The sequence below is a fragment of the Nocardia sp. NPDC056064 genome, assembly GCF_042266925.1.
GTDB lineage: Bacteria > Actinomycetota > Actinomycetes > Mycobacteriales > Mycobacteriaceae > Nocardia.
In genome coordinates this window covers 495767-553116 of sequence record NZ_JBHJWO010000001.1, presented here as the reverse complement: position 1 = coordinate 553116, position 57350 = coordinate 495767, and the positions used below count along the sequence as shown (strand labels likewise).

Annotated in this window: 52 protein-coding genes and 2 pseudogenes (2 of these 54 running past the window's edge); 22 read left to right on the top strand and 32 right to left on the bottom strand. The window is 67.2% G+C overall.

Annotated elements, in window-relative coordinates:
• The 17 genes from mce to ACFC06_RS02465 form a co-directional block, all read right to left on the bottom strand.
• Positions 1-382: the 5' portion of a methylmalonyl-CoA epimerase gene (gene mce, locus ACFC06_RS02545; protein ID WP_375927066.1), read on the bottom strand. 41 nt of this gene lie to the left of the window's left edge; 382 of the gene's 423 nt are visible here — the first part of the coding sequence; its start codon is at positions 380-382; its stop codon lies off the left edge, out of view.
• Between the two features lies 1 nt (position 383).
• Positions 384-1457: a zinc-binding dehydrogenase gene (locus ACFC06_RS02540; RefSeq protein ID WP_375927064.1), complete on the bottom strand. Its 1074-nt coding sequence runs from the start codon at positions 1455-1457 to the stop codon at positions 384-386.
• Between the two features lie 38 nt (positions 1458-1495).
• The gene (locus ACFC06_RS02535) at positions 1496-2323 is read right to left on the bottom strand and encodes a phytanoyl-CoA dioxygenase family protein (RefSeq protein ID WP_375927061.1); all 828 of its coding nucleotides are present in this window, start codon (positions 2321-2323) and stop codon (positions 1496-1498) included.
• Positions 2324-3556, bottom strand: coding sequence for a cytochrome P450 (locus ACFC06_RS02530; protein WP_375927058.1), 1233 nt, complete (start codon positions 3554-3556; stop codon positions 2324-2326).
• A gap of 10 nt (positions 3557-3566) precedes the next feature.
• Positions 3567-4568, bottom strand: coding sequence for a ParB/RepB/Spo0J family partition protein (locus tag ACFC06_RS02525; protein WP_375927055.1), 1002 nt, complete (start codon positions 4566-4568; stop codon positions 3567-3569).
• Positions 4569-4600: 32 nt separating this feature from the next.
• Positions 4601-6019, bottom strand: a complete 1419-nt coding sequence (locus ACFC06_RS02520; protein ID WP_375927052.1) for an MFS transporter — start codon at positions 6017-6019, stop codon at positions 4601-4603.
• Positions 6016-6777: a TauD/TfdA family dioxygenase gene (locus ACFC06_RS02515; protein ID WP_375927049.1), complete on the bottom strand. Its 762-nt coding sequence runs from the start codon at positions 6775-6777 to the stop codon at positions 6016-6018. Before ACFC06_RS02515 ends, ACFC06_RS02520 begins: the two co-directional genes overlap by 4 nt.
• 44 nt (positions 6778-6821) lie before the next feature.
• Positions 6822-7949 carry an acyl-CoA dehydrogenase family protein gene (locus ACFC06_RS02510; RefSeq protein WP_375927047.1) on the bottom strand — a complete coding sequence of 376 codons (1128 nt, stop codon included), beginning with the start codon at positions 7947-7949 and terminating at the stop codon, positions 6822-6824.
• Between the two features lie 4 nt (positions 7950-7953).
• A complete protein-coding gene (locus ACFC06_RS02505; protein ID WP_375927044.1) occupies positions 7954-8208 on the bottom strand; it encodes an acyl carrier protein in 255 nt (84 codons plus the stop codon).
• Positions 8205-12032, bottom strand: coding sequence for an amino acid adenylation domain-containing protein (locus tag ACFC06_RS02500; protein WP_375927041.1), 3828 nt, complete (start codon positions 12030-12032; stop codon positions 8205-8207). The genes ACFC06_RS02505 and ACFC06_RS02500 overlap by 4 nt, the downstream gene beginning before the upstream one ends.
• The gene (locus ACFC06_RS02495; RefSeq protein ID WP_375927038.1) at positions 12025-16503 is read right to left on the bottom strand and encodes an AMP-binding protein; all 4479 of its coding nucleotides are present in this window, start codon (positions 16501-16503) and stop codon (positions 12025-12027) included. The genes ACFC06_RS02500 and ACFC06_RS02495 overlap by 8 nt, the downstream gene beginning before the upstream one ends.
• A gap of 16 nt (positions 16504-16519) precedes the next feature.
• Positions 16520-17284 (bottom strand): enoyl-CoA hydratase/isomerase family protein, encoded by a 765-nt coding sequence (locus ACFC06_RS02490; RefSeq protein WP_375927036.1) that lies wholly within the window; start codon positions 17282-17284, stop codon positions 16520-16522.
• A 17-nt stretch (positions 17285-17301) separates the two neighbouring features.
• Positions 17302-18663 carry an asparagine synthase C-terminal domain-containing protein gene (locus ACFC06_RS02485; RefSeq protein WP_375927033.1) on the bottom strand — a complete coding sequence of 454 codons (1362 nt, stop codon included), beginning with the start codon at positions 18661-18663 and terminating at the stop codon, positions 17302-17304.
• Positions 18664-18677: 14 nt separating this feature from the next.
• Positions 18678-19445 carry a TauD/TfdA family dioxygenase gene (locus ACFC06_RS02480; protein ID WP_375927030.1) on the bottom strand — a complete coding sequence of 256 codons (768 nt, stop codon included), beginning with the start codon at positions 19443-19445 and terminating at the stop codon, positions 18678-18680.
• A 329-nt stretch (positions 19446-19774) separates the two neighbouring features.
• Complete coding sequence (locus tag ACFC06_RS02475; protein WP_375927027.1) at positions 19775-20641, bottom strand: alpha/beta fold hydrolase; 867 nt, start codon at positions 20639-20641, stop codon at positions 19775-19777.
• A gap of 505 nt (positions 20642-21146) precedes the next feature.
• On the bottom strand, positions 21147-21881 hold the full coding sequence (locus tag ACFC06_RS02470) for a transposase (RefSeq protein WP_375935156.1): 735 nt from the start codon (positions 21879-21881) through the stop codon (positions 21147-21149).
• 1503 nt (positions 21882-23384) lie between these two features.
• Positions 23385-23870, bottom strand: a complete 486-nt coding sequence (locus ACFC06_RS02465) for a 2'-5' RNA ligase family protein (protein ID WP_375935153.1) — start codon at positions 23868-23870, stop codon at positions 23385-23387.
• Between the two features lie 527 nt (positions 23871-24397).
• Between ACFC06_RS02465 and ACFC06_RS02460 the strand changes: the two genes are divergently transcribed.
• The gene (locus ACFC06_RS02460; RefSeq protein ID WP_375927024.1) at positions 24398-24784 is read left to right on the top strand and encodes an inorganic diphosphatase; all 387 of its coding nucleotides are present in this window, start codon (positions 24398-24400) and stop codon (positions 24782-24784) included.
• A 179-nt stretch (positions 24785-24963) separates the two neighbouring features.
• Here the strand turns inward: ACFC06_RS02460 and ACFC06_RS02455 are convergent, their stop codons facing one another.
• Positions 24964-25878 (bottom strand): helix-turn-helix transcriptional regulator, encoded by a 915-nt coding sequence (locus tag ACFC06_RS02455; RefSeq protein ID WP_375927021.1) that lies wholly within the window; start codon positions 25876-25878, stop codon positions 24964-24966.
• A 137-nt stretch (positions 25879-26015) separates the two neighbouring features.
• Between ACFC06_RS02455 and ACFC06_RS02450 the strand changes: the two genes are divergently transcribed.
• The 6 genes from ACFC06_RS02450 (at position 26016) to ACFC06_RS02425 (ending at position 30924) form a co-directional block, all read left to right on the top strand.
• Complete coding sequence (locus tag ACFC06_RS02450) at positions 26016-26513, top strand: cyclophilin-like fold protein (RefSeq protein WP_375927018.1); 498 nt, start codon at positions 26016-26018, stop codon at positions 26511-26513.
• A 25-nt stretch (positions 26514-26538) separates the two neighbouring features.
• On the top strand, positions 26539-27306 hold the full coding sequence (locus tag ACFC06_RS02445) for an SDR family NAD(P)-dependent oxidoreductase (RefSeq protein WP_375927015.1): 768 nt from the start codon (positions 26539-26541) through the stop codon (positions 27304-27306).
• Between the two features lie 34 nt (positions 27307-27340).
• The gene (locus ACFC06_RS02440; RefSeq protein WP_375927012.1) at positions 27341-28366 is read left to right on the top strand and encodes a zinc-dependent alcohol dehydrogenase family protein; all 1026 of its coding nucleotides are present in this window, start codon (positions 27341-27343) and stop codon (positions 28364-28366) included.
• Between the two features lie 31 nt (positions 28367-28397).
• A complete protein-coding gene (locus tag ACFC06_RS02435) occupies positions 28398-29522 on the top strand; it encodes an alpha/beta hydrolase (protein WP_375927009.1) in 1125 nt (374 codons plus the stop codon).
• Positions 29523-29632: 110 nt separating this feature from the next.
• Positions 29633-30070, top strand: coding sequence for a cupin domain-containing protein (locus tag ACFC06_RS02430; protein WP_375927006.1), 438 nt, complete (start codon positions 29633-29635; stop codon positions 30068-30070).
• Positions 30067-30924 carry an aldo/keto reductase gene (locus ACFC06_RS02425; protein WP_375927004.1) on the top strand — a complete coding sequence of 286 codons (858 nt, stop codon included), beginning with the start codon at positions 30067-30069 and terminating at the stop codon, positions 30922-30924. The genes ACFC06_RS02430 and ACFC06_RS02425 overlap by 4 nt, the downstream gene beginning before the upstream one ends.
• A gap of 280 nt (positions 30925-31204) precedes the next feature.
• Here the strand turns inward: ACFC06_RS02425 and ACFC06_RS02420 are convergent, their stop codons facing one another.
• Positions 31205-32584, bottom strand: coding sequence for a flavin monoamine oxidase family protein (locus ACFC06_RS02420; protein WP_375927001.1), 1380 nt, complete (start codon positions 32582-32584; stop codon positions 31205-31207).
• Between the two features lie 64 nt (positions 32585-32648).
• Here ACFC06_RS02420 and ACFC06_RS02415 point away from each other — a divergent pair, with 64 nt between their 5' ends.
• Entirely contained in the window at positions 32649-33251 is a 603-nt protein-coding gene (locus tag ACFC06_RS02415; protein WP_375926998.1) for a TetR/AcrR family transcriptional regulator, read from the top strand.
• Positions 33252-33371: 120 nt separating this feature from the next.
• Here the strand turns inward: ACFC06_RS02415 and ACFC06_RS02410 are convergent.
• From ACFC06_RS02410 to ACFC06_RS02400, 3 genes and pseudogenes are all read right to left on the bottom strand, one after another.
• A pseudogene (locus ACFC06_RS02410) lies at positions 33372-33881 on the bottom strand (amino acid permease); the annotation flags it as partial.
• Positions 33882-33887: 6 nt separating this feature from the next.
• On the bottom strand, positions 33888-34157 hold the full coding sequence (locus tag ACFC06_RS02405; RefSeq protein ID WP_375926995.1) for a GlsB/YeaQ/YmgE family stress response membrane protein: 270 nt from the start codon (positions 34155-34157) through the stop codon (positions 33888-33890).
• A 178-nt stretch (positions 34158-34335) separates the two neighbouring features.
• Positions 34336-35175: an SDR family oxidoreductase gene (locus ACFC06_RS02400; RefSeq protein WP_375935150.1), complete on the bottom strand. Its 840-nt coding sequence runs from the start codon at positions 35173-35175 to the stop codon at positions 34336-34338.
• A 465-nt stretch (positions 35176-35640) separates the two neighbouring features.
• Here ACFC06_RS02400 and ACFC06_RS02395 point away from each other — a divergent pair, with 465 nt between their 5' ends.
• The 4 genes and pseudogenes from ACFC06_RS02395 (at position 35641) to ACFC06_RS02380 (ending at position 39790) form a co-directional block, all read left to right on the top strand.
• The gene (locus ACFC06_RS02395) at positions 35641-36333 is read left to right on the top strand and encodes a phosphodiesterase (protein WP_375926992.1); all 693 of its coding nucleotides are present in this window, start codon (positions 35641-35643) and stop codon (positions 36331-36333) included.
• Positions 36334-36489: 156 nt separating this feature from the next.
• A pseudogene (locus ACFC06_RS02390) lies at positions 36490-37441 on the top strand (zinc-binding dehydrogenase); the annotation flags it as partial.
• A gap of 728 nt (positions 37442-38169) precedes the next feature.
• Positions 38170-38796: a TetR/AcrR family transcriptional regulator gene (locus tag ACFC06_RS02385; RefSeq protein ID WP_375926989.1), complete on the top strand. Its 627-nt coding sequence runs from the start codon at positions 38170-38172 to the stop codon at positions 38794-38796.
• Between the two features lie 76 nt (positions 38797-38872).
• On the top strand, positions 38873-39790 hold the full coding sequence (locus ACFC06_RS02380; protein WP_375926986.1) for a hypothetical protein: 918 nt from the start codon (positions 38873-38875) through the stop codon (positions 39788-39790).
• An 82-nt stretch (positions 39791-39872) separates the two neighbouring features.
• Here ACFC06_RS02380 and ACFC06_RS02375 read toward each other — a convergent pair whose 3' ends face one another.
• On the bottom strand, positions 39873-40337 hold the full coding sequence (locus ACFC06_RS02375) for a hypothetical protein (RefSeq protein ID WP_375926984.1): 465 nt from the start codon (positions 40335-40337) through the stop codon (positions 39873-39875).
• A gap of 131 nt (positions 40338-40468) precedes the next feature.
• On the opposite strand from ACFC06_RS02375, the gene ACFC06_RS02370 reads away from it, so the two are divergent.
• On the top strand, positions 40469-41302 hold the full coding sequence (locus ACFC06_RS02370; RefSeq protein WP_375926981.1) for an NAD(P)H-binding protein: 834 nt from the start codon (positions 40469-40471) through the stop codon (positions 41300-41302).
• Between the two features lie 265 nt (positions 41303-41567).
• Here the strand turns inward: ACFC06_RS02370 and ACFC06_RS02365 are convergent, their stop codons facing one another.
• The 5 genes from ACFC06_RS02365 to ACFC06_RS02345 all read right to left on the bottom strand — a co-directional run bounded on the left by ACFC06_RS02365 (position 41568) and on the right by ACFC06_RS02345 (position 43682).
• Positions 41568-41918: a MerR family transcriptional regulator gene (locus ACFC06_RS02365; protein ID WP_375926978.1), complete on the bottom strand. Its 351-nt coding sequence runs from the start codon at positions 41916-41918 to the stop codon at positions 41568-41570.
• A gap of 378 nt (positions 41919-42296) precedes the next feature.
• The gene (locus tag ACFC06_RS02360) at positions 42297-42461 is read right to left on the bottom strand and encodes a hypothetical protein (RefSeq protein ID WP_375926975.1); all 165 of its coding nucleotides are present in this window, start codon (positions 42459-42461) and stop codon (positions 42297-42299) included.
• Between the two features lie 33 nt (positions 42462-42494).
• Positions 42495-42893: a cold-shock protein gene (locus tag ACFC06_RS02355; protein WP_375926972.1), complete on the bottom strand. Its 399-nt coding sequence runs from the start codon at positions 42891-42893 to the stop codon at positions 42495-42497.
• A complete protein-coding gene (locus ACFC06_RS02350) occupies positions 42859-43068 on the bottom strand; it encodes a hypothetical protein (RefSeq protein ID WP_375926969.1) in 210 nt (69 codons plus the stop codon). The genes ACFC06_RS02355 and ACFC06_RS02350 overlap by 35 nt, the downstream gene beginning before the upstream one ends.
• A gap of 194 nt (positions 43069-43262) precedes the next feature.
• Entirely contained in the window at positions 43263-43682 is a 420-nt protein-coding gene (locus ACFC06_RS02345; protein ID WP_375935148.1) for an Hsp20/alpha crystallin family protein, read from the bottom strand.
• Positions 43683-43838: 156 nt separating this feature from the next.
• Here ACFC06_RS02345 and ACFC06_RS02340 point away from each other — a divergent pair, with 156 nt between their 5' ends.
• Positions 43839-44147: a MerR family transcriptional regulator gene (locus tag ACFC06_RS02340; RefSeq protein WP_375926966.1), complete on the top strand. Its 309-nt coding sequence runs from the start codon at positions 43839-43841 to the stop codon at positions 44145-44147.
• 501 nt (positions 44148-44648) lie between these two features.
• On the opposite strand, the gene ACFC06_RS02335 is transcribed toward ACFC06_RS02340, so the two are convergent.
• On the bottom strand, positions 44649-45161 hold the full coding sequence (locus ACFC06_RS02335) for a hypothetical protein (RefSeq protein ID WP_375926963.1): 513 nt from the start codon (positions 45159-45161) through the stop codon (positions 44649-44651).
• Between the two features lie 1310 nt (positions 45162-46471).
• Entirely contained in the window at positions 46472-48649 is a 2178-nt protein-coding gene (locus tag ACFC06_RS02330; RefSeq protein ID WP_375926960.1) for a malate synthase G, read from the bottom strand.
• 245 nt (positions 48650-48894) lie between these two features.
• On the opposite strand from ACFC06_RS02330, the gene ACFC06_RS02325 reads away from it, so the two are divergent.
• From ACFC06_RS02325 to ACFC06_RS02300, 6 genes are all read left to right on the top strand, one after another.
• A complete protein-coding gene (locus ACFC06_RS02325) occupies positions 48895-49554 on the top strand; it encodes a TetR/AcrR family transcriptional regulator (protein WP_375926958.1) in 660 nt (219 codons plus the stop codon).
• Between the two features lie 2 nt (positions 49555-49556).
• Positions 49557-50846: an acyl-CoA dehydrogenase family protein gene (locus tag ACFC06_RS02320; RefSeq protein WP_375926955.1), complete on the top strand. Its 1290-nt coding sequence runs from the start codon at positions 49557-49559 to the stop codon at positions 50844-50846.
• A 116-nt stretch (positions 50847-50962) separates the two neighbouring features.
• A complete protein-coding gene (locus tag ACFC06_RS02315; protein ID WP_375926952.1) occupies positions 50963-51091 on the top strand; it encodes a hypothetical protein in 129 nt (42 codons plus the stop codon).
• A 58-nt stretch (positions 51092-51149) separates the two neighbouring features.
• On the top strand, positions 51150-51692 hold the full coding sequence (locus ACFC06_RS02310) for an HNH endonuclease (protein WP_375926949.1): 543 nt from the start codon (positions 51150-51152) through the stop codon (positions 51690-51692).
• Positions 51689-51943, top strand: a complete 255-nt coding sequence (locus tag ACFC06_RS02305) for a WhiB family transcriptional regulator (protein ID WP_375926946.1) — start codon at positions 51689-51691, stop codon at positions 51941-51943. The genes ACFC06_RS02310 and ACFC06_RS02305 overlap by 4 nt, the downstream gene beginning before the upstream one ends.
• Before the next feature lie 115 nt (positions 51944-52058).
• Positions 52059-53726 carry a hypothetical protein gene (locus tag ACFC06_RS02300; protein ID WP_375926943.1) on the top strand — a complete coding sequence of 556 codons (1668 nt, stop codon included), beginning with the start codon at positions 52059-52061 and terminating at the stop codon, positions 53724-53726.
• A gap of 3 nt (positions 53727-53729) precedes the next feature.
• On the opposite strand, the gene ACFC06_RS02295 is transcribed toward ACFC06_RS02300, so the two are convergent.
• Positions 53730-54572 carry a virginiamycin B lyase gene (locus ACFC06_RS02295; RefSeq protein ID WP_375926940.1) on the bottom strand — a complete coding sequence of 281 codons (843 nt, stop codon included), beginning with the start codon at positions 54570-54572 and terminating at the stop codon, positions 53730-53732.
• Positions 54565-56091, bottom strand: coding sequence for an ABC-F family ATP-binding cassette domain-containing protein (locus tag ACFC06_RS02290; protein WP_375926937.1), 1527 nt, complete (start codon positions 56089-56091; stop codon positions 54565-54567). Before ACFC06_RS02290 ends, ACFC06_RS02295 begins: the two co-directional genes overlap by 8 nt.
• 24 nt (positions 56092-56115) lie before the next feature.
• On the opposite strand from ACFC06_RS02290, the gene ACFC06_RS02285 reads away from it, so the two are divergent.
• Positions 56116-56715 (top strand): TetR/AcrR family transcriptional regulator, encoded by a 600-nt coding sequence (locus tag ACFC06_RS02285; protein WP_375926934.1) that lies wholly within the window; start codon positions 56116-56118, stop codon positions 56713-56715.
• 151 nt (positions 56716-56866) lie between these two features.
• On the top strand, positions 56867-57350 hold the 5' portion of the coding sequence (locus ACFC06_RS02280) for an IS5 family transposase (RefSeq protein ID WP_375926931.1). The gene runs 422 nt beyond the window's last position; the window shows 484 of its 906 coding nt (coding positions 1-484); the start codon lies at positions 56867-56869; the stop codon falls past the right edge of the window.

Below are 57350 nucleotides of genomic sequence, written 5' to 3'. Positions count from 1 at the left end.
ATTCGCGCGGGTGGAGGAAGGTCGCTCGCGATCCCATCGATGCGGGCCGTGGTGGGGTGAACAGCACTGTCGTTCCCGCGGCCTGCAGGTCGGCGACCTCCCGGTCCACATTCGGGGTGCCGAAGGCGAGGTGGTGGATTCCTTCACCATTCCGGTGCAGGAACTTGCCGACCGGCGAGTCCGGCCGGGTCGGCGCCAGCAATTGCAGGTAGGTGGCCGCGCCGTCATCGGTTCCGTTCAATCGCAGCATCGCCTCGACGACGCCTTGGTCCTCGTTGGTTTCCCGGTGACAGACGTCGAGGCCGAAGGTCGTGCGATAGAACCGGACCGCACGATCCAGGTCGTGGCATGCTATTCCGACGTGATCGAGCCTGGTGAACATCTCAGTACCCGCTACCTTTCGCGGACAGGACGGCCTTGAGCACCCCGCCCGTCCGCACCGAATCCATTGCCGCCGAATATTCCTCGATCGGGTATTCGGTCACCAGAGACCCCACATCGAACCGGGCGGCGATCGCCGGAAGCATGCGCACGTACTCGACCAGGTGCGCACCCGAGAAGGCCCACGAGCCCATCACGTCGAGTTGCTGCCGGACGATGTGATGCGGATTGATCTCCACGGGACCGGCATCGGTGTATTGACCGACGATCAGGTATGCGCCACCGCGCCGCGCCAAGCCGATCCCCTGCGGTATCGCCGAGGGCACCCCGGTGCACTCGATGACGAGATCCGCGCCCTGCTCCGGCAGGTGGTCACGAACCTGCCCCAGCGCCACCGCGGGATCCTGGCCGACGATGTCGACGTGCACGTCACCGATGCCACAGGCTGCGGCGCGATCGAGCCGGGATTGTGGGCCACCCACGACAACCACGTGCCGCGCACCGGCGAGAGTGGCCAACGCCGCCGCGGCCAAACCCACCGGCCCGCAACCCTGGACGACCACCGTTTCGCCCAGACGCACCGGACGTCGTTCGTACAGTGCGTGGATCATCGTCGGGCCGGCACAGGCGAACGCCATGGCAGTGAGATCGTCGATGTGATCGGGGATCTTCACCACCGTGGTACCGGGCTGCAGGAGGATGCATTCGGCCCACGCGCCGGCGAGCGGGGCCGGTTCGGTCGCGGTCCGGTTCACACCGTAGGTGACGCGCGCTGCGCACAGCGTCGGCTCCCGGTACTGACGGCACGGGATACAGGTGCCGCAGGCGATCGAGGACGCCCACATGACCCGGTCCCCGACCGTGATGGGCTCGCCCAGGGCGTCCACGACTGTGCCCGAACCCAGAGCGGCTACGACACCGAGTCCCTCGTGTCCGAGCACGATCGGAAGCGGAATCGGGAGGTGCCCTTGTTGCAGGTGGAGGTCGGTGCCGCAGATGCCACCGTAGGAGCAGGACACGAGTAGCTGTCCAGCACCCGGCTCGGGCACGGGGAATTCGCGCAGCACGGGTTCCATCGAGAATTCCTCGAGGACAACCGCTTTGGCCGGAGTCGTCACCGCGCACTCCCAGCGGTCTGCTGGACCGGCGCGGTGAGGAAATCGTCGCCGACCGCGCTCAACGCGGTCGTGTCGTCGTTCACCAGGTAGTTGGGCCGCGGATGGCTGGTGCGGGGCAGATTCACGCACCGGTTGTAGGTGGCGATCAGCAGCCGACGGGGCGTCGGAGACATGTTGGGCACCGAACCGTGCACGATCTGCGGTGAGAAGAGCACCAGCGATCCGGCCGGCGCCTGCACGCTGATCATGCCGCGCTCGTCGACCAATTCGGCGATATGCGGTGGGCGCAACGCGATGTCGTCGGGATCAAGGTGAGGTGCGGGCGCCGCCGAATCATTCTTGTCGGCTCTCAGCGTGCCCGAGGTGTGGGAGCCGGGAATGAAGATCAACGGACCGTTGAACTCGGTGGCCTCATCGAGCAGCAAGGCGACATTGACCAGGTCGGGAGTGGGGAGTTCATCAACGATCCGCCAGGCTGCGAAGTCTTGGTGCCACGCGACTTTGCCGCCTCCGAAGGCTTCTTTCACATTGATCTTCAGCTGATAGAGGTAGACGTCACCACCCAACAGTGTCTGTGCGGGAGTCAGCAGACGCGGTGCGCGAATCAAGTTGCCGAATTCGGCGACTCGCTGATGCGACGCATACAGCGTCGACAGTTCCCCGGAGTGCGGCTGCATGATCCGGTGCGGCCCTTCGGACCGGCTGTCCCGCGCCATGGCCGCGCGGATGGCGTCGACCTCGTCCGTGCCGAACACCGAGTTCAGCACGAGAAATCCGTTGTCGCGGTATGAATCTACTTGTGCATCGGTCAGTAGCATCTTCATTCAACCTTTCGTCGAAGCAGAACCGGATTCGGTGGTACCCAGCCGAACCGGCAGTGCTACCAACCCGCGAGTGATGAGGCTCGATTTCCATCGCAGGTCGGCGGCGTCGTCAGCGAGAGCGATGCCGGGATATCTCTCGATCAGCGCAGACAGTGCGATGAAGGCTTCCTTGCGGGCCAATGCGGCACCGGCGCAGCGGTGAATGCCGTATCCGAAAGACAGATGCGCTTTATCGGGCCGGTCGAGGTCCAGTTCATCGGGTGTGTCGAAGCGGGCCACGTCCCGATTGGCACCCGCGACCCCCACCAGCACGATGTCTCCGGTGTCGACGGTCCGGCCACCCCACTGGATGGGTTCGGTCGCCAACCGGTAGGTCGCGATGTTCCCTGACCCCTCGAACCGGAGTGTCTCCTCGATGAAGGCCGTCAGCAGAGCCGGGTCCGCTCCCAGCTCGGCCGCGAAGCCGGGCCGCCGTACCAGTTCGAGAACCGCATTGCCGATCAGGCCGGCGGTGGTCTCCTGGCTACCGAGCAGCAGGGCGTTCACCATCGCCACGATCTCACCGTCGTCGAGACGGTCACCATCGGCATCAGGCACCATCAGCTCGGAAATGAGATCTGCGCCGCCCCCGGCACGGTCGGCGATGAGACGACGAACGTAGGCGTCGAACTTCGCGGCCGCAGCGTTCTTCTCGTCGGCCGACGCAGTCGACACCTGGATATCGAGCCACTCCTGGTGTTCCGCGCGACCGGCTGCGGAGATGCCGATGAGCTCACAGATCGCGGTGACCGCGAACGGGTATGCGTACGCACCCAGCAGATCCACGGTTTCGTGGACGACCGCGCGATCGAGCAGTTCGTCGGCGATCGCGCGCAGGCGTGGAGTGAAGTCGTTCACCGCTCGGCCGGAGAGTGCCTTCATGGCGATCTTCCGCAGCCGGGTGTGCCGCGGCGGATCGGCGTAGAGGAGGTGCTTGTTCACCGGCGGGTCCAGGCGGGGCAGGAATTTCCCTGCGGCCTGGGTCGCGTCACCCGAAGGCCCGTAGATGTCCTTGCTGAGGCGCTCGTCGAGCAGGGCCTCTTTGGCGAGGTCGTACCCGGTGACCAACCAGGCCTGCATGCCGTTCGCGAATTCGACCCGGTGAAGCGGCCCCTCGTCGTTCAGCCGACGATAGACAGTGTGTGGATCCTGCAGGAATTCCACACCCAGGCGATGGATGGAATCTGAAATCATCAGTGAACACCTAAGCTACGTCGAAGTTCTTGCGGGCTGCCAAGCGATCTGCGAACCTGCTCCAGTCCGAGGCATACGCGCGCGCCATCCGGGCGATCAATTCCACCTGGTGTGGTGGAATTCCGGCGATCATCTCTTCCCATTCGCGCGGCTCCATCGAGCGGCCGCTCAGCAGCCGCAACAGCATTCGGCCTGATTCGGTGAGCCGCAACGACGGATCACGTTGCAGCGCGCTGAGCGCGGCGGCCGATGGCTGGGCGGAATCGCCGGTGATCGTGCTGCGTTGTTCCCGCCGAACCACGCGGTCCATCTGGGGGCTTCCGCCCAGTTCGAACTGGGCGCGGACCGCGCGCGCTGTGGTGGGCGAGATGCCGGCAGCGCGCGCGATCTCCCGGAGAGAAGCGTTCGGCTTCTCCTGGAGGAGCTGGGCTGCGCGGCGCCGCCCCTGCTCCGGGTCCAGCGGTCTGGCGCGGCCGTCGCGCCCGACCCGGACGCGCGGTGTCACACCGCCGTTCTCCATGCCGCGCCGGATCGAGGCGACGACCCCGGCCGACAATCCGGCGCACTTCGCGATCGCACGGTCCGACCACTCCGGATTCGTCGTCAGCATGCGTTTCGCCACCGACCGGCGGTCCGCGGCAGACAGTGGTAGGCCGTGACTCACATTCGCCTTGACACTCAGCGCGAACGCTTCCGATTCCGTGCCGTCGAAGAACATAGCGTCGATCTCGGTGTGTCCGCGTAGGCGAATCGCGGCCACCCGGTGCATTCCGTCGATCACCCGCATGGATCGGCGGCACACGATGATCGCGGGCAGCGGAGTCTCGACCGCTGCCAGCCGGGCGATATGTTCCGGGTCCTCGCCTTCTACCCGAACCGAATTCTCCTCCTGGAGTAGTGCGATGGCGATCTTCTCCGGCTTGCTGAGGACGACTCCGATCTCCGAAAAACATTCATGGCTACCGGCATTCTCTCCGAGCTGCGCAGTGGGTTGACAATCGAGCGAATCCATTTCTGTCCACGTGCCCCGATCAAATAGTGCGGTCAAATCCTGGGTTCGGTCCGTCGAAACGCGGATGCCCCCGCGAACGTCATCGCCGCCATGACGGCCGCGGCAGCGAAGGCGGCGGTGACTCCTGCTACGAGGGCGTGTTCGGCCGGTCCGGCCACGCCCCGGGCGCCGGTGCCGAAGACCGACACCAGAATCGCCAGGCCGAGCGCGGTGCCGGTCTGCTGCGCGGTCTGCATGGCTCCGCCCGCCGCGCCCGCCACCTCCGCGGGCACATCGGTCATGATGATCACGCTCAGCGGCATCAACGCCAGCCCCACACCCACGCCCATCAGGACCGCGGCCGCGAACACCATGGGGAAATAGGGGGTCCCGGTGGTGAGCTGGGTGAGGACGACCATGCCGGCGACCATCGACGCGGACCCGGCCATGGTCACCGGTTTCGGTCCGAACCGCGGCAGGAGCCGCGGCACGAGCCGCATCATCGCGAACATCAGCACCGCCGTCGGCAGGAACGCGACACCCGTTGCCAGCGCACTCATGTGATGCACATCCTGCAGGTACAGCGTCAGGAAGAAGAACATCGACATGCTGCCCATGTAGCCGACCACGATGTTGAAGTAGGCGACGGCGCGGTTGCGGTCGGCGAACAGGCCGAGCGGCAGCAACGGTTGCGCTGCTCTTCGCTCGACGACGAGGAAGGCCACCAGCAGGAGCACCCCCGCCACCAAGGCGAGATCGGTTGCCGTATCCCGCCATCCGTGGGCCGCGGCACTGATGAATCCGTAGACCAGGGCTCCGACACCGGTCGTGGCGAGAACCGCGCCCGGGAGGTCCGGGCGGGCCGGTCGCCGCGGGACATCGGGCAGATATCGCAGTGCCGCGAGCACGGCCGCGCCGCCCAACGGCACGTTGATGAGCAGTCCCGCGCGCCAACCGAACCATTCGGTCAGTGCCCCACCGACGATCAGCCCGATCGCGAATCCCGCGCCCGCCATGCCGGAATACAGTGCCAGCGCGCGCATTCGCTCCTTCGGCTCGGTGAAGAGGGTGGTCAGCAGTGCCAGCGCGTTGGGTCCGGCCAGGGCAGCGCCGACACCCTGCGCGGCCCGGGCGGCCAGCAACCAGCCGGGCGCGAGGGCCGCTCCGCCCAGCAGCGAAGCCACGGTGAAGATGCCGACCCCGACAAGGAACATCCGGCGGCGCCCGCACAGATCACCCAGACGACCACCCAGCAGCAGCAAGCCGCCGAAGGCGAGGGTGTACGCGTCGAGGACCCAGGACAGTCCGACGGCGCTGAACCCCAGGTCGGCGCGTATGGCGGGCAGCGCCACGTTCATCACCGTGACGTCGAGAATGATCATCAACTGGCAGGTGAGCAGGATGGCCAACACGAGCCGCGAGCGCAGCGGCCGATCGGGGGCGGTGGACGAATTCCCTACGGCGACACTCATGCCACGGAGATCCGCACGAGTTTCCGGGGCGCGTCGGCGGCGTACGCTGCCCGGGCGTGCACGACGCGACGGTTGTCCATGATCAGGACTTGACCGACCTGCCATCGGTGCGTGTACATGACGTCGGGACGGTGGAGCAGATCGGCGAGCCGGGCGAACAGCGCCGTGCTCTCGGCGCGCGTGTAGCCGACGACCGCGGCACCGAAGTTGCGGCTCGGGTCCTCCGGATAGTCGAGCCCGACACACAGCGCGTCACCACCGGTGACCGGGTCCACCTGGATCGGCGCGACGACCGGATTGCCGCCCGCCCGCTCCGCGTAGAAGCCGGAGACCTTCGACCAGTACTCGATGTCGATTCCCCGCAGCATTTCCACCAGCTCGACGGGGGCGGCCGCGAAGAAGGCGGCATTGCTCGCGATCAATGTCTCGCCACCGCTGTCGGGTGCTTCCAGGCATTCCAGCCCGACATAGCTGACAGGGGTGGCGTTGAAGTAGCCGTCGACGTGCATCGGGATGGCACCGGTCCGGAACTGGGAGTTGTCGGTGTCGCGGCGCTGTTGCTGAACGAGTTTCGTACCGTATCCGTAGGCCACCGGCGCACCGAGTGGAGCCATGATGTCCTCCAGGGACAGCTGCGCTGTGTCGTCGGGCTCCAGCACGGCGAATCCGCAGTGTGTCAGCGTGTCCAGATATGTCGACGACCCGCGACTACATCGTGCCCGCGTGGCGAGCTGCCGCATATCGACTTTCGTAACCATGGTCTTGTCCCTTACCGAGAATTGCGTTGGAATCGATGCTTCGCTCAGTTGGCGCCGGTCAGCTGCGCTCGTGCGAAGGGCGTTGCCGCCCGGCCGAATTGCAGCGCCGCGTGTCCGCCGGCGGTGTGGATATCGCGCCAGAAGCGCTGGAATGCCCCGCCGGCGCTGTGCCCGGCCGATCCGGAGATACGCATGAGCCGGTCCACCGCGTCGATGAGCAGGCCCGCCGCGAACGCGCAGTCCCGCTGGTTCCGTGCGACGGCGTCCCGGTCGACCGTCACCGCCGTATCGGCCACCTGCGCCACGCGGTCGAGGAGCATCTCCGCGGCGTCGATCTCGCTCGCACTGCGCGCGAAGGGCTCGGCGTAGTACGCGAAGTCGGGTTCTCGGTCGCTCGCAGTCAGTTTGGTCCGCATGAGCTGCTGCCATTCCCGGAGCGCGCCCCGGGCGGCGCCGAGCATCGGCAGGCAGAAGATGAGGGTGTTGACCGCGGCCAGCGGCACCGCCCGGCCGTCCGGGCCGGCCTGGGGCGCATCCATTTCGGCGAAACTGCTCCACGGAAAGCTCATGGTCGCCGCGACGGGCACCGCGTCGACGACGACGGTGTGGCTGCCCGTCGCCCGCATGCCGATGTCGTCCCAGGTACCTGCGACGGTGACCGCCGACCGCGGCACGACGAAGAGTCTGCTGTGTCGATCGCCGTCGATCGGTACCTGCGCCGCCAGCAGTACCCAGTCGGAGTACTCCACCGCCGTCACCGACGGCCAGGTACCCGACAGCGACCAGCCGCCGTCGACCGGAATCGCGGTACCTCGGGGCGCGATGCCGCCCGCGATGAGCGTGTCCGGTCCACCGGCCCACACCTGCGCCCGACCTTCAGCCGGTAGGCATCCGGCGCCACGGACCATCAGTGCCGCGACGACCGCGCACCAGGCGCTGGCCGGGCATTCCGAACCGACGAGAACTCCCGCCCGCTTCAGCGCGGCGAACGAGCCCTCGTTCCCGCCGTATCGCGCGGGCACGAAATGGCGTGCGAAACCGCCCACGCGGATCGCCTCGATGACCTGCGGGTCGGGCGAACGCGTCGCTTCGGCCTTCTCGGCCTGCCTGCCCGCGAGCACGGCGATGGCGCGCGCCTGTTCGACGAGTGCGGTATCCGTTTCCGTTGTCATGGGTTCACCTTTCGGTCTTCGGCGAAGCTCCGCGGATGATCGCGGCCGCGAGCTGGGCGATGGTCATCGGCGCGCTGAGCAGTCGCGCCGCATCGAACTCGATGTCGAACCGCTCCTCGAGGGCGGTCAGCACACGGACCAGGTTCACCGAGTTGACACCGGCGCCGATCAGGTCGCTCTCGTATTCCTCGGCACCCAGCCGGTAGCCGTGCGTGTTCAGTTCCGCCGCGACCGCTGCGCGCACCGTCGACTCGTTCACCGGAAACCACCTTCGATCGCGTGCTGAATTCGTGGCATGTTGGTCGCGTCCAGCACATCGAAATGCGCGCCGCGCAGAACGACGGCCTGCACCACCGTCACCCACCGCCCCCAGGCATCGAGATCCGGTTCGGCGGGCCGGACCGCGGCGCGCAGTTCGACGACCGGCACCGGCACGCGGACCGGCTGCCAGCTCCGCAACAGCCGGATGTTCTGCCGGTACACCTCGAACCTTTCGAGCAGCGCCGGGTCGGCCGCCAGGTCCGTACCGGTCACGACCACACCGCCCGCTTCCCGGATGTCGTCGATGAATTCCGCGCGCATCGCCGGCTCGGTGCCGGCGCCGCCGCGGGCGTCGGGCGAGACCGGGGTGTCCATCACGACGACACGGCGCACCCGGTCGCTCGCCGATCGCGCGGCTTCGACGGCCAGCGCACCGCCGAACGACCATCCAGCGAACACGCACGGTACGTCGGAATCCGCGAATTCCGGGGGCAGGCTGTCCAGGCAGCGCTCAGCGGCGACGGCCAAGGTCGGTGCGGTGTCCGGGAGCGGGTCGAAGGGCCGGTCGAAACCGATCACATGGACGTCGATGTCGCCGGGCAGGTGCCGGATCAGCCCGGCGTAACAGGCGACGCCGCCGCCGACCGGCGGGAACAGGACGACGCGGCCGCGCGGGCGTGGCACCGAGCGCGGCGTGTGGCTCCACACCGCCGAACTCGCCGCCGAGCGCGCGTTCGCGCACAGGGCCGCCAGCCCCGGCACCGTCGGATCCGCGAGGAACCGGCCGAACGGGACCTGGTAGCCGAATCTGTTGCGCAGCAGCGACAGCAGCCGGATCGCGTCCAGGGAGCCGCCGCCGGCCTCGAAGAAGCTGTCGGCACCTGCCGGGGTACCGAGAATCTCGGCCCAGCAGGCCGATACTTCCTGGACGTGCAGCCCCACGAGAGCGACCGCAGGCAGTTCTGCCACCGGGCCCGCGGTGGGCGCGACGGTCCGCAGTCGCTGGTGATCGACCTTTCCATTGCCGGTCAGCGGAATCTCATCCAGGCCGACGAGCGCGTACGGGACCATGTAGGACGGCAATTCCTCGCGAAGCGCGGCCATGCAGTCGGCCTGCCAGGTCGCCGGAGCGTCCTCGGCGACGGTCACGTAGCCGACTACCCCGTTGCCATCGCCGGCTACCGAGGCCGCACTGCGGCGGACATAGGATTTCGCGGCGAGCACCGACTCGATCTCGCCGAGCTCGATCCGGTGACCGTTGACCTTCACCTGGCTGTCGACCCGGCCGAGGAATTCGACGACATCGTCCACACCGCGGCGGCCGAGGTCTCCGGTCCGGTAGATCCAGCCGTACGCGGGGTCATCGGTGAACGCCACGGCGGTCCGGTCCGGATCGTTCAGATAGCCGTCGGCCACTCCGGCGCCAGCGATGTAGATCTCGCCGATATGCCATCGCGGGCACGGGCGGCGCTGCGCGTCGAGAACCAGGATGTCCTGGCCCGCCAGGGGTTTGCCGTACGGCACCGACCGGCCTGCGCTGTCGGCCCGCGTGATCCGATGGTAGATGGACCAGATCGATCCCTCGGTGGCACCACCGAGACTGATGACCTCCGATTTTTCGGACAGCTGTCGCAGCGCTTCGGGCAGGTGCAGCGGAATCCAGTCACCGCTGAGCAGATAGCTGCGGATCGACGGGAGGGCCCCGCCTTCCTCCACCAGCAGCGCCGCCAGCGCGGGCGCCGAATTCCAGATCGTCACGGCGTGATCGCCGATCAACCGCGCCCAGGCCGCCGGTGTGCGAGCAGTGTCCTCCGACAGCATGACCACCGTCGCACCGACGAGCAACGGGCCGAACACGTCGTAGACCGACAGGTCGAACCCGAGCGAGGACACCGACAGGACGCGGTCGGCCGGGGTCAGCCCGATCAGCTCGTTGACGGCGTCGATGGTGTTCAGTGCCGCACTGTGCCGGATGCGGACACCTTTCGGTTCGCCGGTGGACCCAGAGGTGAAGATGACATACGCGGTGGCGCACCCACCGCGACCCGCGATCGTCGAGTGCGACGCCTCACTGGGGCCCGCCGTTGCCGAGACGGCGACGGGGATCGCGGCACGGTCGCGCCAGCGATCCGCTGCGGCCACGGTCCCGTCGGTGACCACGTATCGCATGCGCGCCTGGCGGGTGATCCGGTCGAGCCGCCCGCCCGGCAAGCCGAGATCGAGAGGGATGTAGGCGCAGTCGGCCAGCAGTGCGCCGAGGATCGCGACCACTTGGCCGCGGCCGCGCGGAAGATGAACGCCGACATGGTCGCCCATCTCGGCGCCCGCGGCGATCAGTCGCTGTGCGAGGTCCGTCGCCGCCGCCGCCAGCAGGGCGTAGGTGAGCTCACCGTCGGCGTCGCGGACCGCAGCAGCGTCGGGTACCCGCTCGGCCGTACGCATGATGCGCTCGTGCAGTGTCCGGGCCGAACCATATTGTGGCCGAGCGTATGCCGACGGCGACGTGGGGCCTTCCGGCAGATCGTTCCAGTCGCCGTCGCCGACGGTGAGCTCGGTGACGGCGCCCCGGTACTGCTCGATGAAGTCCACCATGAACCCCGCGTCGAAAGCGTCTGTCCGCCAATCGAAGCCCAGCCGAATACTGCCGTCGGACTCGAGGCCGACCTGATGGTCGAGCAGTACCTGCGGCACCCGCAACTGGATCGTGTCCCAGTCGCGCCGCACGCCGAGGGCCGCTTCGCGTTCGCTGTCGAGCTCGACGGCGGTGAAGGCGAAGGGGTGCGCCAGGCGACGCCGATCCCCGGACGGGTCGGTCAGACGGCCGATGTCGATGCCGGTCGACGAGGTGTGCAGCGATTGTTCCAGAAAGCGACGCTGCACTTCGTGTGCGACCGTGACGAAATCGCGGCCCGCTCGCGCCGGGATGGCCATCGGCACACTGCTGCCGTAGTTGCCGATCGCCGGATCGGTTCCGTCGGCTCGGCGATTCGATCGCACGACGGTCACCGTGTGCGATCGTCCCCCGCCGACCGCTCCCAGGAGCATCCCGTAGACGGTCAGGAAGATCATCGGCAGGGTCAGCCCGTGCCGGCGGCCCTGCTCGGCCAGGACACTCGCCGAACACACGTCGATGTGCAGCATGCGATGGTCCACGGACCGGCCGGACTGCCGCCACCCCGGCCGCAGCGGCACTTCCGCGGCCTCGGGAAGCGTTGCGGCCAGCGCCCGCCAGAAGTCCTCGTCCCGGTGTCTGCGGCGCAGCGCGTGCGGCGACGGCTCGGCAGCCACGGCAGCGGGAACGGGATCGAACGCGACGCCTGTCCCGTCCGGCGAGACCAGCGCGGCCAGCAAGTACTGCAGTGCCGCACCGTCCATCATCCACATGGCGTAGACGAGATGCACCCGCGCCCGGGCCGCCGAGCGGACCACGGTGATCCGCATCTGGGGCCAGGCGTCGAATTCCAGAGTGTCGGAGCGGAATTCATCGGCCACCGCGCCGTCCACAGCCTCGAAGGCCGATTCGGCCGCCTCCAGGACGGAAACCGCAACGATCGCGTCCGCCGCGATCGGCGTCGGTGTCAGGTCCTCCTCGACGCGCAGGCGCAGCATCGGGTTCGCGCGGACCACACGGTCGAGACGCTGTTGCATTCCCGGCACCGCATCGACATTCAGGTCGGCGGCGAGGTAGTAGCGCGCGGGGCTGCGCAGTTCGAGTCCCTGGACGTCTCCGATCAGGTAGGCCCGCTGCAGTGCGCCCAGCGTGACCGCCGAGGCGGGTGGGCCGGGCAGGAACGCCGGTCGTTCATTGATCTGCTCAGTCATCGCAGTCCGCCTGTCCGGAGCGGATCTCCCGCAGGAGGCTGCGGTGCACTCGCGATATCTCCCCGGCGCCCGCGATCCCCGTGCGGTAGTAGTAGGTCATGACCATCTCCGGGCCGGACATCTGGAGTTCTCCCTGCAGCTGATAGCGCAGCTTTCGTCCGAGCGCACGCGGCTGCCAGGACCCGAGTTCCCGGGCGCGCAGGTTCCGGGGCATCGGGTGCTGGTTGAACAGCACGGTGGATATCGGGAAGCAGTCCGTCTCGGTGAGGCCGAGGTCGGTGACGCGCTGATCGAATTCCCAGTCACTGTGCTCGGCACCGTCGGCCAGCTGCCGTGCGATGACCGAGATGTTGTCCCGCAGCGCGGGTTCGCCCGGGCCACGCACGATCAGTGTCGTGGTGAAGTTCCCGACCGCGCCGGCATCGAGAGTTCCGCGGTTCTGACTCGCGACGACGATCGGCAGTCGTGCGAATCCGAAAGTGGTGGCGACCGCCCGGTCGAAGGCGGCCAGGACGACGGTGAACGCGGAGACGCCCAGCTCCGCCGCGACGCGGTGCACGATCCGCGTGCACACGAGCCCGATCGGGAGCGACATCAGCTCCCCCGCGGCCGCATCCGCCGCGCCGGTCTCGGGCAGCCGGAGCTGGCGGACCCCGTCGAGCAGTGTCCGCCAGTACTCGGCGGCTTCCGGCTGCGCGGTCCGCGCGGTCGCGAGACAGTACTCGCGGTAGCTGCCGGGAGACGTGGTGGCGGCTCCGGGCTCGCGAGCGGTCGAGAAGGCACGGAGCTCGTCGGCGAGGGTGTCCATGGCGAGTCCGTCGACGAACAGGTGATGCGCGACGAGGATCACCGAGCAGCCGTTCGTACCGCGGATCAGCACCGACCGCAGCGGCGGCGGGGCTGTGGGATCGATCAGCTCGGCGACCAGGGTCGCACGGGCGTTGTGCACCGTATCGCGGAACTCCGCCGAGTCCGTGCGGGCAGCGACGTCCACCAGTCCGACCGTGACCGGCAGTCGCGCGGGTTCGGTGTATCTCTGCTGTCTCCAGTCGGCGGTCAAGGCCAGGCCGAGCGCGTCGTGCCGGTCCAACAGCCGGCCGACGGCCTCTCCCACCGACTCGACGGAACAGGGCAGGGGCAGTTGGATCTCGCGGGAGAGGTTGCACCAGTTCGCATTACCGTCGGCCATACACACCCACAGGTACGCCAGCTGGCGGGTCGACAGCGGATACACGTCCCCGGTCGTGCCGTCGGCGTCCGCGACGGTGACGCGGTCCGTCGTCACCTCCGCGCCGGATCTCCGCTTCTCGATCTCGCGAGCGAGCGAGGGCAGATCACGCAGGCCGAAGCAGTCGTGCACCGTCAGGTGAATCCCGTACCGGCGCCTGACCGCCGCGACGACATCGACCATGTCCAGCGACGTGATTCCGGAATCGGCGAAGCCGGTGATGCCTGCACCCGGCCCCAGCAGACCGCGCAACAGGTCCTCGACGTCCGCGAGCTCGGAGTCGCCGGCGTCCGTGACCGCCGGATCGGGACCATCGATCGATGTCAGCAATGCCCGCCGGTCCACTTTTCCACTGCGTGAGAGGGGAAACGCGGGACGCAGGTGAACGCGGAACCCGGGCAGGCTCAGCTGTGCGCCGATCCGGGTCACCTCGTCGCGCAGGAATTCGCCGCCGGGTTCTCCGGACAGCTCGGTCGCGACGAACACGTGCGGCCCGTCGCGATCGACCACCGCGCATTGCCGGACCTGTGGCAGCGCTTCCACGGCGTCGACGAGTCCGTGGAACGACACGCGTCGGCCGCCGAACTTGAGATCGTCACCCGCCCGGCCGACGATCGCCAATTCGCCTTCACCGCACCAGTATCCGAGGTCGCCGGTGCGCAGTGGAGTGGGCAGCGGTTCGATCCGGTGTCCGCCGGACTCGTCGGCGGATCGAACGGCGAGCGTCCCCAGCGCGGGAGCGTCCGCGTCGATGAGTACCGCACCGATTCCCGCGTCGTCGGGGTCCTCGACGGTCACCGCGATGCCGGGCCTCGGCCAGCCGACCGGAACGGCCGCGGTGTCACCTGCACCGATGTCCTGGGCCTTGCGGCGATAGACCTGTGCCAGGGTGGCTTCCGTTTGACCGTACAGATTGACGATCTCGGCATTCGGCGCGAGAGCGGACCATTGCTCGAGCACTCGTCTGCCGAGCACCTCCCCGGCGAAGAAGATCAGTCGCACCCCGTCCAGACAGCCCGCGGTCAGCCGTGCCTCGCGAGCCAGGCGGGTCGCGACCGACGGCACCAGGAACAGCGTGGTGGGACAGCTTTCCAGCAGATGGTCGATGTAGGCCGTCAGATCCAGCTGGACGTCCACCGGAGGTAGCGACAGCGTGCCGCCGACACCGAGCACGCCCAGCAGTTCCCGCAGCGAGGGATCGAAGTTCACCCGGGTGACCGCGGCGCATCGGTCCGTACTGTCGAGCGCGAACTCGCCACGGAACCAGGTGAGGAACCGGCCCAGACCCCGGCGGCTGCCGACTATCGCCTTCGGTTCTCCGGTCGAACCGGAGGTGAGGATGACATAGCCCGCGTCGGAATTCCCGAATATCACTCTGCGAGCGCGTGTTTCGGCGAACGACTCGACGACGGTGGCACCGGAGGCCGCGTCGAGGACGAGCTCGGCGATATCCGTTCGTGCCCGCTGCAGCTGCCGTGCCGGTGTGGCGTCGTTGCTGATCACGACCGCGGGACAGGTGATCTGTTCCAGCCAGGCGTACTGCTCGGCGGTCAGCCCGGCATCGACGGGCACGGGCACCGCGCCCGCTCGCCAGGCTGCCAGCAGCCCGATCACGTACGCCGGACACAGCGGACCCATGATCAGAACGCTCGACCGGGCCGCTCCCAGCGTGCCGAGCCGCGCGGTCACCGCGGTGACCGCGGTTTCGAGCTGTCCGTAGGTCAGCGCTCGACCGGACCACTCCAGAGCCGGGCGCTCGACCCACGCATCCGAGCGAGCCAGGTCTGCGTAGCCGAGCCCATCCGGATCGAACGTCGCGGTCCCCCGCACGAGCCGGGCCGCGGCGTCGTAATCCGTCTTGCCGACCGGGGTTCGCGGAATCGCGGTGGTGAAGGAGTACAGCTGGGGCAGCTGATGCGGACGCAATCGCGAACCGAGCTGCCTGCGAATGGTTTCCGCGGTGCAGCCGGGCTCGGCGACGACGAGTGCGGCGACCTGTTCGCCACCGTCGGACTCGGGCACTCCGACCACAGCGCAGTCGACGACGCCCTGGCATTCCGACAGGGCAGCCTCGACCTCCAAGGGCGCGACCTTGTTGCCGGTGACATTGATGAAGGTGGACTTGCGACCACGCAGGTACCAGCCGTCCGCCCCCAGCACGACCAGGTCTTGGGTGCGCAGCCACCCGCCGGAGAACATCGTGGCGGTCGCTTCCGGGTCGCGGTAATACCCGCTCGCCAGTGACGGCCCGCGAACGAGTAGTTCGGACACCTGGGTGCCGTCCTGCTGTTCGACGTCCTCCACTCGCCATTCGATATCCGGCAGCGGGAACCCGATCGTGCCGTCGCCGGCATCGTCGGCGTCATAGGTGATGATGCCGATTTCGCCGAGGCCATAGCCTTGGCGCAGCGACATCCCGAACCGTTCACGGAACTGGAGCTGGGTATCGGCGGTGATGGGTGCGCTGCCGGTCAGCGCGAGCCGGAGCGAGCCCAGCATCGATCCGTCCACGCCGTCGGCCGCGACGAGCATCTGATACATCACGGGCAGACCGCTGATCACGGTCACCGAGTGCGCGTCGATCATGCGGGCCAGACCGCGCGCGGTCAACAGCGCACCGCGCGCGAAGACGACCGTCGCACCGCTCAACAGCGACGGCAGCGTCAGAACGTCGATACCGTGCCCGTGCCACAGCGGCAGCGCGCACAGCACCACGTCCCCTGGTGCCAGGCCGGCCTGCTCCGACCACGAGCGCACCCGCGCCATGACCGCCGCCTCGCTCATGACGATGCCCTTCGGCACACCGGTCGAACCCGATGTGCAGTGGACGACGAAGTCCGTGGGCGAATACTCGGCGGCTCCGACTTCTCCGAACGTCGCCACGGTGACCGATCCACGGCCGGCCGTGCCGTCACGCACAACGATGTTCAGGTCGAACTTCTCGATCCGTCGCGCCGTCTCTTCCGGCGTCGCTGCGCCGTCCAGCAGAACGGCCACGCCGCCGAGTCCGGCCACCGCGAAGTAGCCGGCGAGGAAAGTGACCGGGTCGTCGTTGGCCAAGCCGACGACCAGACCGGATTCCACCGTTTCGCGCAGAATTTCCGCCACCGCGTCGGTGGTTTCGAGCAGCTGCCGATACGAGGTCGTCACGCTGTCGAAGCCGACGATCGCAGTGGCGTCGGGAATCTCGGCGGCGACCTCTCGCAACGCGCGGTACAGCGCGGAACTGCTTTCGATGATCATGATTCGCTTCTCGCCGCTATCGGGCGGCGCCCGTTCCGAGCACATTGTCGAAGTGCGAGTGCATGGCCTTCGCGCCGAACGACGCACGATGGACTGCCTTGGATTCTTCGCGGGTCCGCTCGAGGGCACCGCGCATGTGCTCGGTGAGCACACGTTTCGTCGCGGTGAAGGCGATCCGCGGGTAACCACCGAGATGCTCGGCCTGCTGCACTGCCCGCTCGAGCAGGACTTCGGGCTCGCAGATCTCGTCGACCACCCGAAGGCTCAGCGACGTGTCGGCGTCGAGCTTGCGGCACGACATGATGATGTGGCGCGAGACGTCGTAGCCGACGGCGGCGGCGAAAATGGTGCTGCCCACGGAGGCTCCGATCCCGTGTTGCAGCTCCGGCTGCCAGAAGTCGGCCCGGCTGGTCATGATCTTCCAGTCGAACATCATCGCCAGCTGGCAGCCCAGGCCGACGGCGTGATGGTCGATCGCGGCGACCGTCGGCTTACCGGTGTTCAGGACCGTCAGATACAGGTCGTGACACCAGTCGATGGTCTCGTTGACCAGGTCGTCGTCTTCCAGCAGGCGAGCCTCGTTGAAGTCGCCACCCGCGCTGAAGCTGCGGTCGGGCCCGCCGGTCACGACCACGGCGTCGACGCCCTGGTCCGCGTCGGCTTCGCGCAGGGCGGCCATGATCGCTTCGGCCATCGGTTTTCCGATCGGGTTGGTCGGCTTCGCGTGGGCCAGCGTCAGCACTCGCACACGATCGAAGTCCTCGATTTCGACAAAAGCCATGACTAAGTCCTCAACTCTCAGTAGTTCTCGCGCAGGTACGCGGACGTTGCCGCGTCCAGGCAGGTATCTGTGTCGATCGGTGCGTCGGGTGCCGCGACCAGCGCATCCACCAATTCGGCGTGGATCAGCTCGTAGAATCGCTCGACGTCCACGGCGTGTACGCCGAGCAGCCCGGCGACCGCGCCGTCGAGACTGCGTTCGATTCCGGTGCCGTGGTGCAGGGCTTGTTTGCGCCGCCACGCGACCACGTCCGGGAGCAAGGCGCTCGCCGCCGCCCGGATATGCCCCTTCTCCCGATCGCGATACCGCATGACTTCGGGAGCCGTGTCCAAAGCGGCCTGGATGACGGCGGGGTCCCAGTACATGTGGCGCAGGACGTAGCCGTGCGCCGCCGCCGCAACACCGGACAGCTCCCGCGCCAGGGACGGGTCTGCCAGCAGTTCCGTGACGGCGTGGTGCAGATCCGGAACCGGCCCCGCGTCGACGCGCAGTCCGGAGTTGATGACATCGGAGCCGACCCCGGTCAGCACGGTACCGACGGGAATCTTGCGCTGCCGGTAGACCGCGACCAGACCGACTCCGCCCGCGACGATTTCCCGGCCCGGTTCGCCCAACATCCGAACGGTCTCCGGAAGTGCTCGCAGGATTTCCTCGGCGGAGAGCGCGACGTGCTGCACGGGCATTCCCAGATGCGCGCCGAGTTCGTCCGCGGACGCGTATTCGTCACCCCACGGGGTGCCCAGGGTTGCTAGATGATCCAGTATTCCGGCCTGCTGCGCCAGCACGGCGACCAGCGCGGAATCCACTCCGCCCGAGACCACCGCGGTGACGGGGCGCGGGTCGCCGGCGGAGCCGATCGCCCGGCGCAACGCGGCGATCTGCCGATTACCCGCCTCGACGGCGCTCTCACCGGGATGAACACCGGAGTCCCAACTGCCACAGACACTTTCGGTGACAGACAGGGTTTCACCGGCGCCCTGCCCGCTGAACACCACTCGCCGTCCACCACCGATGCGGCGGATCGATCGCCGAAGGTGGCGAATCTGCGCGAGGCGGTCCGGACCCGTACCGACCACGGCGATGATCCGCGCTGTCAGTTCGGCGAGATCCGTTCCTATCAACAACTCTTCGGCGTCCGCCGTGAGCCAGTAGTACAGGGTTGTCGTGCTCTGCCGACCGGTTCGGACGACGACGTGCTCTTCGGTCCACTCGATGATGGCGCAACCGTCGAACCCGCCGACAGGCAACGGCCACTGCCTACCGAATTCCTCGACAACGAGGCTGCCGGGCTCGGCCGGCGTGGCCTTTGCGCCGATATCGGTCACGAGACCGGTGCGGCATTTTCGCACAGAAAGCAGCACGGACGGATAGCTGTTCATCGGAAGTACGCCGCTCAAGAAACCGACAGCCTGACAATTTTGCGCTGCTGATTCGGGAAAGGCGCCCGGCCGTGGACGACGCGACGATTGTCGAGCACCATCACTTCACCTGGTCGCCATTTGTGCGCGTAGAGAACGCTGGACATATGCAGCGCCTCCGATATACGCCGCATCAATTCCGCGCTCCGATCGGGCTCGTACCCCATGACGACGGCGTCGTGGGTGCGCATCGGATCTTCGGGATCGGTCAATCCGATGATCAGCCGCTCCGCACCGGTGACCGGATCGAGCCGGATCGGCGGCACTTTCGGATGATTATCCTCGGACCCTCCCCTGTAATAGCCGGCGATGCGGTTGCGATACTCGATAGAAATTGTTCGCATGGTTTCGAGCAGGTCGGCCGGGGCATGTTCGAAGAATGCCACCGAGCTCGCGACCAGCGATTCGCCCCCGGCAGCGGGCGCCGTAACGCACTGCATGCCGATGTATTTGACCTCCGGGCCCGGGTTGAACGCACCGTCGGTGTGCAGTGGCATACCGCGTTCGGTGAACTGCAGGTTTTGCTCTCCCGCACGTGGTTCGAGCGCGAGCTTCGTACCGAAACCGTACTCGACCGGTTCCCCGAGCGGGAGCATGATGTCGTCGAGCACCAGCTCGGCGGGGCCGTTGGGTTCGATGATCGCAAACCCGCAATCATCGAGCCTGTTCCGAATTTCCCTTGTTTCCGCAGAAAGACATCGAGCCCGTAGCGCGATCTCTTCCATGTGCAGCGCGACACTCATTTTCTCTCCGAAAAATACCTTGCGCAAATAGCTGTGCGCGATTCACAGAATATCCAGCACGTACCCGGACCAGCTACATGGCCTCGGTCGGTGTGACAATTACGATGCTACAAGAATCCGATCCGGACAACCATGGATGCGATCTTGAAAAACAGATTTCACGATCGGATATCGACAGCACGAACAGCCCGAACCATCGAGGTACGGCCGTTTCCGGGTATCCCACAGGACGACCTGGATTACACCGGTGCGGCGATCCGGATGTGTGCAACTGCCCGTTCTGCGCAGTTGCACACATCCGGATGTATGAGGCAGCGACGAGAACGCGCTTACGAGTCCGCCGCGAGGAAAGACGCGGTCAGCGTGTTGAACAGGTCGGCACACTCCCACTGCACCCAGTGACCGATATTGGCCGCCAGATACAGGTCGCAGCAAGGCATTGCGCCGGCCAGCATGGGCCCACCTTCGGGGCGGTTGATCTTGTCCTCGGTACCCCAGATGACCAGCGTGGGATGCTCGACACGGCGTAGACGCGGATCACGGGTGAAGTCCATCCGCCACATGGTGCGCAGCGCGAACAGCCCGGAGGGGCGGCGCAGCGGCGGGTTGGCGGTGACCTCGGGGTCGAGAGTCGCGTGGTAGCGCTCCTCGATGACATCGTCGGGCACCGCGTCCCCGTCGGCGACCAGATACGTCCGGATGAATCGGGCCATCTTCTCCCTGCTCGGGCCGCTCTTCCCGTAGTAGGCCAGCAGCGCCTGCAGACCTTTCGTCGGCAGGACACGGGTCGTTCCGACCCCACCCGGCCCCATGAGGACCATCCGGTCCACCTTTTCGGGGCGATCCATCGCCAGCCGCAGCGCCGCCGCCCCGCCGTAGGAGTTGCCGACCATGTGCGCCGAGTCCACACCCAACTCGTCCAGCAGGCCGCCGACCGCGCGACCGAGGTCGCCGAACGGGTCGGACTGATCGATGTTCTTCGACGACTGCCCATAGCCCGGCAGATCCGGCACGATCACCCGGAACCGCTGCGCGAGGACATCGATATTGCGCGAGTAGTTCGACAGACCCGACGCACCGGGCCCGCCGCCATGGAGCAACAGCACGACCGGGCCGGACCCGGCCTCCGTGAAGTAGATCTCGTGTCGACCAGCCCGGATCTTTCGGCCGACCGCTACGCACTTGGCAATGCCCATGACAGCTCCCCTACCTACGGACCATTTATGATCAAAGCATCAGTTACGATCAATCGCTCTGTCAAGCGCATGGTGGATGACGGGAGACAATCGGCAACGCCATCGAATGCCTTGCTGTCAAACGTGATTCGCTTCACCCTGTCGCGATGAGCCGGGTTCCTTGCGGCGGCGTCCGGTCACGCACCCCGGCACGCTGGGCAGCCGCTCGCCACCGACGAACGAGTACCGGTAGTTCGCCTCGTTGATCCGACAACTCGGCGCGCCAATCCACCACGCCCCTCCGCCTCGACGCACCTCACCGACATGCCATCGAACACGGATGTGTCGTTTTCACCGTAGGGGCCCGCGTCCGGATGACACTGCGCTGCGCCGTTGTGCTGTGCCATCACATCATGGCCTCCGTACACCGGCGAGCTGATCACCAGCGGCCACCAGAACCGAGCCGACTAAGGGTTGTCCCGTAAGTCCGCGATGGCCGCGTCGGACCGGGCTCCCTACATTCGTGTCAGTGGGCGTGGGCGAGGTTGGCCAGGGTGGCCACCCCCGCCATCGCGACAGCGACCCCGTCACCGCGTAGACGGCAGTCACGCAAGATCTTCCAGGTCTTCATCCGGGCGAAAGCATGCTCGACGCGAGCACGGACCTTGCCGTGGGACTTGTTGTGCGCCTGTTTCCATTCCGGCAGCTCGACACCAGCTGAGCGGCGGTGCGGGATGATCACACCGGTGCCCTGGTAGCCGCCATCCGCGATCACCACCGCATTACGGCAGGCCTCGGCCGCACCGGACTCGACCCAGGCCCGGCAGTCGTTGCGGTTGCCCGGCAACGGTCGCCCGAGCGCGACGACGAGCTCGGTATCGGCATCGATCACAACCTGATGGTTGGTCGAGCACCGGTAGTTCTTACTCTGGGCGGCGATCTTGTGATCCCGGGTGGGGATCAGGGTGCCGTCCACGATCAACACCGTGCCACGCGGGAACCGGGCCCGGGGTCGTAGCGCCAATGCCGGTCCCAGGTCATCGATCACCCGGGCTGCGGCCGATTTCGAGACCCCGAACACCGCCGCGAGCTGCCGCATCGTCAGATTGGTCCGCCAATACGTGGCCACCAGCAACACCCGGCCCTCGAAACACAACCCCCAAGGCCGGCCTCGTAGCGGCCGGTCGGCGCCATCGCGCCGTAGCCGGGCGATCAGGCGAGCGAACGTGCGTGGCCGCAACCCGGAGAACAGCTCCACCATCACCGGGTCGGACGCCGAGATCACCACCGGTGGCACGATACCCGTTGCTGCTCAACGACTTACGGGACATCGCTTAGCGGACGCACAGCGGATATCGCGCGCTGATTTCTGTTGGTGTTCGAGATCTACTGTGGCCGTGCATGGTTACGGCCGGAATGGGCTGCCGTCGGGGTAGTGTGGGCAGACTATTCAGTTCCCCTGGCAGGGGACGGTGCTGAGGCGGGGCACAATGGTGCAAGCACGGGATTGGACCGGATTCGAGGCGGTCGCCTTGCGGGGGCAATGCGACTGTCGGTACGCGAGTTCGCAGAGAAACTGGGCGTCGAGATCACCACGGTCGACAACTGGCGTAGTGGACTCGGCACGGTCAAACTGCGGAGCAAAACGCAGAGGATCCTCGATACGACCCTGCGCCTGCACGCCGACGAGCATGACCGAGCCAGGTTCGACGCGATCGTCGCCGCTGGCGAAGCCGCGTGGCGGGAGGCGCGCGACCGCCGTTCATCACCGACACGCGAGGCCGCTACCCCGATCCGGTCCACGCGCATCGAGGCTTTCGAGAGTCCCACCGACATCGTTCGCCGGATGCGCAAGCTCCACGACGACGCCGTGGACGAGCACGTTCTCTCCGCGCTGGAGATCGCACTACGCGACATCCTGGACCGGTATGAACTCGAGGGACCGATTCAGCTCGTTCCCGAAACCCTCGCCCTACGCCCCGAAGTGGACCTCCTCATCGAATCCTGCCGCCAGCCCCACTCCCTGGCGCGCCTGTATCCGCTCGCGGGTCAGATCTCGGGCGCCCTGGCATACATGGCGGTCAATCTCGGACGGTTCAGACATTCCGAGATCTATATCCAGGAAACCGTCGGACTTGCTCAATTCACACACGATCCCGAACTGATGGCCTGGATACGAGGGACCGAAAGCTTCTCCCACTACTATCAGGGAAACTTTCAGCAGGCCTCCGACGCAGCACGAGAAGGGATTCGCGCAGCAGCGGGAAATCAGCAGGCCATCCGACTGTATTCAAACGGGCTGGCACGCGCACTGGGCAAGCTCGGCGACTCCGACGGGGTGAAACGCGCCGTCGAGCAAGCTGTCGAACTCGGCGAAGCCAATCAAGCGCCGTCCGGACTCACCCCGGCGTTGTCATTCGAGCCCTACGGGGCGGCGCGAGTAATGGCCAACGCCGCAACCGCGCACCTGTCCGCCGGTGACTTCCAGGACACGCTCAATTACGGGCAACTTGTCTCCGAGCTGGTCGACACCTCGGATTCGGTGTGGAGCCAGGCCCTGGTACGGCTCGATGTCGCAACCGCCCTGGCGACGCAATCCAACAGAGACATCGAACAAGCGATGACGCTGGGCGTGCAAGCCCTCACCACTTCCCGGGACCAACCGATCCGTTCGGTGTGGCAGCGAGCTCACGACCTCGCCTCGACAGTGTCCTCGGTGGACACGCCCCCGGTCTCGGACTACATCGGTGAACTGCGTTCGTGGTCAACTGCCAACGTTGCCTCGGTACAAGACAGGCTCACTGTAGGGAAATGTGGCCTTCTCTTCCCACTCGTACGCGCTTTCTGTACGCCAAAGCCTCACCAGCTTGACATCCTTGACTGTCGTGGTCACCAGGGCCAAATCGCGAAGGCCAACAGTCCTCTCGACAATCGGCGCCACCGATTGGCGAGCCGCGCTGTAGGCGATACCGATGTGAGGCCGCATGTGCTCGATCGGCTTGACCGGGCCGAGGCCGGACTCGAACTCTTGCGCAGCACCGAGGCGCTTGACCAGGTCGAGAACAGGCGACCACGGCGCGACGGAGAACCGAATCGCTCCTGCCGAGCCCGCGAGCGGGCCTACCGCGAGCGGGCCTACCGCGAGCTCGAATCGATTCACCGCCTTCAGTGCGGCGTCCGCGTTCTCGACAACTCGCTCGATCGCGGAATCATCGACCGTATTGATGCTCCCGAATTTGAGAAGCGTCATGTGCAACGTTTCGACCGCCACCGGTCGCAATGGGAATGATTCGAGCGCGGCCTGACATGCTTTCGCAGTGGAGGCGAGGGCATTGTCGTCCCCGAAGGTCAGGTACCAGTAAAGATTCGAGGAGCCATGCGGCCACGGCTTCATCTCCCAATGGTCTTCCATCCGAGAAAGAGATGAGAACGCCGCCCAATCATTGCGCCGTATTTCGCGAGCATCATCCAATGAATCGGGCTGGCGGAGCGGAAATGGCTTGCTTTTCAAGGCTCTCCGTTGTGTACCTGAGTACGGGCATGGTCAGTGTATCCGAGGATGCGTACCTCCTCGCACGCTCAACTCTTGCCGAGCACCGCGCGTGGCCCTGATCGGACCAGGGAAGACTGCAGTCAATCAGATCGAGGGCAACTCTGCCTGAGTCCGATTGGGAGCGACACCGTCTAGCGTTGGCTCCCCGTCGGCACACTGTCGGTGTGCCCTCGGTGAAGAAGGCTGGGGAGAGAAGAGCCAGCGCCGACCACTAAGATCACCCCATGACCGACCACCGCGCGAGTCCATCGACCAGCGGTGAGTCACGATCGCTGGCGATGGCGCGACCGTACCTCGGCCGGACCGTCGAGCTGGTCATCGACCGCCCCTACGGCAGCCTCCACCCCGTCCACGGATTTCGCTACGAAGCCAACTATGGATATATCCCGGGTACCCGAGCTTCTGACGGCGAGGAACTCGACGCCTACTACCTCGGCCCCGAGGAGCCCCTCGACACCGCACACGGCGCCTGCATCGCCATCGTGCACCGCCTCGAAGACGACGACAAACTCATCGTCGTCCCAGCAGGAACCCACCTGGACAACGCCCAAATCGCCGCCGCGATCGCGTTCCAGGAGATTCCCGGCCGCTACCAGATCCTGCGCCGATAACTGCGATTCCTGCGGGAACCGTAACGTCGTTCAGGCCGATTTTCGCCGCGAACGCGCAGGTAGAGCCGCTTCCTGGGACGAACCGTCAGCAGACAAGGTCAGGGGAACCGGGGCGACACCGGATTTCAGCACGATCGGTTTCGCCTGCCACCGCCTCGGACTGCGCAGCACCGGTACTTCTACTCTCCCACGTTGACGGTGCGGTCTACGTGGGCCGGTGGGTGAATGTTGGTGGCGGCCCATGTGCCGAGCAGTGCCATGGCGTCGGCCGAGGGGGTCGCGGGGTGGACGGTGTAGAAATTGAGCACCAGGCCGGGATCTCCGGGCAGAGGCATGGTTTCGTAGTCGATGCCGATGTCACCGACGACGGGGTGGTGGAAGTTCTTGGTTCCCGTGTAGTGCAGGCGCACATTGTGTTTGGCCCAGCGGACCCGGAATTCCTCGCTGCGGGTCGACAGTTCACCAACGAGGTCGGAGATACCACGGTCATACGGGTCGCGTCCGGCGTCGGTGCGCAGCAGGTTGACCGCTCCGTCGGCCATGTGGTCCCAGTCGGGGTAGAAGTCGTGTGCGCGGGGGTCCAGGAAGCAGAACCGCACGAAGTTGACCGGTTTCGTGACATCGGGTGCCAGCGGGTCGGGGTAGAGCGGACTGTAGAAGGCGTAGCCGAGCCGGTTGGCCGCGACGAGATCGTGGCGAGCGTTGCGCACGAACGCGGGCCCGTCGTAGCTGTCGAGCAGTGCCTGCACACCCGGTCGGACCGCTTTGGTGGTGCGGCGGGGGCGGCGTTGTGGGCTGGTCAGGGCGTTGCGGTGCAGGTCGAACAGGTGTGAGCGTTCGGCGTCGTCGAGTTCGAGGGCGCGGGCGATGGCGTCGATGACCGATTCGGAGACGGTGTTGACCTTGCCGCGTTCGATCTGGGTGTAGTAGTCGACCGAGAGCCCGGCCAGGGTGGCGACCTCTTGTCGGCGCAGGCCGGGGACGCGGCGTTTGGCGGCGTCGTAGACCGGGAGCCCGACCTGGTCGGGGGTGATCTTGGCGCGGCGTGAGGCCAGGAACTGGCCGATCTCGGCGGCGCGGTTGCTCGACTCCATGCCATCGAGGCTAAGCCCCTGGCCAGGATGTATGCCAGGTGCTGTGAGAGGGGTGCTGGCAGCACCCCCCTGATCTTCACCTCCCACAACTCGGTGTCGAGGCGTTGCATGGTTGCAGAGCCGACAGGAGACACCTGATGCGAGTACTCACCACGCTGATCGCGCTGACCACCATCGCGGCGGTGGCGACGGTCACCGCCTGCACCACCGACCCACCCGCACCGGCATCGATCACCTCGACCACCGAGCTGACACCGACGTCACCGGCACAGGAGGCCACCTTCATGCAGATCCGGCTCACGGTCGGCGGCGGCGAAGCCACTGCCCGCCTCTACAACAACCCCACCGCCCGTGACTTCGCCACCTTGCTGCCGCTGACCCTCGATGTCCACGACCTCGGCGGCCGGGAGAAGGCCGGCACGTTGCCACGCGCCCTCGCCGAGGGCCAAGGCCGAGCCGAGTACCGGGCAGGCCAGCTCGGCTACTGGGCACCCAGTCACGACCTGGCCGTCTACTACCTCGAAGACGGATTCCGCGTCCCCTCCCCCGGGATCGTGATGATCGGCGAGATCGAGACCGGCCTCGACGCGATCACCGCCGACAACGCCACCACCCTCACCATCACGGCCGCCTGACCACCCTGCCGCGAAAGGACACTTCGTGAATCCCACCTACGACTTCACCGGACAGGTCGCCTTCGTCACCGGCGCCGCCTCCGGCATGGGCCTGGCCACCGCCGCTGCGTTCGCTCGCGCCGGTGCCGCGGTGACTCTCACCGATGTCGACGACGCTGCCCTCGCCACCGCCGGTGCCGAGCTGCGCGCGGCCGGACACCAGGTTCTCACGGTGCGCTGCGATGTCTCCGACGAAGACCAGGTCGCCGGTGCCGTCACTGCGACCGTCGAGAAGTTCGGGCGACTGGACCTCGCCTACAACAACGCGGGCATCCAGTCTCCGACCGTGGACGCCGCCGATGAACCAGGCGAGGTATTCGACCGGGTCACCGGTATCAACCTGCGCGGAGTGTGGGCGTGCATGAAACACGAACTCGCCCAGATGCGCGAACAGGGCTCCGGGGCGATCGTGAACTGCTCCTCACTCGGCGGGCTGGTCGGGCTGCCCGGGCGTGCGGCCTACCACGGGGCCAAACACGGGGTCATCGGCCTGACCCGTTCGGCGGCCCTGGAATACGCGCCACGCGGTATCCGGATCAACGCCATCTGCCCCGGCACCATCGAAACCCCGATGGTCACCAAGATGTTCGACTCCGGTGACCTCGACCCCGCCCAAGTCGCCGCCGACGCACCCATCGGGCGCCTGGGCACCGCCCAGGAGATGGCAGAGGCCGTGTTGTGGCTGTGTAGCCCCGGCGCCTCCTACGTCGTCGGCGTCGCCCTGCCCGTCGACGGTGGCTACACCGCCCGCTGATACCTCTTCATACCCACCGAAAGGACACCATTCCATGCGTGGAGTAGTCATGTATGCACCCGGCGATGTGCGCGTCGTCGACCGCGAAGACCCCAAGATCATCGAACCCACCGACGCGATCATCCGGCTCACCGCCACCTGTGTCTGCGGCTCGGACCTGTGGCCCTACCGAGGCATCGAACCGGTCGACCACACCCTCATGGGCCACGAATACGTCGGCGTGATCGAAGAAGTCGGTGGCGACGTGCGCACCCTGAAGGTGGGCGACTTCGTCGTGGGCTCGTTCTGCATCTCCGACAACACCTGCGAGATCTGCCGCGCCGGATTCCAGTCCCGTTGCGTGCACGGCTCGTTCGTCGCCGGAGCCATCGGCACACAGTCCGAACTGGCCCGCATCCCCTTCGCCGACGGCACCCTCGTCGCCACCCCGGCCATGCCCGAACCCGAACTGACCCCGTCGCTGCTGGCGGCCTCCGATGTGCTGGGCACCGGCTGGTTCGCCGCCGATGCCGCGGCGGCCGGGCCCGGAAAGACCATCGCCGTCGTCGGCGACGGCGCGGTCGGGCTGATGGGCGTGCTCGCGGCGAAACAGCTCGGCGCCGAACGCATCATCGCGATGTCGCGGCACGCCGACCGCCAAGCCCTCGCCCGGGAGTTCGGTGCCACCGACATCGTCGAAACCCGTGGCGAGGAAGGCGTCTCCGCGATCAAAGACCTCACCAACGGCCTCGGCGCGCACGGTGTCATCGAGGCCGTCGGCACCCAGGAATCGATGATGCAGGCCATCGACTCCACCCGACCCGGCGGCCACGTCGGTTACGTCGGTGTCGCCCACGACGGTGTCGCTCTGCCCGCCGACCGGCTCTTCTTCGCCGAGGTCCACCTCCTCGGCGGTCCCGCCCCCGTGCGCCGGTTCCTGCCCGACCTCATCGACCGCATCTGGAACGGCAGCATCGACCCCGGCAAGGTCTTCGACCTCACCCTGCCGCTGGACCAGGCCGCCGAGGGCTACCAGGCGATGGACGAACGCCGCGCCATCAAAACCCTTCTCACCCTTTGACTTCTCCGAACACCCGCACCAGGAGTACCCCATGAACACCACACCGCGCCGCCATCTCCGGCACTGGGCCCGCATCACCGGCGCCGCGATCGCCACACTCGCCGTCCTTGCCGCCTCGGCCTGTTCCGGCACCGATACCACCACCTCGGCCGCGCCGGTCACCCCGATCGCGGGCCTGGCCTCAGGCGACCTCTCCAATGGGGCGGACAACTTCTACACCAGCGACCAGGTCACCACGACCCCTGTGACGTTCAAGAACCAGTACCAGATGGACGTCACCGGAAACCTGTTCGTCCCCAAGAACCTCGCCCCCGACACCCGCGCCGCCGCGATGGTCGTCGGGCACCCGATGGGCGCGGTCAAGGAACAATCCGCCAATCTCTACGCCACCAGGATGGCCGAACAGGGCTTCGTCACCCTCGCCCTGGACACTGCCTTCTGGGGCGGCAGCGACGGCAACCCCCGCAACGCCGTAGCCCCCGATATCTACACCGAAACCTTCTCCGCCGGCGTCGATTACCTGCGAACCCTCGACACCGTCGACCCGGAACGCATCGGCGCTCTCGGCATCTGCGGCAGCGGCAGCTTCGTCATCTCCGCCGCCAAGATCGACCCCCGCATCAAGGCCGTCGCCACCGTCAGCATGTACGACATGGGCGCGGCCAACCGCGACGGGCTGGGCCACTCCGTCACCGCTGAGCAGCGCCAGCAGATCATCGCCCAGGCCGCCGCGCAACGCGACATCGAATTCGGTGGCGGGCCGATCGAATACACCGGCGGCACCGTCCATGAGCTGACCGCCGACTCCACCCCGATCGAGCGCGAGTTCTACGACTTCTACCGCACCCGGCGCGGCGCCGTCACTCCCGAAGGCGCCACCGCCGACACCACCACCCACCCCACCCTGTCCAGCAACACCAAGTTCATGAACTTCTACCCGTTCAACGACATCGAGACCATCTCCCCACGCCCGATGCTGTTCATCACCGGCGAGAACGCCCACTCCCGCGAATTCAGCGAAGAGGCATATCGCCTCGCCGGAGACCGCAAAGAACTCGTGATCGTTCCCGGCGCCGGACATGTCGACCTCTACGACCGCACCGAACTCATCCCCTTCGACAAGCTCACCGCCTTCTACACCCAGAACCTGGCCTGACCTCCCCAGCGGCGTTCACCCTGCATGCTGGGCCAGGACCCGACACCCACAACGAAAGGACGAGCAATGACTCAGAAGCAGAACACCGGCTGGACCGGTTGGCCCACGCGATGAGCACCAAAGGATTCGACCAGATCTTCCCGGCCGGAGAGCCCAACGACGCCTACGCGCAATACTTCATCGGCCAGAGCTACAACGCCCCGTTGACCGCAGGAAGCGTGCCCGTCGCCAACATCACCTTCGAGCCCGGCTGCCGCAACAACTGGCACGTCCACCACGGCGCCGACGGTGGCGGCGACCAGATCCTGCTGTGCACGGCCGGGTCCGGCTGGTACCAGGCCGAAGGCGAGGAACCGGTCAGCATGGAGCCGGGAACGACCATCCGCGTCCCGGCGGGCACCAAGCACTGGCACGGCGCGAAGGCCGACTCGTGGTTCTCCCACCTGGCCTTCATCACCCCGGGCACCGACGTCAGCAACGAATGGCTCGAGCCGGTCACCGACGAGGTCTACAGCAAGCTGCCCACGACGAACGGAGACAACGCATGACCATCCTGACCGAGACCTACACCCTGTCCAACGGTGTCGAGATCCCGAAGCTTGGCCTGGGCACCTGGTTCATCGACGACGACTCCGCTGCAGACGCGGTCGAGGCGGCGATCGAGATCGGCTACCGCAACATCGACACCGCGCAGGCATACGGCAACGAGCGCGGGGTCGGCGAAGGAGTCCGCGGCAGCGGCATCGCGCGCGAGCAGCTGTTCGTGTCCACCAAACTCGCCGCCGAGATCAAGGACTACGACCGAGCCACCACAGCGATCGACGCATCGCTGACCACCCTCGGCCTGGACCACGTCGATCTGATGCTGATCCACAGCCCCCAGCCGTGGAACGACTTCCGCGGCGGGGACTACGCCGAGGGCAACCGTGAGGCATGGCGCGCGCTCGAAAACGCCTACCAGGCCGACAAGATCCGTGCGATCGGCGTCTCCAACTTCGAGCAGCACGACCTCGACAACATCCTCGCCACCTGCACGATCACCCCGCAGGTCAACCAGCTCCTCGTCCACGCGGGCAACACCCCGACCGAGCTGATCGCCTACTGCCAGGACAACAACATCCTCGTCGAGGCGTACTCACCCATCGCGCACGGGGAAATCCTGAACAACCCCGACGTCGCGGCGATGGCCGACCGCTACGGGGTGAGCGTCCCGCAGCTCTGTATCCGCTACACCCTGCAACTGGGAACCGTCTCCCTGCCCAAGACCGCCAACCCCGATCACATGCGCAGCAACGCCCAACTCGACTTCGATATCACCGACGCCGACATGGGCATCCTCGGTGATCTGCGCGCCCGCGACTACGGCGAACACAGCGTCTTCCCCGTCTACAGCGGAAAGTAGCCCACCACAGTGCGCATGCGGTGCCTCGTCGATCGGGTGAGAAAAGGATGGTGACAGAGCTGGCTGATGAAATCCGGCGCAACCTGCGCTGCGAACGTGTTCCCATCTTCGATGTGCCCGCCGAGGGCGCCAACCTACGACCAGCCGGAGCTCAGACGGTTCGAACCGATCAGCGAGTGCCGCCGCCCAGCGGTTTCCCGGATCCTCAGCGACGCATGATCCATCGTTCGAGGCGCTGCAACGGGCGCGACGGAGGAACTCCGGCCCGCCATGACGCCGGTCACGCCGAGGCGCTTGTCGATTCGGCGTCGACGGAGGCCGACCGGATCTCCTGCGCGACGCGATGACCGGATTCGGCGGCGCCATCGATGTAACCGGCCCAGCGCGTGGCTGTTTCGGTTCCGGCCCAGTGCAGCGGGCCGATGGCCGGTCGCAAGGTGTGCCCGAACCGCGTGAGAGTGCCCGGTGTTGCGAAGGCCCCGTAACAGCCGCGGCTGTATTCCTCTTCGGCCCAGTCCTTCTCGATGTAGTCGATCGGTGTGCGGGCGCGGGGGCCGAAATAGCCGGCGAGGTCGTCGAGGACCCGCGCGCGTCGGTCGGCCGGACTCAGCCGCGAGCCGGTGTCGGCGTGGCGACCCTCCAGGAATCCGACGAGGACGCCGGGCGAGCCGTCGGGCGGGGTGTTGTCGAAGACGACCCCGAGCGGTCGGTGGTCGCTGACGGCCTGCCCGCTCCAGCCCTCGGAGCGCCAGAACGGTTCGTCGTAGACAACATTGATCTTGATGACGCGTCCCATCGGCATGCGTTGGACGAGCTGGTCGCGATCGCCGGGCAGGCCGGGGCTGAACCGGATGCGCGCGACCAGCGGTGGCGGCACCGCGATCACCGCCCGCCGGGCGCGGACGACGGTCGCACCGGCGCGCACGCGCACGCCGGAGTCGTCCCAGTCGATCTCGGTCACGGGACTGCCGAGGACGATCCGGTCGCCGAGCTGTTCGGCCAATGCCAGCGCGATGGCCTGTGTGCCGCCGACCACCCGATCCTGCTGGGCTCCGCCGACCACTCCGATCATGGAGTCGACTCCCCCGCCCCCGCCCAGGTAGAAGCTCGCCCACAACGCCGACATGTCCTCCGGGCCCGCGGAGAACACGGCCTCGGTGACGAGCTTGAAGAACGCTCGCCCATCCGCGGTGTGGGTGGCTCGGCGCAACCAGGTGTCGAAGGTCTGCGCATCCAGCGCCTCGGCTCCCTCTGCGCGCCACGGATCGGTCCGGGTCACCCGACGCCCCAGACGGTCCAGCCGCAGTTGGGCTTGGGCGATGTCGAGCAGGGCCAGCGGGTTCAGCTTGGGGATCCGGCCGGTGAATTCCGAGCGACCGTCGCCGAGTTCGGCGATGTGACGACCGGCATGGTGCGTGGGGTGAGTCTTCAGGCCCAGGTCGCGGATCAACGCCATGGCCAGATGCTGGGTCGGGCCGACCCACTGTCCACCGACCTCGATGGGCGCACCGCCGGGGAGCTCGGCGTTGAGCAAACGCCCACCCACCCGGTCACGGGCTTCCAGAACCAGCACATCATGACCGGTCTGCGCCAGGTCGCGGGCGGCGACGAGACCGGCCACGCCCGCGCCGATGACGACCACGTCCACTGATCTACCCATCTCGATCCTCCACGTTCATGCGGCACGAATCCGACATACACGTTGTATGTGGTAAACGTACCGCATGGAGTCACTGCGTGACAAGCACATCGAAGACACCCGACGGACTCTCCTCGACACCGGCGCGCGACTGTTCGCCGAGCGGGAGTACACCGAGTTGTCCGCCGAGGAGCTGGTGCGCGCCGCCGGACTCACCCGCGGAGCGCTCTACCACCACTTCGACGGCAAGAAGGGCCTGTTCGAAGCGGTCCTCGACGAGCTAGAGGAGCGGGCAGCGCACCGCATCCGGTCAGCCATCGACGCCCACTCGGACCCGTTCGACCGAGTCGAGGCCGGCCTCGAAGCCTTTCTGGACGTCTGCGCCGAGCCCGAATACCGCCACATCGTGCTGCTCCAAGGCCCGATCGCGCTGGGCTGGCGCCGCTGGCGCGAGGTCGACCAGCGCCACCTCGGCAGCCTCGTCGTCGAGGGAGCACGCAGGGTGCTCGAATCCGGCGAAGTGCAGCCGCACCCGCCCGAACTCCTCGCCAGCGCCTTCTACGGCGCACTGACCGAGATGTCGCTGACCATCGCCGAGGCCGAGGACACCGCGACCGGGCGCACCCAGGCCGCCGCGCTGGCACGCGCCCTGCTCAGAGGCCTGGCCGTCGACCGTCCCATCACCTGACGCGCACCCAGCCCGCACCCTCGACCAGCCGGTTCTGAACGAAACACTTCTCGACCGACCGCAGCCCACCACCCCGCGCCACGTCCCCGCCAGATCAGCCAGTGGAGCCCGCCCCGTCGTCAGCACATACACCACTCCGGCGGTGAACAGGGCACCGAACAACGCAGTGGGATAGGTCTTTCGCGGATTCTCCACCTCCTCGGCCAGATTGACCGAGGTCTTGAATCCGACGAAGGAGTAGAGCGCCAGAACCGTGCCGGCCGGGACTGCTCCGAGCGGCCCGTGGACGAGCCGGTCAGGCTCGGCGTCGCCGCGCACCATCACCCATGCGCCGACACCAGTGCCTGTAGGTAGTCACCGGCGAAGGCACGGGCCAACGCTCCCACCGACACGATGCCTGCTGCGAGCATGCAGAAGCCGACGAACGAACCGGCGGCGGCCCGAAGGCGGCGGTGAGGGCAGCCAGCCCGAGCGCCGTCGACAGCGGCGGCCACACCGTGCCACCGGATTCGCCGGCGATGTTGCCGATCAGGACATACACCCGGCGCCGAGGACGTCACCGAGGATGAAGAAGAACAGCAGCGGTGTGCTCACCGCCCGCTTCAACGCCCCCGGCGCCTGGGTGGACATCGTCGGTCAGGCGCCGCGGCGGCCGGTGACCAGTCCGACCAGGAACAGCAAGATCACCGCGCCGCCGAGGCAGGTGAAGAAGCTGAACCACAGGCCGCCGCCCTCGACGTCGACATCGAACAATTTCAGCAGGAATCCGCCCAGGACGCCGCCGATGACCCCGACCACGATGTTGAGCAGGATGCCCTGCTGGGCGTCGGTCTTCATGATCTTGCTGGCGATCCATCCCGCCAAACCACCGATGATGATCCAACCGAGGATTCCGAGTCCCAGCATCGTATTTCTCCTGTTCGTCCGGGCAGCCGGCACCTTGGGTGTGCCGCGCTCGGCGAGCGCATACCCGGGTTCGCCATCGAGCAATCAACCGCCGCGGTTTCCCTCGGGCACGTCGGGGACGTGCCCGCCGACGACCGTCCCGGATGATCGATCGCTGACGCGGCCGGGCAACGGGACCTCAGAGGATGGGGCGGCCGCCGGTGACCGCGAGCCGGGCACCGGAGATGTAGCTGCCGTCGTCGGCTGCCAGCAGAACATAGGCGGCCGCCAGCTCGGCGGGTTGGCCCGCGCGGCCCAGCGGGGTGTTCTCACCGAAGCTCGCCACCTTCTGCGGCGGCATGGTCGACGGGATCAACGGCGGCCAGGTCGGGCCGGGCGCCACGCTGTTCACGCGAATTCCCTTCTCGCCCAGCATCTGTGCGAGACTGGCGGACAGGTTCGCGATGGCGGCCTTGGTCGCCGCGTAAGGCGCCAGCGTCGGATTGGGCATGTCGGAATTGACCGATGAGCTCCCGATGATCGAGGAACCGGGCCGCATGTGCGGGACCGCGGCCCGCGCGAGATGAAAGTAGGCCCCCACGTTCAGCGCGAAGGTGTACGCGAACTCCTCGTCGCTGATCTCGGACAGATCCTCGTGCGTCATCTGATACGCCGCGTTGCTCACCAGGACATCGATGGTTCCGAATTCCTGGACCGCCCGGTCGATGACCGCCCGACAGTGCGCGGGCTCGGACAGGTCGCCCGGCACCAGGATCGCGCGCCGACCGGCCTCACGCACCCACTCCGCCACCTCCTCGGCGTCGGAATGCTCGTCGAGGTAGGAGATGAGCACGTCGGCGCCTTCGCGGGCGAAGGCGATCGCCACCGCCCGGCCGATCCCGCTGTCGGCGCCGGTGATGACCGCGGTCTTGCCCGTCAGCTTTCCCGAGCCACGGTAGCTGTGCTCACCACAGTCCGGGATCGGCGTCATCTGGGACTGGAAACCCGGCACCTTCTGCTGCTGTTCGGGAAATCCCATATCGAAGCCCTTCCTTTCGATGATCTGTTCGAGGCGGTCGAAGCGGGTGGTGGCGGTCATCCGGCTTGTGCAGGGGACGGCCGGTGGGCGCGGGGCACCGCGACTTCAGTCGGAGCCGCGTCCGGCCGGCGATCAGCGTTCTCGTCGATGCAGTTCGTCGCGCTCCGATCATCGACAACCGATGGGTTCGCCATACCCCTCCTCCCGCTGGATACACAGCGGAACCGAATCCGATCCAGGCACGAGGCCGGGTCGTGATCGGAGGCCGGCGAACTGTTTAGGACCGCTATGCCGCGGTACGGCCAGAGTGCGACCCGACCGGCCGCAGCACCCCAGCTTCTACCTCGAGGAGGAGGTCATGGTCTCCAAGGACACCGTCGCGCAATTGCGGCAGACCACCGGCACAGTTCCGATGGCATCGACCGGCTCCGGCTACGAAACGCTCGATCACCCGAGGAGTCCTCGATGCCCGATCTGACGACCAGCGTGGTCCGAACCGCTTTCGGGGCCGCGGCCGGAATCCGGCACGCCCGCGTCTTCCATCCGCACGGCCTCCTGCTCACCGGGCGATTCCGGGCCACCCCGGCCTTCACGCCGTGGTTCGGCACCGGAGATCGGGCGGCCATCGCCCGGCTGTCGAAAGGACTCGGCAGTCCGGCCGGGGCACCCGATGTTCTCGGACTGGCCTTCCGGGTGCTCGACCGCGATCATCGCCCGTGGGACTTCGCGTTGGCCACCACCGGGCGTGGTCCGCTCTCCCGGTTGGTCGTGACCCCGGCACGAGGGTGGGCCAGTGCCCGGTTCGGCAGCCTGCTCCCCTATCGCTTCGCCGATTCGGCACCGCTGTGGTTGTTCGCCGATCCGCTCGATGTCCCCGAACTGCCCGCGGTGGCGTCGTTACCGGCCCTCGACACCGTGCTCGACGACCATCCGCTTCGATTCGACCTCGTCGCCGACGGACTCAGCGGCTCGTCCGAGGCGGTCGGTGAACTGGATCTGCGCCGAGCCGAGCCCGGCGAGCACCGCACCGACTTCTTCGACCCGATGCTCAATAGGCCGACCGAGGTGGCGATGGTGCCCGCGCTGGTGTCACGGATCCGGGAGACCGCCTACGCGGGCAGCCGACGTGGGCGCGGCGAGGACGGCGCACGTTCGTAGGACACCTCCCGGCGGCGCCCGGTCGGGTAGGTCGCTCGATTTCGGGTAGGCGCCACCCAGACCCCGACGGAATCGAAGCATCAGGAGGCAGCCATGAAAGCAGTGACCTGACAAGGCAGACGGAAGGTGTCGGTCGACACCGTGCCCGACCCGATCGTGGTGGTGCCCTTCCAGATCAGCTGCGGTCACTGCGTCATGTGCGACGAGGGCTTGACCACCCAGTGCGAGACCACACAGGTTCACGAACAGGGAAGTGGTGCAGCGCTTTTCGGATACTCCAAACTCTACGGCGAGGTGCCCGGCGGCCAGGCCGAGTATCTGCGGGTTCCGCATGCCGACTTCACCCACATCAAGGTCCCGCACGGCCCCGATGACACCCGCTTCCTCTATCTGTCCGACGTCCTGCCCACGGCATGGCAGGCCGTCGAGTACGCCGCGGTGCCGGAGGGAGGGGCTGTGACCGTGCTGGGTCTGGGCCCCATCGGCGACATGTGCGCGCGCATCGCCACGCATCGCGGGCTACGCGTCTTCGGCGTGGACCGGGTCCCGGAACGATTGCGGCGCACCGCCGAGCGCGGGGTGCACACCGTCGACCTGAATGCCTCGGCGGCCACCGTCACCCAGACCATCCGGGATGCCAACCGACGGGCGCGGAACCGACGCCGTCATCGACGCGGTCGGCATGGAGGCACACGGATCACCGATCGCCTCGACCGCCCAGCGCGCCACCGCCCTGCTCCCCGACGCGGTCGCGGCGAAGATCGTCGACACCGCCGGAGTCGACCGCCTGGCAGCGCTGAACATGGCCGTCGACATCGTGCGCCGCGGCGGAACCATCTCTCTGGTCGGGGTCTACGGCGGCATGCTCGACCCGCTGCCGCTGCGGGTGTTGTTCGACAAGCAGATCCAAGTGCGTATGGGCCAGGCCAACGTCAAGCACTGGGCCGATGACATCTTGCCCCTGCTCACCGACGACGACCCGCTCGGCGTGGACACCTTCGCCACCCACCATCTCCCGCTGGCCTCGGCACCCGCCGCCTACGACATGTTCCAGCACAAGACCGACGGCGCGATCAAGATCGTCCTCAACCCGGCACGAGCGAACTGAGCGGTGAGGTCGTCGCCGCTGTAGCGCCGGGTGCCGCCGGTGCTGCGTTCGGGGCGTGAGCAGGCCGTGTTGCCCGTAAAGGCGCAGGGTCTGGACCCCGACACCGGCCAGTTCGGCTGCCACCGGGATCGCTTACACCGCCCGAGCGCTCGCATCATCTCGTCCGACAACCTTTCGAGGGGGACCCCGCTGACGCCGACGTGGCGCGCGGCCTGTTTGGCCGCGAGGAAGCAGGGAATGCGCAGTTGTGCCAACCGATCACCCATAGCAGGTCGCAGTACCGCCGACGTGTGGAGACTGCACAGGGGAGAACAACACCATGCAGACGTTCGCAGTCCACGCCACACCGCATCCACAAGGACAGCGCCGAACTGTCCAGCAACTCGGCGGTCTACGACGACCATCTGATCCTGCAACTGCGCGATACCCCGCTGCGTGAATTGTGCACCCGCGCAGCCGGACTCTCCGCCCGGTCGTTGGTCCGGCTGGACGCCATGGCTGAAACCTTGCGCCGAACCGAGGGTCTCGAACCGGGCACGCTGACTTCGCACCGATGCCATGAGGCTCATCCAGGCCGACCGACGACGGCCCACACCCGAGTAGGCGAACCTCGACACCCGCGCCGCCGTAGCAATTCAAGCTGTCACCGCACGGCGCTCTGCGACTCGACCGCGCACTCGAGCCACACCCATTTCCAAATTCCTGATTGGTCGATTAAAATTCTGAGCATGCGGTCAGTACGTGCGGAGCCGAGCTTCATCGAGTTGGCGCGCCGACGCCAGCTAGTGGACGCCGCGATCGAGACGATCGCGGAGGTGGGGCTGGCGAGCGCGTCGAACGCCGCGATCGCGGCGCGGGCGCAGGTGAGCCCCGGACTGATCAACTACCACTTCGGTTCCCGGCAGGGACTGATCGATCAGATGCGCTCGACGATCCAGCAGCGAGTCGACGAAGCGATGCAGCCCGTCGAAGAGGACGGCAGCTACGTCTCAGCGCTGGAAGGAATGCTGCGGCGGTTCGCCTCGTACTGCCTCGACAACCTGCCGGCGATGCTCGTGTTGACCCAGTTCACGCGCCACCACCAGGCGGGTGGGCAGACCGGGGACGCCGAGCGGGCCGCGGGCTTGGCGGAACTGCGCTCGTTCATCGTCGAAGGGCAACGCTGCGGCGAGTTCCGGTCGACAGATGCACGGCTCGTCGCCTCGGTGCTGATGAACGCGATGACGGACCTGCCACGGGAGATCCGCGACCGCGGCGCCACCGACCGGGCGGTGTTCGAACGCGACTGGCCGATCCTGTTCGTCGACGGCATCGCTGTGGCACGAGAGCGGGACAGCGATCATGGTGACGGGTAGGGGCGGTCTGGGCGCGAGGGCGGACGGGCGGCCCCGGCCCTCATCCGCGACAGCGGGACCGGTCTTGGTGTTGTTCGTGCTCGCACCGCTGATCGGTGAAGTCGTCGGGGCGGCATTTCGATTCAGCTATCTCGCCCAGCCGCTGCGGGCCGTCGCGATCCTCTGCTTCTACGGCGCGGGCGTGCTGTTGGTCCGGGAGGTAGTGCAACGCCGGGGCCTCAACGGGTGGGGGCTGTTGATGCTCGCCGCCGCCTTCGCTGTACTCGAGGAAGGGCTCGGGCTACAGACGATCTTCAATCCGCAAGGCATGGACGGCGAAACCGTCTACGGGCGAGCCTTCGAGGTGAACTGGCTGTGGGCGGTCGTGGTCACCGGGTACCACGCGGTGTGGAGCATCGTCATACCGATCATGTTGACGCACTTGGCCTTTCCCGCCGAGAGACACACCACCTGGCTGTCGCGTTCGATGCTGACCGTCTTCGCGGGTGTTTTCGCCCTCGGGTTCGCGGTGTTCGTGTTCATCTCGCTCGTTCGGTCCGAGTTCCGCCTGTCCGCCGCGCAGATCATCGGCGGTGTCGCGGCGGTGATCATCCTGGTGTTGTCGGCCTCCAGGTGCCGGCGACCATGGGCCACCACGTCGACGAAGCAGTGCCCCGGTCCCGCGACCGTCGGCTGGGTCGGGTTCGGTGCGGGACTGGCGTGGCTGATGCTGTATCTGGTCGCGTTCATCGGCACCCCGGCACCGTTCGTGGTGTGGACACTCGCCGCACTGGTCTTCGCCGCGGCCCTCGCCGCCACTCTGCGCCGGTGGGTGACGCGACCGGGCTGGAGTCCACGGCATCAACTCAACAGCTGTCTCGGCGCCGTGCTGGCCTTGTGGTTGTTCGGTCTCTTCCTCGTCGCCAACGGTGGACGGACCGACGACGTCGTGTTCCACTTCGTCGTTCTCGCCGCCTCGATCGTCGGCTACCTGTGGCTTCGCAGACGAACCTGACCCACATCGAAGTCGAGTTCGGCAGGCAGCGTACCTCCCGACCCCGCGCTCCGGCGTACGACCGGCGCGGTGCGAAAACCCTTCAGCGGCGCCGTCGTTGACCGATCCCCCAGATCCCCAGTGCTGCCGAGAGCAGCACATGCAGTGCGACGATACTGCCGACAGGCAGGGGTCCGCCGTACTCGGCGGCCAACGACGGCAGCCAAGCCAGTGCAACCAGGCCGGCACAGATCAGGACACCGGACAACACCACCGCCGGTACGCCCAGCGGCTCCAACTCCCCCTCGTCGGCTCCCTCGCTGCCCAGTTTCCACGACGGCACAGCTCCCCGCACGGTGTCATCCTCTGAACGCCGATGTCCCGTCGTCATCGTCATGTGGTGTTCCTCCCGCCGCAGCCGCACTCTGGAACCGACCCTCCGGGTGAAGGCCGAATCGCCACCGACCTGGCGATACCCGTTCACTTCGGGCCCAATCACCCACAGCCCATCGGACAGCTCCCGACTATCGCGATAGCTGAATTGCCCGTCGATCACGTCACTCGACACACAGACGCCGTCCCGCCGGCGCGGCCAATTCTGCGCCTTGCTGGATCAGCGCTTCCGGTCCGTCTTGACCTGTATATGAGTTGAGGTTCTAGCGTGGCGTCCAGTTGATCGTCACGAGAGAGGACCTGCTGATGATTCTGGTCACCGGAGCCACCGGCAACATCGGACGCTCGTTGCTGAAGGAGTTGCGCGCGTTCGGCACCGAGCCGATCAGGGCGCTCACCCGTGACGCTGCCGGAGCCGCATTCCCGGACGGGGTCGAAGCGGTCCGGGGCGATCTGGCCGACATCTCCACGCTGACGGCCGCGCTGGACGGGGTGCGGTCGATGTTTCTCGTGCCGCGGCTCGGACCGGATGCCGAGATCATCGACCTCGCTCGCCGGGCCGGTGTCGAGCATGTTGTGCTGGTGTCGTCGATCACCGTGCAGACCCACCCTCACCTCGGTCCCGCTGCCGAGAACGCGGCGGTCGAGAAGCTTCTCGAGGCCAGTGGAATGGACTGGACGATCCTGCGGCCGACGCAGTTCGCGTCCAATGCCCTGATGTGGGCATCGACTATTCGATCGGGTCAGCCCGTTCGGGTGCCGTATGCCGCCACCGGGCTCCCCACGATTCATCCCGCTGACATCGCGTCGGTGGTTCGGGTCGCACTGACCGAGCCCGGCCACCGAGGGCAGCGGTATGCGCTGACCGGTCCCGCACCGGTCAGCGCGCGCCACCAGGTCGCAACCATCGCCGGCCTGCTCGACCGGGACATCGAGTTCACCGAGATCACCCGAGAGGATGCCCGGCCGGACATGGTCGCGGTCTTCGGCGAAGACGCCGCCGACGCCGTCCTGGACGTGACCGGCGGCGACGTCAACGACGCGCTGCTACGGGTGCGCGACACCGTCGCGCGGGTGACGGGATCGGAGGCCAGGACCTTCGCGCAATGGGCTCAGGAGAACATCGACGCTTTCCGTTGATATGCCGGCGGCGTGGAAATACGAATGGTCCATCGCCCGATCCCCTGCTCCTCGAGGATTCGACCGGTTCCTGACTACCGTTCGCGTGAGGTCCCCGCGACGACATCGGCGGCACCTGGCATGTGACCACCTATCCCTGTGTGGCGGTGGATACTCCGTCGATCTGCTACGCCTTCTTCTACGAGCCGCCCAACCTGGACGCAAACGGGAGCGCCTTCGTGCCGACTCTGACCGCCCACCGGTTGAGCAGGACCGCAGACACCGGCTATTCGGTACGGTTGTCGAGTTCACGCTGAAGGTCGGCGTTGACGCGCTGCGCCTCGGCGAGCTGATCCTCGAGGATCACGATCCGACACGATGCCTCGATCGCGTTTCCGGCATCGACGAGTTCGCGCACACGGGCCGCGATCCGCAATTGGTAGCGGGAGTAGCGGCGGTGCCCACCCGCCGACCGTTGCGGGGTCAGCAACTGGGCGGCATCGAGGCCACGCAGGAACGCCTGGGTGACGCCGAGGATCTCCGCGGCGCGGCCCATGCTGTAGGCCGGGTAGGTGTCGTCGTCGAGTTTGTCCGCGGCGCTGGCGCCGTCGGCGGGGTCGATGTTCGGGTGCTGCACGAGGCCTCTCGGATTCAACGCCGGAAGGCCCCGGCGCGCTGGGCGCCGGGGCCTGAATGTACGGACTGAGGAATTGATTTCACTTGCGTTCACCGGCCGTAGGGGCCGGTCTGAGACAACGCATCCGACAATTCTCGGGATGCAGGACTGGTAAATGACTCCTCAGTGGCCACCACCTCCAAAGATCGTCGGTCATCCTGACTTCGTCGTCCCCTCCGGCGGTCCGGCCAACTGCACCGGATTCTCGTCTCCGCCGGAGAGGACGGTCGAACTCGATACTCCGGGCAGTTCACCTGCCCGGCCATCTGATCTCTCAATCGGGAACAACAGTGACTGTATACCCCCTCATCAATGATGTCTATACTCGCCGATGAAGATTTACTCCATCAGCGAATGACTGCTGTCGAGCGGCGCACCCGTGACCACGCCGTCCATGACCTCGGTCCACCACGTGTCGAGAGGACTGGGATCGGGCCAGCAGATCACGGCCGGATCGCCGATCGCCGCGGGATCGGCCGGGTCGGTGACGTATTCGATGGACATACGTTCTCCTCGCAACAGGCAAACGGGGATGGTTCAGGCTGCGTGGCGGCCGCGGCAGGCCATCCAGCGCGGCCACGGCACCGGCCGCGACCCGGCCGACGGCAGCATCGGGCTGGGCTCGCCGGTCTTGCTGATGGGTGCGCCGTAGGTCAAGACCTGGACAGCTTCGGGTCCACGGCTGGTGTCGGTCACGGTGAAGACCACGCGTTGTCCGGCATGAAGGGTTTTGTAGCCGGGAGAATCGATAGCGGTGTAGTCGCAGAACACCGTGGACCCGCCGCGATCAGGGGTCAAGAACCCGAACCCCTTCTCTGCGTCGAACCAGGCGACGCGGCCGGGCTGCCAGGATCGCGATGCGGTGGCCGCGTGCTGGTGCGGGTCCTGATGGGCGGGATGCTCAGTAGGCGAGGCAGAAGAAGTCGTCGTCGGCACAGGGAACACTCCATGCTTGGTCGATACGGTCGGCCGGATCGGCGGTGTCGAGGCCACGCTCGAGTTCACCGGCCTCCACGGCGGTGACGTCGAGGCCCAGTTCTCGGTCGGCGTCGAAGACGAAGATCTCCTGGTCGACGCGATCAGCCTGCGAGGCTGTCGGCAGAACGGTCATCGGGTCCTCCTCGAAACAGCTGCCGGACGGGATGGGGTAGCCGGTGGCCGGACCGGTCGGCCCGGCCACCGGCGCCGAAAGGAGTCGAACTCAGTTCATCAGAAGAGTCGCTTGCGAAGCCGTCGATACGCATCACCACACTTTCGACGCTCGATCTCGTCCTGAACTCGTGGTGGCTCGATGGTCGAGGTCGGTCAGGCGTTGATGGCTGCCGGTTCGTGGTCGCGGCTGATCTCGATCTTGCGAGGCTTGGCCTTCTCGGCCACCGGGATCGACAACCGCAGAACCCCGTCGCGGTAATCGGCGCGAATCCGGTCGGTATCGAGACTCTCACCCAGGAACAACTGACGACTGAACACCCCGCGCGGGCGCTCCGCGGCGATCATCGACCGATTCGCGTCCAAGCCGGGCCGCGACGCGCGCACGGTCACCACATTGCGTTCCACATCCAAGTCCAGGGAATCGGGGTCGATCCCGGGCAGATCGAACTCGACGACGAACTCGTCACCATCACGCCAGGCATCCATCGGCATCGCCGCCGGTCGTGCCGCTGTGCCGAACGCCTGCTGGGTCCACCGGTCCAGGTCCCGGAAGGGATCGGTGCGCATCAACATGGTCGCCACCTCCAACTCACTCCAATCTCGATAGGATGTTGATCAGATAACCTGTGTCACCTGACATAGATATTATTTAGCACTCGACCTAGGAGAGTGCAAGCATCCGTACGAAGTAATCTGATGACCACAGACAGGAATCGAGGTGAGGACCAAATGGTCACCCCACACGACGGCATGCCCTCACCCGCTCGGGCGGTGTATGCGATCTCGGTGGCAGCCGAACTGGCCGGTGTCGGGGTCCAGACCCTGCGCCTCTACGAGCAACACGGCCTGCTCACGCCCGAACGCAGCACCGGCGGTACCCGGCGCTACAGCGGCGACGACCTCACCCGCCTCCACCGCATCACCACCCTCACCGGCGAAGGGATCAATCTGGCCGCGGTGGCCCGGATCCTCGAACTCGAGGACACCGTGACCGCCCTGCGCGCCGAACGCGACCGGCTCCGCGCCGAGACGAAATAGTCCTCCGCACACGCGCTACCAGCTGATGGCGGCTCAGCCCTCGACATCTCGACGGCCGTCAGCTGCTTCAGTAGCTCATCCCCGATCGTGCAGGGAGCACACGCGGCCAGACCCCGCTTGCAAGCGGCTCCGCCGCGTACCCGCTGACGCGAATCCGGCTTTGAACCAATCGATTCGACGATCCCCGCCCGCCTCAGGAGTCCATCCGTCAGGGCCTCACTACAGATCGTAGAACCGTCAGGCTCAGAGCTATCCGAGATGTAGCGACGTTTGCCGTGTGAGCTGGTGTGCGTATTGGTCGAGTCCCCCTCCGGACACCAGTGCTAACTCCACAACGGAGATGCCAACTGCCACTTGAGCCCCAGGTACGCCAAGCGAACCTCGGGCTCGAGTGCGTTATGCAGTTCTTTCCGATCGGAATTCGTCCCCATCCCGCGCGTGGAATGCGACGAGGTCACTCACCGGCCAGACATCCAAACGGCGGAACCACAGCGCGGCTGCTCAGTCCGGCAAGTAGCGGATCGGGACGGCACGCTCGATCCCCGCCGCTTCGAGTTCCGCCAGGGTGAACACCCGCTCGGCGCGCTCGCCTAGCAGCCCACGCAACAGAAGATCCAACACCGTCCGGTGTTTGGTCCGCGACATCTCCACCACCGTGCGCAGCTCGATCGCGAGCTCTTCGTGCGCTTCCCCGATCCCCAGCGCCCTCAGCTGTGCGAGCAGCCCTCCCGCTTCGAGATAGCCATCCCACGGGCTCGAGGTGCGCCGCAACGAATGGACCGTGTTGAGCAGCAGGACATGCACGTACTGGGTCGGACCCCGGCTCACGGTTTCGCGTGAGGTCGGAAGTCGCAAGTCGAACAATCCGCAGAGTCCGTCGAAGTACTCGCGGCGTTGGTGCGCCATCCACCGCGGGTCGACTTCGTCGGTCACCACATCGACATACGCATCACGCAATTCACCGACCCCGAATCGCGTCGGCGGATCCGGCACCAGGCTCTCATAGTCATCCACGGGCAACACAGCACCATTCTGGCGGCATCACCCCGACCGCGAGAGTTGAACGAGGACCGAAGGCCGGATCCCGCTACAGTCTTGGCTTCACCTCCACTGAATGAGCTTCTTCCCGCGGACCGCTTCGACAGGAAGTTGGCCCACGGATCATGGATGGGACCTGATGTCGGTGTCGAGGACTGGTTCAGGGGTCTGGCGAACACGAGGTGGAAGCCGAACGTGGTCCAGCGCTCGGCCCAGCTATCCGGTCGGCGGCTGACACATCACACGATGCCGCGCTCGCGTGCCGCCACGGCGAGCTTGTGCGATCACGGAGCGACCAGGGGGAAGGAACGTGATGCAATCTCCTGACGGTGCCTTCTCTGGCCAACAGGCTCGCGGCGACATTCGCGGTCGTATTCTCCGGTCACGATCGGCCGTACACCGTCACGTCCTGGCACCAGGCTCAATCGATCACGCTCAGCCAATCGAAGTACTCATCGAGCACAAACTACTCTCAGACACGCTATCGCTCACCATCACGACTACAGGCGGCAGAATTCGCTGTTGCACGATAATTCTTCTGAGGCCAACTGGCGAGGTGAGATGCGCGGCACTGACGCTCGACCGTGCATGCTTACGCAAGCGGTTGACCGACGCAGAATCGCGAACGACAGACGGAGTCGCGGACGGCTTTGCACGTCCTATACGACAGCGCAACAGAAGGTCTGCGACGGTGGAGCATACGCACCTTCTCAGGGATGCGCTCGTTGCCACCGCTGCAACGTAGGGTTCGGGCAACCGGATTCCAGCTTGGGTGTTGTCTAGCTCGGCGCGAGACCGTAGGCGCGGCAGTGTGCACGCCGAGGACCTGCGTACGGACCGCAGGCGCGGCGATCTCGCGTTGCCTCCGTGGAAATTTCGGTATGCCAGACAGTTCACTAGAGCGAGGGCCACCCAACCTAAGTTAGCTACCAGATAGCTTGCCGCTGAAGTTCCCCGGGGTGTCGCTCTCCGACACGCCGATGGTCATACGGCTTCGAGGCAATCGCCTACATGTCCTCACCCGAGCGTAGGGAGCTCCGTGAAGCAGTCCCGCAGAGGAGGGTGCGTCTAGACCATGCTGTGACCGTTTACAGACCCCAAGTAGCACACGAATCCACTGGTAGACCATGCTTTTCCGGGTGCGGCCGTGTGACCGTTTCGAGGGTGATGAGCCGTTATCTGCGGTGATCTCCAGTGATGACAACGGCCCCGCCTCGGATGTCTCCGAAACGGGGCCGCAAGCGAAAAGTGCTGCTAGGAGCTACTTTTTCGCACGTCCGATGCCACTACTTCTGCGCGGCCTTGTACTCGCGGCGACGGCGGTGCAGGATCGGCTCGGTGTAGCCGTTGGGCTGCTTGGTGCCTTCGAGGACCAGTTCCTTGGCGGCCTGGAAGGCGATGTTGTCGTCGAAGTTCGGGGCCAGCGGGCGGTAGTTCGGGTCGTTGGCGTTCTGGCGGTCGACGACGGGGGCCATGCGCTCGAGGCTGGCGACCACGTCGGCCTCGGTGACGATGCCGTGGCGCAGCCAGTTGGCGACCAGCTGGCTCGAGATGCGCAGGGTGGCACGGTCTTCCATGAGGCCGATGTCGTTGATGTCGGGCACCTTCGAGCAGCCGACACCGTGGTCGATCCAGCGCACGACGTAGCCCAGGATGCCCTGGGAGTTGTTGTCGAGCTCCTGGCGCTTCTCCTCGTCGGACCAGTCGGTGGACTGGGCCAGGGGGATCTCCAGGATCTGGTCGACGGTGGCACGCGGGCCGCCCTTGGCGATCTCGGACTGACGCTTGAACACGTCCACCTGGTGGTAATGGGTGGCGTGCAGGGTGGCGGCGGTCGGCGAGGGCACCCAGGCGGTGTTGGCGCCGGCCTTGGGGTGCACGATCTTCTGCTCGAGCATGCCGGCCATCAGGTCGGGCATGGCCCACATGCCCTTGCCGATCTGGGCCTTGCCGGGCAGGCCCTTGGCCAGGCCGGTGTCGACGTTCCAGTCCTCGTAGGAGGTGATCCAGGTCTGGGTCTTCATCTCGGCCTTGCGGACCATCGGCCCGGCCTCCATGGAGGTGTGGATCTCGTCGCCGGTGCGGTCCAGGAAGCCGGTGTTGATGAACACCACGCGATCCTTGGCGGCCTCGATGGACGCGGCGAGGTTGACCGTGGTGCGGCGCTCCTCGTCCATGATGCCGACCTTGAGGGTGTTGCGGGTCAGGCCGAGGACGTCCTCGATCCGGCCGAACAGCTCGTTGGTGAAGGCGGCCTCGTCGGGGCCGTGCATCTTCGGCTTCACGATGTAGACCGAGCCGGTGCGGCTGTTGGCCAGCTTCGCGGTGCCGTTGAGCGAGTGCACGGCGATCAGCGAGGTGACCAGGCCGTCGAGAATGCCCTCGGGCACCTCGTTGCCCTCGGCGTCGAGGATCGCGTCCGAGGTCATCAGGTGGCCCACGTTGCGCACGAACAGCAGCGAACGGCCGTGCAGCACCAGCTCGGAACCGTCGAGCGCGGTGAACACGCGGTCGGGGTTCATGGTGCGGGTGAAGGTCTTGCCGTTCTTGGTGACCTCTTCGGCCAGGTCGCCCTTGTTCAGGCCGAGCCAGTTGCGGTAACAGGCGACCTTGTCCTCGGCGTCGACCGCGGCGACCGAGTCCTCGAAGTCCATGATGGTGGTGAGCGCGGACTCGAGCACGATGTCCTTGACGCCCGCGGTGTCGGTCGAGCCGATCGGGGAGTTCGCGTCGATCTGGATCTCGATGTGCAGGCCGTTGTGCTTGAGCAGCACCGAGGTCGGGGCCTCGGGGTCACCGAGGTAGCCCACCAGCTGCGAGGGGTCGGCCAGGCCGATGTCGGTGCCGTCCTCGAGACCGACCTCGAGCTCGCCGTCGACGATCTTGTAGTACGAGGAGCCGATGTGCGAGCCGGTGATCAGGGTGACGGCGTCGTCGAGGAAGTTGCGGCCCCACTCGATGACCTTGTCGCCGCGCACGCGGTTGTAACCGGTGCCCTTCTCGGCGCCGTTGGCCTCGGAGATGGCGTCGGTGCCGTAGAGCGCGTCGTAGAGCGAACCCCAGCGCGCGTTGGCGGCGTTGATCGCGAAGCGCGCGTTCATCACCGGCACCACGAGCTGCGGGCCCGCGGTGGTGGCGATCTCGGCGTCGACGTTGCCGGTGCCGATCTGGAACGGCGCGGGCTCGGGACGCAGGTAACCGATCTCGGTCAGGAACTGCTTGTAGGCGCCCTTGTCGTAACCGGTGCCGGGGCTCTCCTGATGCCAGGCGTCGAGCTTGCCCTGGATCTCGTCGCGTTCGGCCAGCAGGGCACGGTTGCGCGGCGCGAGGTCGTTGATGACCTGCTCGGCGCCTGCCCAGAACGCGGCGGAGTCCACGCCGGTACCGGGGAGCGCCTCGTTCACGATGAAATCGTGGAGAACGCCGGCCACCTGGAGCCCGCCGACCTGAATCCGCTCTGTCATCTACTGCCTCACTTTTGAGATAGCCGGGTGGGAAAGTCGGATGTCATGTTACCCGTGGGTAGCGGTGACGTCCCGTGTGGGTCGAAACGCCCAGCGGGCGATATCCATTCCGCCACGCCGACTCACCGACCGGTGAGGTGGGCGTGGCGGACCACCTCTTGATTGTAGGCCCGCCGCGATTTAATGTACTGATCGGAACATTACTCGGTGACGGGCGCCACATGCCCGGCCGGAGCGGAGGCACGGTGACCGTCGCGCACCCCGGTGAGCCGGGTTCTCCGGTCCGCCGCCGCGGCCGCCCACCCGCCACCGGGCACGGCGCGGCCGACACCGCCGCGCGCATCCACGCGGCGGCGCTCGAACTCTTCGCCGAGCGTGGTTTCCACGCCACCGGCGTCGCCGAGATCGGCGCCAGAGCCGATGTGCAGCGGGGCGCGCTGTACTACCACATCGGGTCCAAGGAAGAGCTGCTGTGGCAGATCCTCGGCGGCTACACCCGGCTGCTGCTGGCCGAGGCCGAACGTCTCGTCGCCACCGCCGCCGATCCGGTCCTGATCCTGCGGCTGCTGATCCGCGGCCAGGTGGAGCTGATCATCACCCACCGTCGTGCGGTCACGGTGCACCTGCGCGACGCCACCGCCCTGACCGGTGCGCGCGCGGCCGAACTCCAGCAGTTGCGCGACCGGCTGCGCGGCCGATGGCAGGAGGTGATCGATGCCGGGCACGCCGCGGGGCAGTTGCGCAGCGACGATCACGTCGTCACCCGCGGCATCCTGGGCATGCTCGACTCGCTGGCCCTCTGGTATCGCGAACGGGGCGAGCACTCCCCCGCCGAGATCGCCGACCTCCTCACCGAGACCGTCCTGTCCGGACTGCTGGCCGCGGGCGACAACACGAAAGGCTGACCATGGCGTGGGATTTCGAGACCGATCCGGACTACCAGCGCAAGCTCGACTGGGTCGCGGAGTTCGTCCGCACCGAGGTCGAGCCGCTGGATCTGGTCTACCCCAACCCCTACAACCGGGCCGACCCCGAGATCCGGGCGCTGCTGCGGCCCCTCCAGCGGCAGGTCAAGGATCAGGGGCTGTGGGCCTGTCATCTGGGACCCGAGCTCGGCGGGCCCGGCTACGGTCAGCTGAAGCTGGCGCTGCTCAACGAGGTGCTGGGGACCTCGATGTGGGCGCCGCTCGTGTTCGGTTGTCAGGCACCGGATTCCGGCAATGCCGAGATCCTGGCGCACTTCGGGACCGAGGAGCAGAAAGCGAAGTATCTCCAGCCGCTGCTCGACGGCGAGATCGGGTCCTGCTACGCGATGACCGAGCCCACCGGCGGCTCGGACCCCACGGCGTTTCGCACCACCGCGGTGCGTGACGGGGACGAGTGGGTGATCAACGGCGAGAAGTGGTTCAACTCGGTCGCCGAATTCGCCACCTTCCACATCGTGATGCTGGTGACCGATCCCGACGCCGAACCACATCGTCGGCTGTCGATGTTCATCGTCCCGGCCGACACCCCCGGCATCGAACTGGTGCGCAACTTCACGGTTCCCGGGTTCAGTGAGCACGAAGGTCACCTGCGGTTCACCGATGTGCGGGTGCCCGCCGATCATCTGCTCGGCGGCGAGGGTGACGGGTTCGTCGTCGCGCAGACCCGGCTCGGCGGCGGGCGGGTGCACCACGCCATGCGGACCGTGGCCCTGGTCCGCAAGGCGTTCGACATGATGTGCGAGCGCGCGGTCTCCCGGCCCGCCCGCAAGGGGGTGCTCGGCGGATTCCAGATGACCCAGGAACGCATCGCCGACAGCTGGATCCAGATGGAGCAGTTCCGGCTGCTGGTGCTGCGCACCGCCTGGCGCATCGACCGGGCCCAGGACTACCGCGCCGTGCGCAAGGACATCGCGGCCATCAAGGTGGCCATGCCCACGGTCATGAACGACATCGCCCGCCGCGCCCTGCACCTGCACGGCGCGATGGGTGTCAGCACCGACCTGCCGTTCCTCGACATGACCACCTACGCCGAGGTCATGGCCATCGCCGACGGCCCCACCGAGGTCCACAAGATCACTCTCGCCAAGGAAGTGCTGAAGCAGTACGCCCCGGCGGACCCGGTCTACCCCAGCGGGTTCCGTCCCGCCCTGCGCGAATCCGCCCGCGACCTCGTCGCCCGCCGGCTCGACCACGAGGCGGGCAACCTCTGAGCCGTTACCGGAAATAAATCAGCCGACAATCGGCGGCTGGTCTGCCACCATGAATTCCACGCCGGTGATTTCGCACCGGCGGTAGCGACGAGAGCTTTCGAGAGGAGGAGACGGCCATGAAACATCGTGTGCCACAACGACAGTCGAGCATCGGCTATCGCGGTGCCGACAAGGCCCACGGCGAGTCGCGCGACGCGGTGAACGCGGTGACCGGCGCGATGGCCCGTCTCCTGTTCGCCCGCTGACGCGGCCCCACCCAGCTCCGGCCTCTCGTTCACTTCTCTGGAAAACATGGTGATTCCCATGACGATCCGTCATGCCGTCGACCCGATGGCGCCCACTTCCGACACCTGGATACGCACCAGGGTGCTCGTGCTGAACGCCAGCTACGAGGCCCTCGACGAGATCACCGCCGACCGGGCCGTGACACTGCTGATCAGCGGTGCCGCGGAGACCGTCATCGAGCGGGCGCCGCGGTTCCCGATCCGGTCCCAGCACCTGGTGATCGCGCTGCCCGAGACCGTCCGGTTGCTGCGCTACGTCTACCTGGGCCACGTCGCCCCGGTCGACGAGGCCAGCCGCGCCACGCTGGCCGGGGTGCTGCGCCGCGACAAGCACCGCTGCGGCTACTGCGCGAGCTGGGCGCAGACCGTCGACCACATCCGCCCACGCAGCCGGGGCGGACCCAACACCTGGGGCAATCTCGTGGCCTGCTGCGCCCCCTGCAATACGTCCAAGGCCGACCGCACCCCCGAAGAGGCGGGGATGCGGCTGCTGTGGGAGCCCAAGGCTCCCGACCCGCTCGCCCGCACGCAGCGCCGGATCTGGAAGGAGTACGCGCCGTGACCACCACCGACCTCGCCCTGACCACCCTGCTGACCCTGTCCGATTCGGGGCAGTGGCACCGCGCCGCCTGCCGGGGTGACCCGAACCACGAGGCGTGGTTCCCGTACCCGTCGCAGGACTTCGACTACGCCCGCCGGATCTGCGCCGGTTGCCCGTTGCTCGCGGGGTGCACCGAGTACGCGGCGAGCACCGGCCAGTCGGGGGTCTGGGGTGGCCGTGAGTTCGACCGCGGCCGGGTGATCCGCGAGTGACCTCACCGGGGCCGGGTGTCCGTTCGGGCACCCGGCCCCGGTGCTGTGACCTGGGCGAACAGCTGGGACACCGCTCGGCTGCGGTCCCGACGTCACAGGTCCTTAAACTTGCCGCGTGGGTACACATCGCAGCGGGACCAGATCTCGGAGTATCAGCAAAGGTCCGGTTATCGCGGCGTCGGTACTCGTGCTCGTGCTGGTGGCCGTGTTCGCGTGGTTCCAGTTCAGTGATCGCGCCGATTCGACCGATGTCGCGGCGGCCGCCGAGTGCGTCGAGGGGCCCGCCTCGCTCGATGTCACCGTCGATCCGGCCATCGCCGGGCCGGTCCGCGCGGCGGCCGATGCCTACAACGCGAGCAAGCCGCGGGTGCGTGATCACTGCGCGCAGGTGAAGGTGTCCGCGCGGCCGTCGGCGGCGCTGGTCGCCGGTCTGGCCGACACGGCCCAGTGGGATCCGGCGCTGGGCCCGAAGCCCGGGCTGTGGATCGCCGATTCGAGCCGGTCCATCGATCTGGTCCGGGTGCCCGGTCTGATCGAGGGCTCGCCCGCCTCGATCGCCACCAGCCCGATCGTGCTCGGCGTGCCCGAGGCGCTGCGCCAGGCGCTCGAGCAGCACCAGATCACCTGGGCGGATCTGCCCCGGTTGCAGCAGGGCTCGCTCGGCGAGCTCGGCCTGTCCGGCTGGGGTGGGCTGCGGATGGCGCTGCCCACCGGTGACGCCACCACCGCCGCCGCGGCGTCGATCGGGGCCGCGGTCTCGGGCACCGAACCACTGAGCGAGCAGGCCGCGGGCGACGGACAGGTCGTCGCGGCGATCTCCGGGCTGGCCGCGGGCGCGCCCACCCCGGCCGACCTGATGACCGCCATGTCCGAGATCACCGCCGACCCCACCGCCGACGCGGTGCACGCCGTGGCCGCAACCCAGCAGCAACTGGGCACCGGCGGGCTCACCGCCTACCGGCCAGCGGGCAGTGCCCCGGTGGCCGACTACCCGGCGGCGCTGCTGTCGGGCCCGTGGGTGGACAAGACCCAGAACCTGATCGCGTCGCGCTTCATCGATTTCCTGCGTGCCCCCGAGCAGGCGGCCGCGCTGGCCGCCGACGGTTTCGGCCCCGCGATCGGCTCGGCACCGGCCAACCCGCCCAAGGGCGCGCTGCAGAAGGTCCAGTCCACCCTCGCCAACCCGGTGCTCGGGGTGAACGCCACCGTGCTGCTCGACGTGTCCTCGTCGATGAGCACGGCCGACGGGTCGACCACCCGCCTGGCCAACGCGGGCGCCGCCCTCGCCTCGACCCTGCAGGTGATCCCGCCGGACTTCGGACTCGGGCTGTGGACCTTCGGCAAGAACCTCGACGGCACCAACCCCTATCAGGTGCAGGTCCCGACCGCGCTGCTCAGCGACACCCAGCGCAATGCGTTCGGTTCCGCGGTCACCTCCACGAAGGCGACCCAGGTCAGCGCCGACCAGGCCTATCCGAGCGTGCTGGCCGCCTATCGCGCCGCCGTGGCCGCCTACTCCCCCGGCCGCACGAATTCGATCCTGCTGATCACCGACGGTCCCGACGACGATTCGTCGCTGACCGGACCGGCACTGCTCAGCCAGATCACGGCCGCGACCGACGCGGGCAGGCCCGTCCGCATCGATGTCATCGTGATCGGCGGGGAGGGCACCCAGACGCTGCAGACGCTCTCTCAGCAGACCGGCGGCACCTACACCCGGATGGCTTCCAGCAACGATCTCGGTTTCGGTACCGCGGTGGTGAAGGCGCTCACCACACCCTGATCGTCAGGGGGAAACCTCCACCAGCGCACCGGATTCCATGGCGATCCAGAGGTGGCCCGCGCGGTCGACGGTGAGGCCGTGCGGTTCCTCGCCGGGCAGGTCGAGGTGGCTGACGGCGCCGTCGGTCGTGAGTCTGCCGAGCCGGCCGCTCGCCCATTCGGTGAACCACAGGGCGCCGTCCGGTCCGGTGACGATCGCGTGTGGGCGGGCCGCCGGGTCGGGCAGCGGGAATTCGGTGATCGTGCCGTCCACCGCGATCCGGCCGATGGCCCCGGCGCCGATCTCGGTGAACCACAGCGCGCCGTCGGGACCGGCGGTGATGCCGACCGGCGCGGCGGCCGGCGTCGGCAAGGGGTACCGGGTCACCGTGAGATCCGTGTCGACCCGCCCGATCGCATTGCCCTGGTTCACGGTGAACCACACGGCTCCATCGGGACCTGCGGTGATCATGGACGGCATTCCGTCGACCTCGGCTCGGTCGATACCGCCGTCGGCCGCGATTCGCCCGACACGACCGCTGGACAACTCGGTGAACCACAGTCCGCCTGGACCAACGCACAATCCGTAGGGTCCGTCCAGCGCGATGCTGGTGACGCTGCCCTGCTCCGCGAGGCGGCCGAGCCGGCCGCCGCGGAACTCGGTGAACCACAGCGCGTTGTCGGGCCCGGTCACCAGGACGGTGGGTTGTCCGTCGGCCGGGTCGAGGGTGATCGTGTCGACCACTCCGTCCCGGTAGCGCCCGAGCGCGCCCTGGGTGGCCATGGTGAACCACAGCGCGCCGTCCGGTCCGACGGTGACGCCGTAGGGCGCGCCGTCGACCTCCACCACTGTCACGATGTCAGGCACAGTCCTGGATTCCCTTCTCTACTCCCCGGAACCGGCGGCGCAGCGCGCGGTCGTGCGAGACGACCACCACCGCACCCCGGTATTCGTGCAGGGCGCGTTCCACCTCGTCGACCAGGGTGAGCGAGAGGTGGTTGGTCGGTTCGTCGAGCAGCAGCAGGTCGTGCTCACCGGCGAGGACACGCGCCAGGGCCAGCCTGCGCCGCTGCCCTTCCGACAACGTACCCACCGGGCGGTCGAACGATTCCGGATCGAACAACCCGGTGGCGAGCAGCGCGGCGCGACCGAGCCCGTAGGTCTCCACGACGCTGCGGTCGGGATCGAACGGCTCGTCCTGGCGCAGGTAGCCGACCCGTTCCGGCGCCGCGGCGTACACGGCGTCGAGCAGTGTCGACTTCCCGGCACCGTTGGGTCCGTGGATGAGCAGCCGGTCGCGCGGACCCACCGTCATCGCACCGACCGCGAACCCGCGACCCGGTCCCGCCGTGGCGAACCGGCCGCGGAAGCGCAAGGGCTGCGGCGGGCAGGGCACCGGGTCGGCGCGCAGACGGCGCAGCTGTTCGGCGGTGCGGCGCACCCGCGAGGCGACCGAACTCTGCACCCGGCCCGCGTTGCGGTCGTAGGCCATCTTGTTGTTGTCGATCATCGCGCGGCCGTGTGCCACCTGCGTCGCGGTGGTCGAGGCGAACTCCTCGAGCCGGGCGATCTCCTCGCGCCACCGCGCGTAGTCCTGTTCCCAGCGGATCCGCGCCGCGGCCTTCGCGTCGAGGAAACCGCTGTAGCCACCACCGAAGCGGGTGAGCGTCCCGTCGGCCACCTCGATGACGGCGGTCACCACCCGGTCCAGGAAGTCCCGGTCGTGCGACACCACGACGACGGTGCCGCGATGGGTGCGCAACCGGTTCTCCAGCCAGGTCAGTGCCGCCTCGTCGAGGTGGTTGGTGGGCTCGTCGAGCAGCAGTACCTCGGGTGAGGCGGCCAGCAGGCAGGCGAGCCCGAGGCGGGCGCGCTCGCCGCCGGAGAGGGTGCCGAGCGCTCGATCGCGATCGATTCGGGCCAGGCCCAGGCCGTGCAGGGACGCGTCGACCCTGGCGTCGGCGGCGTAGCCGTCGCGGGCTTCGAAGCGGGTGAGCAGGTCACCGAACCGGTCCATGTCCTGGGCTTCGGCGGCTTCGCGCATCCCGCGTTCCCAGGCGCGCAGTTCGGCCAGCGCCGCCTCGACGGCCCCGCCCACGGTGGTGCCGGACAGCGTTTGCGCGAGGTGCCCGATGCCGTTGTCGGCGGTCACGGTGACGGCGCCCGTGTCGGCGGTCTCCAGGCCGGCCAGCAGCCGCAGCAGCGTCGACTTGCCCGATCCGTTCTCGCCGACGATCCCGACCCGTTCACCCGGCCGGACGGTGGCGGACACGGTGTCGAGCACCGGCCTGCCCGCGTAGGACTTCGATACGCCGTGCAGAGACAGCTGAGTGGTCAAACAACGCTCCAATCGCAACTTGTGTAGCTTTAACCTAACAAGGGTCATCCACTAACGCAACAGGAGTTGTTTTTGGAAACGCAACGTCGGCCGGGTGGCCGTAGCGCCCGGGTCAGGGAAGCCGTGCTCGACGCGACCGCCGAAGAACTCGCCGAACACGGTTACGCCGGGCTGACGGTGGAGGCCGTCGCCCGCCGCGCCGGGGTGCACAAGACCACGGTGTACCGCCGCTGGCGTGGACCCGAAGGGCTGGTGGCCGACGCGCTCGACCGGGCAGGCGAGCAACCCTGGCCGATCCCCGACACCGGCAGCCTGACCGGGGATCTGCGCGCGCTCACCGAGTTGCTGCGCACCGGGTTCACCGACCCCGGATCCGGCAGTGTGGCCGGTGCTTTCGTCGCGGCGGGCATGCAGCATCCGGAGGCGGCGGCCGCGCTGCGGTCCTTCTACGCGGCCCGGCACCGGGAGGCGGCGGTCCTCGTCGAGCGGGCCGTCACCCGGGGCGAGATCGCGCCGGTCCCCGACCCGGTCGAGATCGTCCGCTTCGCCCTGGCCCCGGTGTTCCATCGGCTGTTCGTCACCCACGAACCGGTCACCGCGGCGGACGCGCGCCGGGCCGCGGACGCCGCCGCCGCGGTGGCGGCCGCCGCGAGCGAGTGGTCCGGGGACTAGGTTCTGTCTCGAAGTCAGTGATGGGGTGGCACCGCGCAGCGATGCCACCCCATCAACACGTTCGGTCGAAGCTGTTGCCCGCGTTGGCATATAGGTGAGGTCTCCGGTATTTCGGATTAGCGACCAAGCAAATCTGAACACCGGAGACCTCGTGGCCAGCCTAGCGGTGGCGGGGCGAGCGGACCTGACCGATGCCCAATGGGCGCGGTTGGAGCCGCTGCTGCCTCGTGGGAAGAAGGCGGGTCGCCCGCCGAAATGGACGAAACGCCAGCTCATCGATGGGATCCGGTGGCGGTGCCGGGTCGGGTCGCCGTGGCGCGACGTTCCGGCCGAGTACGGGTCGTGGCAAGCGGTCTACGGATTGTTCCGGCGATGGCAGCGTGCCGGGTCGTGGGCGGCGATCGTGACCTCGCTGCAGGTCCTGGCTGATGCGGCCGGAGTGATCGAATGGCAGGTCAGTGTGGATTCCACCATCACCCGCGCGCATCCGCATGCTGCCGGTGCCCGCCGCGACGGTGGCGGGCAGGCCGAACCGCCCGCTGGTCCGGGGCAGTGCGAGCCGTCCGATCACGGGCTGGGGCGGTCGAGAGGCGGGTGGACCAGCAAGCTGCATCTGGCGTGCGATCAGGGCTGCC

Coding starts and splice junctions, on each gene's coding strand:
- ACFC06_RS02450 (WP_375927018.1), top strand. CDS start 26,016: ATGCGAGTACTCACCACGCTGATCGCGCTGACCACCATCGCGGCGGTG.
- ACFC06_RS02535 (WP_375927061.1), bottom strand. CDS start 2,323: ATGAAGATGCTACTGACCGATGCACAAGTAGATTCATACCGCGACAAC.
- ACFC06_RS02470 (WP_375935156.1), bottom strand. CDS start 21,881: ATGGTGGAGCTGTTCTCCGGGTTGCGGCCACGCACGTTCGCTCGCCTG.
- ACFC06_RS02520 (WP_375927052.1), bottom strand. CDS start 6,019: ATGAGTGTCGCCGTAGGGAATTCGTCCACCGCCCCCGATCGGCCGCTG.
- ACFC06_RS02495 (WP_375927038.1), bottom strand. CDS start 16,503: ATGATCATCGAAAGCAGTTCCGCGCTGTACCGCGCGTTGCGAGAGGTC.
- ACFC06_RS02525 (WP_375927055.1), bottom strand. CDS start 4,568: ATGGATTCGCTCGATTGTCAACCCACTGCGCAGCTCGGAGAGAATGCC.
- ACFC06_RS02440 (WP_375927012.1), top strand. CDS start 27,341: ATGCGTGGAGTAGTCATGTATGCACCCGGCGATGTGCGCGTCGTCGAC.
- ACFC06_RS02435 (WP_375927009.1), top strand. CDS start 28,398: ATGAACACCACACCGCGCCGCCATCTCCGGCACTGGGCCCGCATCACC.
- ACFC06_RS02475 (WP_375927027.1), bottom strand. CDS start 20,641: ATGGGCATTGCCAAGTGCGTAGCGGTCGGCCGAAAGATCCGGGCTGGT.
- ACFC06_RS02485 (WP_375927033.1), bottom strand. CDS start 18,663: ATGAACAGCTATCCGTCCGTGCTGCTTTCTGTGCGAAAATGCCGCACC.
- ACFC06_RS02400 (WP_375935150.1), bottom strand. CDS start 35,175: ATGGGATTTCCCGAACAGCAGCAGAAGGTGCCGGGTTTCCAGTCCCAG.
- ACFC06_RS02385 (WP_375926989.1), top strand. CDS start 38,170: ATGCGGTCAGTACGTGCGGAGCCGAGCTTCATCGAGTTGGCGCGCCGA.
- ACFC06_RS02530 (WP_375927058.1), bottom strand. CDS start 3,556: ATGATTTCAGATTCCATCCATCGCCTGGGTGTGGAATTCCTGCAGGAT.
- ACFC06_RS02415 (WP_375926998.1), top strand. CDS start 32,649: ATGGAGTCACTGCGTGACAAGCACATCGAAGACACCCGACGGACTCTC.
- ACFC06_RS02350 (WP_375926969.1), bottom strand. CDS start 43,068: ATGACCGTTCTGCCGACAGCCTCGCAGGCTGATCGCGTCGACCAGGAG.
- ACFC06_RS02515 (WP_375927049.1), bottom strand. CDS start 6,777: ATGGTTACGAAAGTCGATATGCGGCAGCTCGCCACGCGGGCACGATGT.
- ACFC06_RS02290 (WP_375926937.1), bottom strand. CDS start 56,091: ATGACCCTTGTTAGGTTAAAGCTACACAAGTTGCGATTGGAGCGTTGT.
- ACFC06_RS02320 (WP_375926955.1), top strand. CDS start 49,557: ATGGCGTGGGATTTCGAGACCGATCCGGACTACCAGCGCAAGCTCGAC.
- ACFC06_RS02315 (WP_375926952.1), top strand. CDS start 50,963: ATGAAACATCGTGTGCCACAACGACAGTCGAGCATCGGCTATCGCGGT.
- ACFC06_RS02500 (WP_375927041.1), bottom strand. CDS start 12,032: ATGACTGAGCAGATCAATGAACGACCGGCGTTCCTGCCCGGCCCACCC.
- ACFC06_RS02330 (WP_375926960.1), bottom strand. CDS start 48,649: ATGACAGAGCGGATTCAGGTCGGCGGGCTCCAGGTGGCCGGCGTTCTC.
- ACFC06_RS02405 (WP_375926995.1), bottom strand. CDS start 34,157: ATGCTGGGACTCGGAATCCTCGGTTGGATCATCATCGGTGGTTTGGCG.
- ACFC06_RS02480 (WP_375927030.1), bottom strand. CDS start 19,445: ATGAGTGTCGCGCTGCACATGGAAGAGATCGCGCTACGGGCTCGATGT.
- ACFC06_RS02360 (WP_375926975.1), bottom strand. CDS start 42,461: ATGTCCATCGAATACGTCACCGACCCGGCCGATCCCGCGGCGATCGGC.
- ACFC06_RS02430 (WP_375927006.1), top strand. CDS start 29,633: ATGAGCACCAAAGGATTCGACCAGATCTTCCCGGCCGGAGAGCCCAAC.
- ACFC06_RS02490 (WP_375927036.1), bottom strand. CDS start 17,284: ATGGCTTTTGTCGAAATCGAGGACTTCGATCGTGTGCGAGTGCTGACG.
- ACFC06_RS02425 (WP_375927004.1), top strand. CDS start 30,067: ATGACCATCCTGACCGAGACCTACACCCTGTCCAACGGTGTCGAGATC.
- ACFC06_RS02310 (WP_375926949.1), top strand. CDS start 51,150: ATGACGATCCGTCATGCCGTCGACCCGATGGCGCCCACTTCCGACACC.
- ACFC06_RS02465 (WP_375935153.1), bottom strand. CDS start 23,870: ATGACGCTTCTCAAATTCGGGAGCATCAATACGGTCGATGATTCCGCG.
- ACFC06_RS02510 (WP_375927047.1), bottom strand. CDS start 7,949: ATGACAACGGAAACGGATACCGCACTCGTCGAACAGGCGCGCGCCATC.
- ACFC06_RS02420 (WP_375927001.1), bottom strand. CDS start 32,584: ATGGGTAGATCAGTGGACGTGGTCGTCATCGGCGCGGGCGTGGCCGGT.
- ACFC06_RS02455 (WP_375927021.1), bottom strand. CDS start 25,878: ATGGAGTCGAGCAACCGCGCCGCCGAGATCGGCCAGTTCCTGGCCTCA.
- ACFC06_RS02460 (WP_375927024.1), top strand. CDS start 24,398: ATGACCGACCACCGCGCGAGTCCATCGACCAGCGGTGAGTCACGATCG.
- ACFC06_RS02370 (WP_375926981.1), top strand. CDS start 40,469: ATGATTCTGGTCACCGGAGCCACCGGCAACATCGGACGCTCGTTGCTG.
- ACFC06_RS02395 (WP_375926992.1), top strand. CDS start 35,641: ATGCCCGATCTGACGACCAGCGTGGTCCGAACCGCTTTCGGGGCCGCG.
- ACFC06_RS02540 (WP_375927064.1), bottom strand. CDS start 1,457: ATGGAACCCGTGCTGCGCGAATTCCCCGTGCCCGAGCCGGGTGCTGGA.
- ACFC06_RS02340 (WP_375926966.1), top strand. CDS start 43,839: ATGGTCACCCCACACGACGGCATGCCCTCACCCGCTCGGGCGGTGTAT.
- ACFC06_RS02345 (WP_375935148.1), bottom strand. CDS start 43,682: ATGTTGATGCGCACCGATCCCTTCCGGGACCTGGACCGGTGGACCCAG.